This is a genomic window from Rhodococcus sp. MALMAid1271, assembly GCF_049195265.1.
In the GTDB taxonomy this organism is placed as follows: Bacteria; Actinomycetota; Actinomycetes; order Mycobacteriales; family Mycobacteriaceae; genus Rhodococcoides.
This window is the reverse complement of the sequence record NZ_JBMIRQ010000036.1, coordinates 1-55,944: the sequence shown is the minus strand read 5'-3', so window position 1 is coordinate 55,944 and position 55,944 is coordinate 1. Positions and strand designations below refer to the sequence as shown.

54 protein-coding genes (1 of these 54 only partly in view) are annotated in these 55,944 nt (G+C 65.0%); 31 read left to right on the top strand and 23 right to left on the bottom strand.

Annotated features, from left to right (window positions below; all coding sequences use genetic code 11):
- Positions 1–1,401, bottom strand: the 5' portion of a protein-coding gene (locus ACOQFP_RS02445) for a molybdopterin cofactor-binding domain-containing protein (protein ID WP_421583331.1). It extends 780 nt beyond the left edge of the window; 1,401 of the gene's 2,181 nt are visible here — the first part of the coding sequence; it begins with the start codon at positions 1,399–1,401; its stop codon lies beyond the left edge, outside the window.
- Between the two features lie 218 nt (positions 1,402–1,619).
- Here ACOQFP_RS02445 and ACOQFP_RS02440 point away from each other — a divergent pair, with 218 nt between their 5' ends.
- The 4 genes from ACOQFP_RS02440 to ACOQFP_RS02425 all read left to right on the top strand — a co-directional run bounded on the left by ACOQFP_RS02440 (position 1,620) and on the right by ACOQFP_RS02425 (position 4,149).
- Positions 1,620–1,754, top strand: coding sequence for a hypothetical protein (locus ACOQFP_RS02440; RefSeq protein ID WP_274611076.1), 135 nt, complete (start codon positions 1,620–1,622; stop codon positions 1,752–1,754).
- A gap of 46 nt (positions 1,755–1,800) precedes the next feature.
- Positions 1,801–3,006, top strand: a complete 1,206-nt coding sequence (gene glsA, locus ACOQFP_RS02435; protein ID WP_421583330.1) for a glutaminase A — start codon at positions 1,801–1,803, stop codon at positions 3,004–3,006.
- A gap of 188 nt (positions 3,007–3,194) precedes the next feature.
- Complete coding sequence (locus ACOQFP_RS02430; protein WP_421583329.1) at positions 3,195–3,878, top strand: HemK2/MTQ2 family protein methyltransferase; 684 nt, start codon at positions 3,195–3,197, stop codon at positions 3,876–3,878.
- A complete protein-coding gene (locus tag ACOQFP_RS02425; RefSeq protein WP_206492297.1) occupies positions 3,865–4,149 on the top strand; it encodes a CDGSH iron-sulfur domain-containing protein in 285 nt (94 codons plus the stop codon). The genes ACOQFP_RS02430 and ACOQFP_RS02425 overlap by 14 nt, the downstream gene beginning before the upstream one ends.
- Here ACOQFP_RS02425 and ACOQFP_RS02420 read toward each other — a convergent pair.
- The 5 genes from ACOQFP_RS02420 to ACOQFP_RS02400 all read right to left on the bottom strand — a co-directional run bounded on the left by ACOQFP_RS02420 (position 4,104) and on the right by ACOQFP_RS02400 (position 10,031).
- Complete coding sequence (locus ACOQFP_RS02420) at positions 4,104–5,111, bottom strand: iron-containing redox enzyme family protein (RefSeq protein ID WP_421583328.1); 1,008 nt, start codon at positions 5,109–5,111, stop codon at positions 4,104–4,106. The two genes, ACOQFP_RS02425 and ACOQFP_RS02420, sit on opposite strands and share 46 nt — an antisense overlap.
- A 196-nt stretch (positions 5,112–5,307) precedes the next feature.
- Entirely contained in the window at positions 5,308–6,261 is a 954-nt protein-coding gene (locus ACOQFP_RS02415; RefSeq protein WP_421583327.1) for a ferritin-like domain-containing protein, read from the bottom strand.
- 199 nt (positions 6,262–6,460) lie between these two features.
- The gene (locus ACOQFP_RS02410; RefSeq protein ID WP_206492294.1) at positions 6,461–6,691 is read right to left on the bottom strand and encodes a hypothetical protein; all 231 of its coding nucleotides are present in this window, start codon (positions 6,689–6,691) and stop codon (positions 6,461–6,463) included.
- An 86-nt stretch (positions 6,692–6,777) separates the two neighbouring features.
- Positions 6,778–9,099 (bottom strand): glycosyltransferase, encoded by a 2,322-nt coding sequence (locus tag ACOQFP_RS02405; RefSeq protein ID WP_421583326.1) that lies wholly within the window; start codon positions 9,097–9,099, stop codon positions 6,778–6,780.
- Entirely contained in the window at positions 9,096–10,031 is a 936-nt protein-coding gene (locus ACOQFP_RS02400) for a WcbI family polysaccharide biosynthesis putative acetyltransferase (protein WP_421583325.1), read from the bottom strand. The genes ACOQFP_RS02405 and ACOQFP_RS02400 overlap by 4 nt, the downstream gene beginning before the upstream one ends.
- Before the next feature lie 168 nt (positions 10,032–10,199).
- On the opposite strand from ACOQFP_RS02400, the gene ACOQFP_RS02395 reads away from it, so the two are divergent.
- Genes ACOQFP_RS02395 through ACOQFP_RS02380 form a run of 4 tightly spaced genes read left to right on the top strand, consistent with a single transcriptional unit; the run spans position 10,200 to position 14,213 of the window.
- Entirely contained in the window at positions 10,200–11,285 is a 1,086-nt protein-coding gene (locus tag ACOQFP_RS02395; protein ID WP_421583324.1) for a hypothetical protein, read from the top strand.
- On the top strand, positions 11,282–12,391 hold the full coding sequence (locus ACOQFP_RS02390) for a glycosyltransferase (protein WP_421583323.1): 1,110 nt from the start codon (positions 11,282–11,284) through the stop codon (positions 12,389–12,391). The genes ACOQFP_RS02395 and ACOQFP_RS02390 overlap by 4 nt, the downstream gene beginning before the upstream one ends.
- Positions 12,388–13,395, top strand: coding sequence for a glycosyltransferase (locus ACOQFP_RS02385; protein ID WP_206492290.1), 1,008 nt, complete (start codon positions 12,388–12,390; stop codon positions 13,393–13,395). Before ACOQFP_RS02390 ends, ACOQFP_RS02385 begins: the two co-directional genes overlap by 4 nt.
- On the top strand, positions 13,392–14,213 hold the full coding sequence (locus ACOQFP_RS02380) for a glycosyltransferase family 2 protein (RefSeq protein WP_421583322.1): 822 nt from the start codon (positions 13,392–13,394) through the stop codon (positions 14,211–14,213). The genes ACOQFP_RS02385 and ACOQFP_RS02380 overlap by 4 nt, the downstream gene beginning before the upstream one ends.
- 97 nt (positions 14,214–14,310) lie before the next feature.
- On the opposite strand, the gene ACOQFP_RS02375 is transcribed toward ACOQFP_RS02380, so the two are convergent.
- The gene (locus tag ACOQFP_RS02375; RefSeq protein WP_206491947.1) at positions 14,311–15,498 is read right to left on the bottom strand and encodes an esterase/lipase family protein; all 1,188 of its coding nucleotides are present in this window, start codon (positions 15,496–15,498) and stop codon (positions 14,311–14,313) included.
- A 357-nt stretch (positions 15,499–15,855) separates the two neighbouring features.
- Here ACOQFP_RS02375 and ACOQFP_RS02370 point away from each other — a divergent pair, with 357 nt between their 5' ends.
- Positions 15,856–17,112 carry a PucR family transcriptional regulator gene (locus tag ACOQFP_RS02370; protein WP_421583321.1) on the top strand — a complete coding sequence of 419 codons (1,257 nt, stop codon included), beginning with the start codon at positions 15,856–15,858 and terminating at the stop codon, positions 17,110–17,112.
- Entirely contained in the window at positions 17,109–17,837 is a 729-nt protein-coding gene (locus ACOQFP_RS02365) for an EAL domain-containing protein (protein ID WP_307830903.1), read from the top strand. The genes ACOQFP_RS02370 and ACOQFP_RS02365 overlap by 4 nt, the downstream gene beginning before the upstream one ends.
- A gap of 100 nt (positions 17,838–17,937) precedes the next feature.
- On the opposite strand, the gene ACOQFP_RS02360 is transcribed toward ACOQFP_RS02365, so the two are convergent.
- Positions 17,938–18,135, bottom strand: coding sequence for a CsbD family protein (locus ACOQFP_RS02360; RefSeq protein WP_206491945.1), 198 nt, complete (start codon positions 18,133–18,135; stop codon positions 17,938–17,940).
- Positions 18,136–18,249: 114 nt separating this feature from the next.
- On the opposite strand from ACOQFP_RS02360, the gene ACOQFP_RS02355 reads away from it, so the two are divergent.
- The gene (locus ACOQFP_RS02355) at positions 18,250–18,702 is read left to right on the top strand and encodes a hypothetical protein (RefSeq protein ID WP_206491944.1); all 453 of its coding nucleotides are present in this window, start codon (positions 18,250–18,252) and stop codon (positions 18,700–18,702) included.
- Between the two features lie 110 nt (positions 18,703–18,812).
- Here the strand turns inward: ACOQFP_RS02355 and ACOQFP_RS02350 are convergent, their stop codons facing one another.
- From ACOQFP_RS02350 to ACOQFP_RS02340, 3 genes are all read right to left on the bottom strand, one after another.
- A complete protein-coding gene (locus tag ACOQFP_RS02350; protein WP_421583320.1) occupies positions 18,813–19,361 on the bottom strand; it encodes a Dps family protein in 549 nt (182 codons plus the stop codon).
- Between the two features lie 78 nt (positions 19,362–19,439).
- The gene (locus ACOQFP_RS02345; RefSeq protein ID WP_341244504.1) at positions 19,440–20,504 is read right to left on the bottom strand and encodes a TerC family protein; all 1,065 of its coding nucleotides are present in this window, start codon (positions 20,502–20,504) and stop codon (positions 19,440–19,442) included.
- Positions 20,505–20,714: 210 nt separating this feature from the next.
- Positions 20,715–21,929: a PucR family transcriptional regulator gene (locus ACOQFP_RS02340; protein ID WP_421583319.1), complete on the bottom strand. Its 1,215-nt coding sequence runs from the start codon at positions 21,927–21,929 to the stop codon at positions 20,715–20,717.
- A 224-nt stretch (positions 21,930–22,153) separates the two neighbouring features.
- On the opposite strand from ACOQFP_RS02340, the gene ACOQFP_RS02335 reads away from it, so the two are divergent.
- Together ACOQFP_RS02335 and ACOQFP_RS02330 are read left to right on the top strand one after the other, a co-directional pair.
- Positions 22,154–23,596, top strand: a complete 1,443-nt coding sequence (locus ACOQFP_RS02335; RefSeq protein WP_341245036.1) for an amino acid permease — start codon at positions 22,154–22,156, stop codon at positions 23,594–23,596.
- Positions 23,593–24,492: a universal stress protein gene (locus ACOQFP_RS02330; protein WP_206491939.1), complete on the top strand. Its 900-nt coding sequence runs from the start codon at positions 23,593–23,595 to the stop codon at positions 24,490–24,492. Before ACOQFP_RS02335 ends, ACOQFP_RS02330 begins: the two co-directional genes overlap by 4 nt.
- 15 nt (positions 24,493–24,507) lie before the next feature.
- Here the strand turns inward: ACOQFP_RS02330 and speB are convergent, their stop codons facing one another.
- Positions 24,508–25,467 carry an agmatinase gene (gene speB, locus ACOQFP_RS02325; RefSeq protein WP_421583318.1) on the bottom strand — a complete coding sequence of 320 codons (960 nt, stop codon included), beginning with the start codon at positions 25,465–25,467 and terminating at the stop codon, positions 24,508–24,510.
- A gap of 117 nt (positions 25,468–25,584) precedes the next feature.
- Between speB and ACOQFP_RS02320 the strand changes: the two genes are divergently transcribed.
- The 3 genes from ACOQFP_RS02320 to ACOQFP_RS02310 are packed head-to-tail and all read left to right on the top strand — an operon-like array spanning position 25,585 to position 28,732.
- Positions 25,585–26,217, top strand: a complete 633-nt coding sequence (locus tag ACOQFP_RS02320) for a helix-turn-helix domain-containing protein (protein ID WP_421583317.1) — start codon at positions 25,585–25,587, stop codon at positions 26,215–26,217.
- Complete coding sequence (locus ACOQFP_RS02315; RefSeq protein WP_421583316.1) at positions 26,214–27,050, top strand: carbon-nitrogen hydrolase family protein; 837 nt, start codon at positions 26,214–26,216, stop codon at positions 27,048–27,050. The genes ACOQFP_RS02320 and ACOQFP_RS02315 overlap by 4 nt, the downstream gene beginning before the upstream one ends.
- Positions 27,047–28,732: a flavin monoamine oxidase family protein gene (locus ACOQFP_RS02310; protein ID WP_421583315.1), complete on the top strand. Its 1,686-nt coding sequence runs from the start codon at positions 27,047–27,049 to the stop codon at positions 28,730–28,732. The genes ACOQFP_RS02315 and ACOQFP_RS02310 overlap by 4 nt, the downstream gene beginning before the upstream one ends.
- Here ACOQFP_RS02310 and ACOQFP_RS02305 read toward each other — a convergent pair.
- Positions 28,729–29,430, bottom strand: a complete 702-nt coding sequence (locus ACOQFP_RS02305) for a YoaK family protein (RefSeq protein ID WP_421583314.1) — start codon at positions 29,428–29,430, stop codon at positions 28,729–28,731. The genes ACOQFP_RS02310 and ACOQFP_RS02305 overlap by 4 nt on opposite strands.
- A gap of 100 nt (positions 29,431–29,530) precedes the next feature.
- Complete coding sequence (locus ACOQFP_RS02300) at positions 29,531–31,033, bottom strand: PucR family transcriptional regulator (RefSeq protein ID WP_421583313.1); 1,503 nt, start codon at positions 31,031–31,033, stop codon at positions 29,531–29,533.
- A 129-nt stretch (positions 31,034–31,162) separates the two neighbouring features.
- On the opposite strand from ACOQFP_RS02300, the gene gabT reads away from it, so the two are divergent.
- Together gabT and ACOQFP_RS02290 are read left to right on the top strand one after the other, a co-directional pair.
- Positions 31,163–32,527 carry a 4-aminobutyrate--2-oxoglutarate transaminase gene (gene gabT, locus ACOQFP_RS02295; RefSeq protein ID WP_206491932.1) on the top strand — a complete coding sequence of 455 codons (1,365 nt, stop codon included), beginning with the start codon at positions 31,163–31,165 and terminating at the stop codon, positions 32,525–32,527.
- 1 nt (position 32,528) lies between these two features.
- Complete coding sequence (locus tag ACOQFP_RS02290) at positions 32,529–33,980, top strand: NAD-dependent succinate-semialdehyde dehydrogenase (RefSeq protein ID WP_421583312.1); 1,452 nt, start codon at positions 32,529–32,531, stop codon at positions 33,978–33,980.
- An 87-nt stretch (positions 33,981–34,067) separates the two neighbouring features.
- Here the strand turns inward: ACOQFP_RS02290 and ACOQFP_RS02285 are convergent, their stop codons facing one another.
- Complete coding sequence (locus ACOQFP_RS02285) at positions 34,068–35,186, bottom strand: Glu/Leu/Phe/Val family dehydrogenase (RefSeq protein ID WP_421583311.1); 1,119 nt, start codon at positions 35,184–35,186, stop codon at positions 34,068–34,070.
- A gap of 185 nt (positions 35,187–35,371) precedes the next feature.
- Positions 35,372–35,851 (bottom strand): Lrp/AsnC family transcriptional regulator, encoded by a 480-nt coding sequence (locus ACOQFP_RS02280; RefSeq protein WP_206491929.1) that lies wholly within the window; start codon positions 35,849–35,851, stop codon positions 35,372–35,374.
- Positions 35,852–35,985: 134 nt separating this feature from the next.
- Between ACOQFP_RS02280 and pdhA the strand changes: the two genes are divergently transcribed.
- Genes pdhA through ACOQFP_RS02265 form a run of 3 tightly spaced genes read left to right on the top strand, consistent with a single transcriptional unit; the run spans position 35,986 to position 39,449 of the window.
- Entirely contained in the window at positions 35,986–37,068 is a 1,083-nt protein-coding gene (pdhA, locus tag ACOQFP_RS02275; protein WP_341244957.1) for a pyruvate dehydrogenase (acetyl-transferring) E1 component subunit alpha, read from the top strand.
- Positions 37,065–38,069: an alpha-ketoacid dehydrogenase subunit beta gene (locus tag ACOQFP_RS02270; RefSeq protein ID WP_206491927.1), complete on the top strand. Its 1,005-nt coding sequence runs from the start codon at positions 37,065–37,067 to the stop codon at positions 38,067–38,069. Before pdhA ends, ACOQFP_RS02270 begins: the two co-directional genes overlap by 4 nt.
- A 48-nt stretch (positions 38,070–38,117) precedes the next feature.
- Positions 38,118–39,449, top strand: coding sequence for a dihydrolipoamide acetyltransferase family protein (locus tag ACOQFP_RS02265; protein WP_421583310.1), 1,332 nt, complete (start codon positions 38,118–38,120; stop codon positions 39,447–39,449).
- Positions 39,450–39,459: 10 nt separating this feature from the next.
- On the opposite strand, the gene ACOQFP_RS02260 is transcribed toward ACOQFP_RS02265, so the two are convergent.
- Positions 39,460–40,626, bottom strand: a complete 1,167-nt coding sequence (locus ACOQFP_RS02260; RefSeq protein ID WP_421583309.1) for an NAD(P)/FAD-dependent oxidoreductase — start codon at positions 40,624–40,626, stop codon at positions 39,460–39,462.
- The gene (locus tag ACOQFP_RS02255) at positions 40,623–41,120 is read right to left on the bottom strand and encodes an Lrp/AsnC family transcriptional regulator (RefSeq protein WP_206491924.1); all 498 of its coding nucleotides are present in this window, start codon (positions 41,118–41,120) and stop codon (positions 40,623–40,625) included. The genes ACOQFP_RS02260 and ACOQFP_RS02255 overlap by 4 nt, the downstream gene beginning before the upstream one ends.
- Before the next feature lie 169 nt (positions 41,121–41,289).
- Between ACOQFP_RS02255 and ACOQFP_RS02250 the strand changes: the two genes are divergently transcribed.
- Genes ACOQFP_RS02250 through ACOQFP_RS02240 form a run of 3 tightly spaced genes read left to right on the top strand, consistent with a single transcriptional unit; the run spans position 41,290 to position 43,202 of the window.
- Positions 41,290–41,868 (top strand): antibiotic biosynthesis monooxygenase, encoded by a 579-nt coding sequence (locus ACOQFP_RS02250; RefSeq protein ID WP_421583308.1) that lies wholly within the window; start codon positions 41,290–41,292, stop codon positions 41,866–41,868.
- 25 nt (positions 41,869–41,893) lie between these two features.
- Complete coding sequence (locus ACOQFP_RS02245) at positions 41,894–42,661, top strand: tyrosine-protein phosphatase (protein WP_421583307.1); 768 nt, start codon at positions 41,894–41,896, stop codon at positions 42,659–42,661.
- 16 nt (positions 42,662–42,677) lie between these two features.
- On the top strand, positions 42,678–43,202 hold the full coding sequence (locus tag ACOQFP_RS02240; protein WP_421583306.1) for a peroxiredoxin: 525 nt from the start codon (positions 42,678–42,680) through the stop codon (positions 43,200–43,202).
- A 15-nt stretch (positions 43,203–43,217) separates the two neighbouring features.
- Here ACOQFP_RS02240 and ACOQFP_RS02235 read toward each other — a convergent pair whose 3' ends face one another.
- The gene (locus ACOQFP_RS02235; RefSeq protein ID WP_206491976.1) at positions 43,218–43,394 is read right to left on the bottom strand and encodes a hypothetical protein; all 177 of its coding nucleotides are present in this window, start codon (positions 43,392–43,394) and stop codon (positions 43,218–43,220) included.
- A 28-nt stretch (positions 43,395–43,422) separates the two neighbouring features.
- On the opposite strand from ACOQFP_RS02235, the gene ACOQFP_RS02230 reads away from it, so the two are divergent.
- Positions 43,423–44,550 (top strand): class I SAM-dependent methyltransferase, encoded by a 1,128-nt coding sequence (locus ACOQFP_RS02230; RefSeq protein WP_421583305.1) that lies wholly within the window; start codon positions 43,423–43,425, stop codon positions 44,548–44,550.
- 3 nt (positions 44,551–44,553) lie between these two features.
- On the opposite strand, the gene ACOQFP_RS02225 is transcribed toward ACOQFP_RS02230, so the two are convergent.
- A complete protein-coding gene (locus tag ACOQFP_RS02225) occupies positions 44,554–44,979 on the bottom strand; it encodes a hypothetical protein (protein WP_421583304.1) in 426 nt (141 codons plus the stop codon).
- Positions 44,980–45,177: 198 nt separating this feature from the next.
- On the opposite strand from ACOQFP_RS02225, the gene ACOQFP_RS02220 reads away from it, so the two are divergent.
- Positions 45,178–46,023: a Bax inhibitor-1/YccA family protein gene (locus tag ACOQFP_RS02220; protein ID WP_206491918.1), complete on the top strand. Its 846-nt coding sequence runs from the start codon at positions 45,178–45,180 to the stop codon at positions 46,021–46,023.
- Positions 46,024–46,090: 67 nt separating this feature from the next.
- On the opposite strand, the gene ACOQFP_RS02215 is transcribed toward ACOQFP_RS02220, so the two are convergent.
- The gene (locus tag ACOQFP_RS02215; protein ID WP_206491917.1) at positions 46,091–47,311 is read right to left on the bottom strand and encodes an acetyl-CoA C-acetyltransferase; all 1,221 of its coding nucleotides are present in this window, start codon (positions 47,309–47,311) and stop codon (positions 46,091–46,093) included.
- A gap of 72 nt (positions 47,312–47,383) precedes the next feature.
- Positions 47,384–48,397: an SGNH/GDSL hydrolase family protein gene (locus tag ACOQFP_RS02210; RefSeq protein ID WP_421583303.1), complete on the bottom strand. Its 1,014-nt coding sequence runs from the start codon at positions 48,395–48,397 to the stop codon at positions 47,384–47,386.
- Positions 48,398–48,493: 96 nt separating this feature from the next.
- On the opposite strand from ACOQFP_RS02210, the gene ACOQFP_RS02205 reads away from it, so the two are divergent.
- Positions 48,494–49,876, top strand: coding sequence for a cystathionine beta-synthase (locus ACOQFP_RS02205; protein WP_206491915.1), 1,383 nt, complete (start codon positions 48,494–48,496; stop codon positions 49,874–49,876).
- Positions 49,877–49,933: 57 nt separating this feature from the next.
- Here ACOQFP_RS02205 and ACOQFP_RS02200 read toward each other — a convergent pair whose 3' ends face one another.
- Complete coding sequence (locus ACOQFP_RS02200) at positions 49,934–51,106, bottom strand: acyl-CoA dehydrogenase family protein (RefSeq protein WP_421583302.1); 1,173 nt, start codon at positions 51,104–51,106, stop codon at positions 49,934–49,936.
- 81 nt (positions 51,107–51,187) lie between these two features.
- Here ACOQFP_RS02200 and ACOQFP_RS02195 point away from each other — a divergent pair, with 81 nt between their 5' ends.
- The 4 genes from ACOQFP_RS02195 to mdo all read left to right on the top strand — a co-directional run bounded on the left by ACOQFP_RS02195 (position 51,188) and on the right by mdo (position 55,910).
- Entirely contained in the window at positions 51,188–52,360 is a 1,173-nt protein-coding gene (locus tag ACOQFP_RS02195) for a cystathionine gamma-synthase (RefSeq protein WP_206491913.1), read from the top strand.
- On the top strand, positions 52,357–53,133 hold the full coding sequence (locus tag ACOQFP_RS02190; protein ID WP_206491912.1) for a glutamate racemase: 777 nt from the start codon (positions 52,357–52,359) through the stop codon (positions 53,131–53,133). The genes ACOQFP_RS02195 and ACOQFP_RS02190 overlap by 4 nt, the downstream gene beginning before the upstream one ends.
- 121 nt (positions 53,134–53,254) lie before the next feature.
- The gene (locus ACOQFP_RS02185) at positions 53,255–54,439 is read left to right on the top strand and encodes an MFS transporter (protein WP_341243356.1); all 1,185 of its coding nucleotides are present in this window, start codon (positions 53,255–53,257) and stop codon (positions 54,437–54,439) included.
- Positions 54,440–54,638: 199 nt separating this feature from the next.
- Entirely contained in the window at positions 54,639–55,910 is a 1,272-nt protein-coding gene (mdo, locus tag ACOQFP_RS02180; protein WP_341243355.1) for an NDMA-dependent methanol dehydrogenase, read from the top strand.
- Positions 55,911–55,944: the final 34 nt, after the last annotated feature.

The following is a 55,944-nucleotide window of genomic DNA, read 5'->3' as shown; positions in this document are numbered from 1 at the left end:
GAACCCACCATCGAAATCCGTGGACACCGCGGCCACGCGCTGTTCCCAGGAGACGACCGTGCCGCGTGCGAGCACCGCGTCGAACTTCGTGTGCACCGCGGGCCTGGCTCGCCCGTGCCGCATGTCGTCTACCCGCGACCACATCAATCTGACGGGCCTGTCCATGGCGCGGGAGATCACTGCGGCCTCGAGTGGGCCGTCCAGGTAGAGCCGGCGGCCGAACGAGCCGCCTCCGTTCATCACGTGAGTGGTGACCTTGTTCAACGGGATGCCCAGTGTGAGAGCGATTTTCTGCCCGGCATAATTCGGCAGCTGCATCGAGGCCCATACGTCGGCGCGGTCGCCGTGCACATCGGCGACCGCCGAGTTCGTTTCCATCGCTGCATGCGAGACGGGCGCGAAGTCGAAATCGACGTTCAGTCTTCTCTCGCCCGGCAATGTGGGCCTACCCACCCCTCCGATACCGGTGAATGCAGGCGTACTACGTCGAAGTCTGTCCTGGATGGAATCGGTCGATTCGTCGTCGATCGTGCCGGCATTCCACGTCACGACCGCGGCGTCCTTCGCCGCCAGCGCATAGCCGAAGGTGCGCGCCATGATGGCGACTCCGGTGGAGACGACGGCGACGTCGATGACACCGGGCATCGCTCGCAAAGCCGCCTCGTCCACCGAGGCGACCGTTCCGTTGATCGTCGGTGGACGTCGGACGACGACAGGCATGGCGTCGGGCACATCGAGGTCGAGTGTGTAGGTCTGCCGACCGGTCACGATCGCGCGAGCATCCTGACGGTTCGTGGGGGTGCCGACGAGTGCGAGGTCCTCGTCCGGCTTGGGGCCGACCGCGTCGTAGCGCAGGTTCGGATCTGCGGCAGCGGATGCCAGTTCGCCGAAGTGTGCCGACCGTCCATCCGGTGCCGTGACGACGCCGTCGACGATCGTCAGCGCGTCGACACCCACACTCCATCGGTTCGACGCCGCGGTCAGCAACCGAGCCCTCGCCGTCGCGGCGATCGAACGAACCGGCTGCCAGAGGGACCGGATGGAGTTGGAACCGCCCGTGTAGTGGTTTCCGATGAGTTCTTGCCTGCCGCGTGCGAGCGAGACGACGGTCTTGGCGAGAGGCAGGTCCATCTCGTCAGCGACCAGCATCGCCACCGAAGTGGTCAAACCCTGTCCGATCTCGGCGCGTGGCAACGCGCAGTGCACGGATCCGTCCCCGCGGACCTCGAGAATCACCAGGTTCGAATCTGCGGGTAGTGCGGTGAGGACCTGGTCGGCCCGGTCTGCCGGTTCGGCAGACGCCGTGGGGCGCGCAACGAGCATCAGCGTCGAGCCGGTCACCAGAGCGGTGAGGAAAGATCGTCGCGATACGGCGCGCCGCCCAGGTGTCGCGTGGGTCACGTGGTCCTCTCGGTTGGGCCCGACTTTACCGCCGCCGATCCGCCGATCCGAGCAATCGAGCGTCGGCCGGTCGTTGCACGAGAATTGCATCGCTGGTTTGTCGTGTGTCACCAACGCCCGGCCGCGCCGGACGTCGTGATCAATTCGTTATTGTTCGTTGCGTATTCGTGATACTCGCCCCAGATCGGTCGTCATGTCGAATCGGCAGCATCTGTGTCATGGAATCAGACAACCCCGCGGCCGGACCGGCGCAGGACACCGGCGACGATGCGGAAACCGGTGGCCAGGGCTTCGGATCCTTCCTGGAAATGTTTCAGAGCGTCTCGACCACCGACTCCGAGGACGAACGCTGATTCGGTCGATGCAGGAACGGCCTGCACACCAAGTTAGCGTGGGAGGATGCACTCGCCGATCACTCGCTACCTCGAATCCGTCCTCGACGATTGCCGAGAGATCGACGGTGGTGCGATCGCGACCGGCAACGCAGAACTCGAGCGCGCAGACCCCGACTCTTTCGCGGTGGCCCTCGCGACCGTCAGCGGATCGGTGTACGCCGCAGGCGATTGCGATACCGAGTTCTCGGTTCAGTCGATCTCCAAGGCCCTCGCCTACGCGTTGGCCATCGAAGACAACGGCCTGGAGCGGATGCTCGAGGCCACCAACGTCGAGCCATCCGGTGATTCCTTCAACGAGATCTCGCTCGAAAGCAGCACCGGCCGCCCGAGTAACCCGCTGATCAATGCCGGTGCGCTCGCGGTGCACTCGATGATTCGTGGCGATTCGGCACAGGAGCGCGCCGACCGCGTCAAGGACCTGCACAGTCGCTGCGCCGGAAGGCAATTGAACACCGACATGGCAGTCTACGAAGCCGAGATCGAATCGGACGATCGCAATACTGCCATCGCCCACCTTCTCAAATCGGTCGGTGTGCTCGGAGCCGAACCTGTCGAGGTGGTGGACGGGTACGCGCGCCAGTGTTCGGTGGACGTCAACTGCGTCGATCTCGCGACGATCGCGTCGGTGTTGGCCAACGGGGGAGTCGACCCAGCCACCGAAGAGCAGCTGATCGACGGCGCAGTCAATCGCCACGTCCTGTCCGTGATGGCGACGTGTGGAATGTACGACGCTTCCGGCAGTTGGATTGCTACGGTGGGCATTCCGGCGAAAAGTGGGATCGCCGGCGCGATCATCGGTGTACTACCGGGGCAGGTCGGGGTCGCGGTCCTCTCGCCGAAGTTGAACGAACACGGAAACAGCGTGCGAGGAGTTGCGGTGTTCGAGCGGCTCTCCCGCGACCTCGAACTGCACATGATGCACGTGGCACCGAGTGGTGCGTCGGCCATTCGCGAGGTGACCGGCGAGGACGCGACGACAGTGCAACTGCAGGGCGATCTACGATTCGCCGGAGCCGAGTCGGTACTGGCCACAGTGGCGAAGGGCGTCGAATCCGGTGGTCGAATCACCCTCGATCTGAATCACGTTCGCACGATGGACGACGTGGCCCGCCGAATGCTCGAAGACGCCGTCGTCGGACTACGCGAGGACGGCCACGCGGTCGACATCGACGATCCGCACGGGGTCTCGGCCGGCACGCCGAGATCCTGACTACCGCGGGGCAACGAAAGAGCCGAAAAGTGGTGATTCGACGGGTAATCCGATTCGTCCGGTTTCGATCGAGTTGTTTGCGGCCGGCGCAATCGGGCATACCATGGCCATCTTCGGGTGGATTCCACGCTCGGTAGCCAGCTCGGGAGGGTGCGTTTCCCGACGACGATTTCTGAGAGGACACCTCGATGACGACAGCCGAGTTCGACACTTTCAGAACGACCCATGTGGTGCACGCCGAGCCTGGAGTCTATGAGCCTCAGGACGATTCGTGGTTCCTGTGTGAAATGGCGGCTCAGGCCGGGATTCTGCAGGGTGCTCGGGTGCTCGATATGTGTACCGGGAGCGGTGCCGTTGCCCTCGCGGCATCGTCCTCGGGGGCCCGTGAGGTGGTGGCTTACGATATCTCGCCGCTCGCTGTGGCGTGCGCTCGTCGCAATGCCGCGGCCCACGCTGCCGATATCGAGGTACGTCGAGGATCCTTCGCGGACGCCGCGGCGCTGGAACCGTTCGACGTCGTTCTGTGCAACCCACCGTACGTGCCCTCGGAGGCCGTGCCCGCCGGTGAGGGTCCGCACCGCGCATGGGACGGCGGTCTCGACGGCCGCGTGGTGCTGGATCCGTTGTGCGACGCCGCTCACGACCTGCTGGTTCCCGGTGGGACCCTGATGGTGGTGCAATCCGAGTACTCCGATCCGGGACGAACCGAGGCGATGCTGCGCAGCACGGGTATGGCGGTGTCCGTGGTGGCACGTCGCACCATTTCGTTCGGCCCGGTCATGACGCAACGAGCTCCGTGGCTCGAGCAGGTCGGACTGCTCGAACCATCCCGCGAGATCGAGGATCTGGTGGTCATTCGTGCCGATCGATGACGAGGACGCCGAGGGTGGCGATGTTCCCACGACGTCGACGACCAAGCGCACCGTGGTCCGTATCGTCAAAGGTGGTCCCATCGTCATCGACGGTCCCGTCGAGATCGAGTTGGACGACGGCACCCACGTCGAATCCGACCGGTTCGCGGTGGCAGTGTGCACCTGTCGACGCAGCAAGAACTACCCACTGTGCGACACCAGTCATCGCGCGAAGAAGCGGGGTGCTCAGTCGAGCGAGGACCTGCCGGAGGACCAGCGCGACATCACGTGATCGGCGAGCTCGTTCTCCACGAAATCCAGTGCGCGCATACCGAATACCACATCGGCCTCGAGTTCGGGCTCGTCGCGAAGCAGATTGCCGACCACATCGCGGCGTAGAATTTGCTCGTGTACCGCGTCTGCCTCGACATGTTCTGCGTAGAACGAGATACACGCAGCAGGTGCCTTCAACCTCTGCAGCCCCTGCACATAACGCTGCGAACCCGGCGATGACGTGATCTCGGTGGCGGCCAGGTGCCCGACGGTGGCACCGCGCAATCCGCGGTGCAGACCGAACAAGGACATCAGGTTGACCCATGCCAAGGTCTGCGCGGGAACGCGGTCCACGTACCCGAGGTAGGTCGCATCGAGATCGGCCGCTTTCATGGCCTCGGCCCACAGGTGCTGGTGCACCCGATCGCCCCTACCTCCGCCGTACTCGTCGAATTCGACTGCGACGTAGGAGGCTTTGGCCTGGCCGGTCAGCCGTGGGATGGCCCACGCATGCGGATCTGCTTCCTTGAGGTGGTAGATCGACCGGTGCACGAAGTACTCACGCATCTGCTCCCAGGTTCCCTCGTCGCGGAGAAACCACGAAGGCCCGGTGCCCGAGGTCGCCTCGACCGACAGCGCATCCATCTCGGCGGTCGCGTCGTTTCCCGGCTCGACATTGGCTCGAACGTGCGCCAGGAACGCGGACTCGAGTACTGCTCTGAGACGAAGGAGATCGGGCTGCCACTCCCACGCATCGGACACGCCGACGAAACCGCGATAGTGCAGTTCGTAGCAGATCAGGAGGGCGAGTTGGGTGTCCCTGGACGTCGGATCGACCTCGGACGGCATCGGCAGCAGCGCGGCGTCGCCTGGGGCTCCGGAACTCAGACACCCGATGATGGCCTCCGAGACCGGTCCGCTCGGCTGCGGCAGCACGGGAGTGCGTGCGGCGGGCGGGCGCAGGGACACGAAAGCGGTCATACCTGAGCCTACCCACCGCGGGGCGGTCCCAATCGGGCCGGACACGACAGATCGTGATGTGTCACAGTCGCCCTGTTCGGAGCGTAGACGGCGATGGGATCGAGATCCGGCGCTCACCACGCGGCTTCGAATACAGCGATGCGGCCCGGATTCACACGGGCCGCATCGGTATTCGCAGAGGATCGGTCGATCTACATCAGTCGACGGAGATGACGTCCTTGGCGATCGCTGCCACGCGCGTCTGTCCCGCGGACACCACGCCGTGACGGTTCTTGTTGGCCTCTTCGTACGTCACGACGGTGCGAACGTCCGTCGGATCGGTGAGGTCCTTGATGGCCGCCACGGCGTCCGTGACGTTCAGATCGTCGTAGTCCGCAATCGGCAGCTCGTCGGCCTCGAGAAGTCCGCCGGCGGAGCGAGCCGTGTGGATGGCGTCGGCGACCCCGTCGACTCCTTCGCTTCGGGTGTAGTCCTCGGCGGCTTCCAGTGCTGCGTCTCGGCCTGCTGCCAGTGTCTTGGCGGCGATGTCGCCTGCGTGGGCACCTCGGCCCAGGAGTGCTCCGAGACGGTCCGGGGTGGCGCGAGCGGCATCGAGTGCACGGTCGAGACCTCGTGCGGACCAGGTCGCCGGTGCGTTGACGATCTTGACTGCCGTGCCTGCGGCGGCCTGGAAAGGGGTGCGACGCAATGCTGCCGGTCCGCCCAATGCTTCCTCTGCCAACACGGTCTCGAGCCATTCGACGGTGGCGGTGTGCGCGGTGGTCAAACGGGTGGCCAGGGCGACCACGGTCGGTTCGTTCGCGGCGGTTGCCAGTGCCTTGATGTACTTGGCGCGGCCCAGGAGTTGCTGCTCGAGCGCCAGATCCCCCAAAAGTGCTTCGTCGAAGGGCTGAGCCTGCTCGGCGATGGTCTTGAGGGCTGCCAGTGTGCGCCCGATGAACGGCGACACGAGATCGGGCAGCCCGCCGAGACCGCGAAGAGCCTCTTCGATGGCGGCGGCGCGATCGCGGCCGTTGGCGGCGTTCTCGGTCAATTCCTTACGAACCGCCTCGGTACGAGCCTGAGCGACGCGAGTTTCCGCGATCTGAATTTCCGTGTTCGTCAGTTGCAGCGCGGCGCGCAACTGGGCGATCAATGTGGATGTGCTCATGGAACTCCCTTTTCGGTTGGTGGTCGAAATCGTGCGGTCGGTGCCGATCGATCGCAGCGTTGTTCTCGGCCCTGGTCGATAGCTACCCGTCGGTAGCTCGGGCCAAACAGATGTCGGCCGAGGTGTGAACAGCGACACTCTCCGCAGCGCAACCGTCGCTGCCATCGCCACCGGCTTCGCGTCCGGTGACGACCATTGCTCACTCGTCGTCGGAGTTGCTCTTTCGCCTGCGGGCTTTCAATCGAGATATCTTGATGCCCACGGCGGCGAGCACGATCAGCCATCCTGCAGTCAGTACTCCGCCACCGACGAACGCGGCATGGCGCAGAGGATGATTGTCGGCGTAGACGTAACCGACTGTGCCCCAGAGCAATGCAATGAAAGCGATGATCGCCATCATGCAGATCATCGAATACAGCGTTCTGTTCATCTCTATCCGACCTCGCTGTTCACGCCGTCTATTGCCCCATCGACCCGCATCCGATCGTGTGCTCCGCTTCGCCCTGGCATCGCCGCTCACCACGCCAGATTCGGCTGGTGCGCGCCGATCGACAACCCGAATTCGACGCCTGTGCGGCGCATACAACCGAACAACTCCTCGGCCAGGTCCTGCGTCGTCGAACCAAGTGCCGTAGCCCAGCGTGCCGCGCGTGCGCTCGAACGCGAACTGCACACGCGGACCGACCCGGTACCGCCCACATCCACGGTCAACCGGTCGGTGCCGTCGGCGAGCAGTCGGCGCACAGACTGTTCGCCGAACAGCACCGGCCCGCGTACGTGCACCACGGCATGGCTGCGGCCGGTGTCGTTCGGCTGCCCGAGACGCACTCGCTGATCGACGTCTCCCCACGGCCGTCTCAACTCGGCTGCGTCCGGCCCGTGAATCCACACCGCGCACTCTCTTTCGCGCAGCGCGGATCCGACGGTCTGCAGCAGGGATGCCGAAGTGTGTCCCGCGGAATCTACGATGACGACGACCTCCGGTATGTCGTAGACGAGACCGAGGGTGCGCGCTGCGGGGTCCGTGATGCGGGAGGCCAGCATCATCGCCTCGACGTTCTTTCGTTCGCGGTCTCCGCCCGTCCTCTCGGCCCATTCGGGTCCGTCGTGCCAGGCGACGGCGCGGGGCTGGTGCGCCAGGACTGCACCGGCATCGTAGGCCCGATGCGCGAAATCCCAGTCCTCGCCGCCGTACCCGACGATGCTCTCGTCGAATCCGCCGATCTCCGTGAACAACTGACGAGTACACGACATGACGGCGCTGATGACGTACCGATAGGAACGACGATCGGAATCGAGCAAGTCACGTGAGTGCGCGTACCCCTCTCTCAGCCAGCGTGGTTCTGTCAATTCCGGCGGTCCGCTCGATCGGCCGCCGAACCACCTCGCCACGTCCTCGGCGGTCCAGCCCGCCAGGTCGGCGTGGCGTCGACGTCCCACGACAAGGGCGTCGGGCAGGGCCGCGAGCAGGCGAACGGACTCTTCCACATATGCGGGTTCGGGCACGGTGTCGGCGTCGAGAAAGCACAGAATCTCACCGCGAGCCGCCGACGCACCGAGGTTGCGGGCCGCTGCCGCACGGAAGCCGAGATCGGTCTGCCGCACGACCGTGATATCGAGTGCGGACCGAAAGGCATCGATCTCCGGTGCGACGGGAGACCCGTCGTCGGCCACGATCACCTGAATACGGGAGGCCGGATACGTCTGCGCGGTCAGCGCGGTCAGAACGTACTCCAACCCGCGTTGCTGCTCGAAGTACGGAACAACCACCGATACGGCCGGCTGCCGGTCGGTCGGTGGCACCAGATCCCACCGATTGCCCGGCACCACCCAGCGTCCGTCGGGTAGCTTCTTCGCCGTCCTAGTGCATTGCTCGGCGAACAATGCGCGATACAGGGCAGCTGCCTGGGTAACGGTTGGATAGGGTGCGACGCCGGGCTGCTGCCAGGTGTTGTTCGGGCAACGGAGTGCGTCGGCCATGGCCGCGGCGAGGCCGTCGACCGAGTTCTCGTGAATCCAGAGTGTGCCTGGGGAATTGGCCTCGATCTCCGCCGCGTAGCGACCGCGTGGGACGAGTGGTCTTCGGCCTGCAGCGATCCAGGAGTTGATCGAACCGGATGCCGAGATATGTCGGTGAAATGCGACGGGGACCGCGATCGATCGTAGGAGCTCGTCGAGGTCGGCATCGGGAACGAATCCGGTGGAGTCGAACGAACGGCCGAGTTGCGCCGCGGCGCGGGTGAGTTCATCGATCATGCGCTCGTGGCCGGGTGACGCGGACCCGATCGACAGTAGCGTCACGTCGGTGTCGAGACCCCGCATGGCCTGGAGTATTTCCTCGTGGCCTTTGCCCGGGTAGACGAAACCGAGCACACCGACGACTCTGCTCCTCGTGCTGTCGGGCTCGACCACCGAGGTCGGGCTGTCGATCGGAAGCGGGATCACTCGAACGTCGATCGGTCGTCTCAGGCCGTCCTCGAGCAACAGCCGCTCGTGCATGCTGGAGACGACGACGGCAGAGGCACGCTCGATCACCCGCAGATAGCAGGCCTTTCGAGCTTCGAAGGCGTTGCCATCGGAGGCCTGCGGAACGTCGTGCAGAGTGACGGTGATCGGTGCGCGGTGCTGCCGCGCCGACGCGATGAACGCATCGGCGGCCGCGTCCGCGGTTCGGCCGAAGAGCCGGTCGGTGAAGTGCACGTGAATCGGAACGTCGGACTGGACTTCCCGAAAGTCGGATATGACCGGACTGGCTGTCGCCGAGGCCATCTGACGTGCGCAGCGGACGACACCGTGCTCGGCAGGGCCGGTGACGAGGTGGTGCACTTGCGGCGTCACGGCTCGATGCCCAGCGTGCGAATCAACTCGGAGTGCCGGGTCAGCGCGGCGTCGACGAACTCGGGATGGGTTGCGTACCACTGCAGATGAGCTCGATGAACCGAGTCAGGTGAGTACGTGGTTCCCTCCACCGACCACTCCAGCCGTGGCGCGCCGTCGAGGCCGAGGGCGTCGAGCACGCGCTGCTCGACGGGTGCCCGAATCCCGCCGAGCAACTCACGGCCCGGATCCCGTACGGTGCAGCCGGTCCCGAGCTGGTCGAGTATCCGCTGCGCCAGTGCGGCGAGCACCACGTTGGTGGCGTGATTGATCGTGTGGGTGGCAGCGCGGCCGGCGTCCTCGAAAAGATCGGAGGCCGCGATATCGGTGTCTCGACTCTCGCGTCGACGCAGTTCATCCAGGCTTGCCTGCGCCGCGTGTCGCAGACCCTCGGCGCAGACGGATCGGTCCCAGTCCTCGTCTCTGTCGAGGCCGCAGGCAGCGGCACGGATCGTGCGTAGATCGTGGTACGGCACCAGGCTCGGAACGGCGGCCGGGGCACCGGGATGTCGTACGATCACCTGAAAAGGATGCAGCCCTGCGTATCTGAGCACCGGCCACCGCACGACGACCGCGTCCGGTGGCAGAGCGTCGGCAAGATCGGGAACTCCGAGCGGTAGCGATCGGTAACCGGACCGAATCGGTTGGGTGAGGAGCACCGATGCCCGGCGAACGAGTCGGTCGACATGGGGCACATCAGAGGACTCGAGTTCGTGAACGGGTGGAATGCGCACCGTTCGCAGCGGCATCGCCGGATCGGAATCGAGAAGAACACGCAGCGCCTCGGCCTGACAATTTCCCCAGACGACGAGCAAGGGTCTGTCGTCGGCGGAACGCCCGAGCGCATTCGAGATTCCGTAGAAGTCGCCGTAATGGCGGGTGCGGCCGTCCATGATTGCCCCGACGTCGTGTGCTCGTTGGTAGTGGACCGTTCTCTGGTCAACGTAGCCCCGGTCGACCGGCTGCGCCAACCCCGATTGAACCGAACCGAAACTGGGTACTGGCCGCATATCGCGTGTCGGGACCAGGCACGATCGGCTTGTCTGTACCCGAAGGAAGTCATGATCGGTGTTGCATCGGTTCCGTCCTCGCACGCCTATGTCCGGCACCTGCAACCGGTGCCCGGCGACGGCGCGAACGAGCTGCCGAACCACGATTCGGTCGTGGTGCTGCCCGACCCGGTGCCCGCCCGCGTGGATGTACCAGGGCAGTGGTGGCCACCGCGACTGCTCGATGCCCACTGGCTCGCCGAGCAGACCGAGGTCCAGTTCGACGTTCTACACGTGCATTTCGGGTTCGAGTCCTTCGCTCCCGAAGAACTTGCACGCACGGTGGAACACCTGCGCGCCCATCGGCAGGCGCTGGTGCTGACCGTTCACGATCTGCACAATCCCCATATCGCCGACAACACCGCTCACCTGCGGCAATTGGATGTTCTGGTCCGCGGGGCCGACGCGGTTGTCACCCTGACCGCGGGGGCGGCCGCCAGGATCGAAGAACGGTGGGGTGTGCGCGCTACGGTGATCGGCCATCCGCATGTGGTACCGCTCGAGAGGATGAAAAGTCGGCGGCCGCAATCGGACTCGTTCGTCATCGGTGTCCACGCCAAGAATCTACGGGCCAACATGGACCCGATGGCGGTGATGGACGCGGTGATCGATGCCGCGAGATCACTGCCGGACGCGACGGTTCGACTCGATATCGATCAGGACGTGTTCGATCGGCAGAGCCATTGGCACAACCCCGTCATCGGCGCAAAACTGCTCGACTACAGGACGTTTGCCGACGTCGACGTGCGGGTGCACCCTCGCTTCGGCGACGATGCGCTCTGGGACTATCTCTCCGAGATCGATGTGTCGATACTGCCGTATCGATTCGGCACACACTCCGGCTGGCTCGAGGCGTGCCGGGATCTCGGTACCTCCGTGGTTGCCTCGGACTGCGGCTTCTATGCCGACCAGGGGCCGGTGCACAGCTTCGGTATGGGAATCGAGCACGTCGATGCGTCCGGGCTCGTCGCTGCCGTCCGGGCATCGTACGAGAATCGAACGCCCGCCCTCGACCCTGCCGTCCGAGAACGGCAAAGACGAACGATCGCAGCAGAGCATGCAGCAATCTACTCGACAGTGATACAGGAGATGCGTTGAACGAGAACCCACTTCGCATCGCGGTGCTGGCGTCATCGAACTTTCCGGTGGCTCAGCCGTTCGCGGGCGGTCTGGAAGCACACGTCTACAACCTGGTGCGGGCGCTCACCGAGCGTGGCCACCGGGTGAGCTTGTTCGCAGCGGACGGCTCGAGCGTAGACCTGGACGCCACGTTGCTGCCGGTCCGCACCTTGGATCTGACACCCATCGCCATCGCAGATCTCACGATCACTCCGACCGCTGTTCGCGAACACCACGCCTACCTGGCGGTCATGATGGAACTGGCCGGGGCACTGTCGGGTTCGTTCGACATAGTGCACAACCACAGCCTGCACTACCTGCCGCTGGCGATGTCCTCGACGTTGTCGATGCCGATGGTGACAACCCTGCACACCCCGCCGTTCGCATGGCTGGAATCGGCCGTCGCGTTGGCCCCTGCCGGTGCCAATACCTTTGCTGCTGTCAGTGAGTTCGCGGCCTCGCAATGGGCCGGGGTGACCACTGACACGGTGGTCGTACGAAACGGGATCTCCCTGGAGCAGTGGCCTTTCGGCACCGGCGGTGACTACGTGGCCTGGTCCGGCCGGGTCGTTCCGGAGAAGGGGCTGCACCTGGCGATCGCCGCCGCGAAGGAAGCGGGACGCGAGCTGGTCTTCGCGGGCCCGCTGAGCGACGAGGTCTACTACCGTGAGGTGATCGAACCCCTGCTCGACAACGACATTCGCTACGCCGGGCACCTCGATCAGCCTGCCTTGGCGGCGTTGGTGGCCGGCGCCGAGGTCGCCCTGGTCACGCCCGTGTGGTCGGAGCCGTACGGATTGGTGGTGGCCGAAGCACTGGCGTGCGGCACGCCCGTTGCAGCCTTCGCCAGGGGCGGGATACCAGAGATCGTCGATGGTTCCTCGGCCGTCCTCGTCCCGGCAGACGACGTCCACGGCCTGGCCGAGGCAATTCCGCGAGCGGCCGCCCTGAACCGGCGAGACGTCAGAGCCAGAGCCGAGCAGATGTGTTCGATGGATCGAATGGTCGACGAGTACGAGGCCCTGTACCGCTCGACGCTCGAGGCGTCCGTCGACCCGATCGACGAGCGCCTCGCGATCGCATGATCGGCTATTACGCGCACCACCACGGCGTCGGTCACATCACCCGCGCCGATGCGATCGCCCGTTCGATGGCGCAGTCGATGACCGTTCTGTCCTCGCGCTCGCGGCCGGCGCGCCATGCCGCGTCCGAGTGGATCGAGCTACCGATCGATGTGAACGAGTTCGCGGAAGATTCGGCAGCGCAGAACAGTTCGGCGGACGGTCTGCTGCACTGGGCTCCCCACGATGTGGACGGATTGACCGACCGAATGGCCGTCATCGCGCAGTGGGTGACCCGTGAGAGACCGTCGGCTGTGGTGGTCGACGTCTCGGTGGAAGTAGCGATGTTTCTGCGTCTGATGGGTGTTCGGGTCATCGTCATGGCCATACCGGGGGAGCGGTCGGATCCTGTCCACGCCCTGGCGTACCGGGCGGCGACCCATATCATCGCGCCCTGGTCGCGGCAGGTCTACGATCCGGTCTGGCTGCGCCCATACGCCGACAAGATCACGTTCTCGGGCTCGATCAGCCGATTCGCCGATCGCGAGCGAACAGGGGAGCGCACGGGAGATACTGTCGTGGTTCTGGGGGCGGCGGGCGGTACCTCGTTGACCCGCGATCTGGTGGCCTCGTGGTCAGCGGTGGACGCCCGCTTCGAGTTTCGCGCACTCGGGGTCGCGGGCGGCGACTGGGTGGACGATGTCTGGCCGCTGTTGTGCACCGCGGCACTCGTCGTGACGCATGCCGGGCAGAATGCCGTCGCCGATCTCGCCGCGTCGTGCGCGCCGGCCATCGTGGTGCCACAGTCTCGGCCCTTCGGTGAGCAGGACGCCACCGGGCGGGCGTTGGCTCACCGCGCTGTCGCCGATGTGCTCGACGAGTGGCCGTCCGTCGCCCACTGGTGCAGCGCGGCCACCCGTGCACTCGAACTCGGTGGCCACCGATGGGCCGCATTGCAGACCGGGGGCGCACCTGCACGAGCGGCCCTGGCCATCGAACAGTCCGCGCCTCGACGGACTCGGCCGTGAAGGTCATCGCGGTCACCGTGGTCTCGGGCCGACACGATCACCTCGCCGCTCAGGTGCGCGGCCTGCAGAACTCCACGGTGGAACCGGCCGAGCACGTCGTGGTGTCCATGGGCGACAACGACATTGCCGATGTCCTCGCCCGGTCCGGTTCGCGTGCAGTGTGTGTCGAGATGCCTGCGGAGAATCCGCTGCCGTTGGCGCGGGCCCGCAACATCGGTGCTGCAGCAGCTGTCGAGCGCGGTGCCGAGTTGCTGGTGTTTCTCGACGTCGACTGCATTCCCGGCCCGGAGTTGATCGAGCGGTACCACTGCGCTGCAACGACACTTGGCAACCGGCGCGCCCTGCTCTGCGGTCCGGTGACTTACTTGAAGGATGCGGACGTCGGCACCGAGGGTGCGGCTCTGGCTCTGCTGACCGCCCCGCACCCGGCGCGCCCGAATCCGCCGGTCGGAACCGTGGAGTTCGGCGAGAACTTCGATCTGTTCTGGTCGCTGTCCTTCGCGATCGACAGTGCGGCCTGGAGCGAACTCGGTGGCTTCTGCGAGGCCTACACCGGCTACGGCGGTGAGGACACCGACTTCGCAGCCACCGCGGAGGCGTCGGGAATCGGGTTGCGGTGGGTGGGCGGGGCGCACGCCTACCACCAGTTCCATCCGGTGTCGGATCCGCCGGTGGAGCATATCGACGACATCGTGCTCAACGCGCGCACGTTCTTCCACCGATGGGGGCGGTGGCCGATGATCGGATGGCTCGATGCCTTTGCGGCCCGCGGCCTCGTCGAGTTCGACGGTGCGGGGATTCGCCGCACCGGCACCTGAGCCCGGACAGCAGTGAGGGCGACCGGCAGTTGTGCCGATCGCCCTCACTGGGGTAGAGCCTTACCGATGACGATCCGCCGCTAGTGGGCGGGTCGGATCATCCGCCGGTGATGGGGGAGTTGAACGTGCACGGGATCTTCCGCGAGGGGAAGCCCTTCGGATCGAGTGCGTTCTTCACGATTCCGATCGCGCGAGGCGAGACGGAGATCGACAGGTGGTCCGACAGGTCGATTCCGCAACCGTCCTGCAGGGTGACGTTCTTGACCGTGGCACCGGGGCCCGCGGTGAGGAACGTCGTCTTGTACGGGGTGACGACCTCGTCGTACTTGGTGCCGATCACGGTGTAGTTGATACCGGGGTCGGTGTCACCGCCGACGGCCAATGCCTTGACCAGTGGCGAGTCGATGACCTGGTCCGAGGCGGCAGGGCCTGCGATGGCACCGACGACGCCGAGCACGTTCAGGCCGAGGTTGTTGATGGTACGACCCAGGGTGCCGATGCCGACGAGGGTGGTGCCGTGGTTGGACCCGGCGACGCTCACAACGGTGTTGACCTTGTTCTGCGACGGGTCGGCCGGGTTGGCACCGCCCTCGAAGCGAAGGTACTGACGGGTGACGAGTCCACCCTGCGAGTGACCGACGATGTCGACCTGAGCGGACCCGGTGGCGGCGCGCACAGCGTCGATGTAGGTCGCAATTTCCTTGGCGCTCGAGGCGACGGAGTCGGTGCCGCGAAGCGATTTGAGGTGACCGATGGCGCTGGAGTCCGTGTCACCGTAGTTCAGCGCGAAGATGCAGTAGCCCTCCTTCTTCAGGGCGGGCGACATGCGCGAGAAGTTGTTGAATGCGTTCTCCCAGGTGCCGTGCAGCAGAACGACGGGACGCGGGTGAGCTGCGGACGGCTTGCAATTCCAGTCGTTGGCACCCTGCGGCGCGACATCCGGGTTCACGATGCTGTAAAGGAAGCCGGCGATGAAGTTGGTAAAGACCGGTCCGTACCCCTTCGTCTCGGCCTTCGGATCGTAGGTGCTGGTCGCAGGAGCGGCGGAATCGATGCTCGGAGGCTCGATACCTTGGTCAGTGGCCTTGGGCGACGCCTCGGTCGGCTCGGGCGGAATGACCTCGTCACCCTGGATGGTGGCGGGCGGACTGGGTTCGGTGACGGGCTGGGCATGGGCCGCAACCCCGGTACCGAGAGCAAGTGAGCACGCCATTGCCGCGATCATCGCAGCGCGCACCGTGGTTGCCTTTCTCGTTGCGCTGAAGGTGGACCGAGTAGTGGTCATTGAGCCTGACTTTCGACGAGGTTGCTTGGACAAGTCGGTACGGTAGGCGCGCTTTTGCGTCGTTTGGGGCCCTCTGTCCGGCGTTTGGAATTTGCCTGCACCGGGAGTGCCAATCGTGAGGCAAGGTCACAAAGTGGCGTGCCTCACGTGAAATTGCGGATGTACTGCCGGATATATTGCGCAAAACAATCCGCAGGTTTGATTTGAGTTCTACGATCAGTGGGTCTGCTCACCCGTTCGGTCGACCGGCACGGGAGGCAGTCGAGCGACGGACATGGTCCGATGCTGAGCACAGCGGGCATCGAACCGGAGTTGACACAGACCTGGTGCAGGTTTCGAGTTCGAGGGGTGGGTCGGGTGACCGCGACGGAGAGTGTGCACGTTTCGCACGAGGGTTACGCCGGGGGGCGTCGTGCGTCGGACCGACTGCGCACGCCGCGCGAGACGGCAGCGCGGATGTTGGATCAGTACATCGGGGAACCCGAGGACACTCCGCCGCCGCGCGACTGTGCCCGCGGAGAACTCGACGACATGACGACGACCTGTTGTGAACTGGCGGCGGGAGTCCTCGAATCCGGTCGGCTGCCCATCCCGGGTGCGATGGACATCTTTCGCGACGCGGCCACCCGCTGGGCCCGCGACGGAGTGCCGCTCGGACGCATCCAGCATGCGATCAACGAGGGCTGCGCATCGGGACTGCGCAACGGGGTGCAGGTCGTGGAGGAGAATTCGAGCGCGCCGGTGGTCGATGGAACCGTATTGATCATGGAACTCCTCGACGTCGTCACCGAATCCGTATCCGACGCCTACCTGGCAGAATTTCGCACACTGACGCAGAACGGCCCCCGTCACGACGCCGAGCTGCTCGATGCGCTGCTCACCGGAGACGGCACGGCTCGCAAGATCGCCGATCGAATGGGAACGTTGCTCGCCGAGGACTATCACGTGGTCGCACTGCACTTCCCGCCGCATGCCGACGAAGGCGGCAGGCGCGGCGACGGTGCGATGATGGCGGCGAGAAAGTTGCGCCGGATTCATGCGGCGCTTGCGACGTACGACGGGGTCTCGGCCCCGATCGCCTCGATCAGCACCAACGGTGGAACCGTACTGATGCCCGCTGTCTCAGGAGTGGACGTCGAGGAGTTGGTGGAGCGGCTGGCCGAGGCGTCACAGGTTGCGGTCACGGCGACCACCGGTTCGGCCGCGGTCGACGACATCGCCGTCACTGCTCCGCACTTGTACGAACTGCTCAGTCTCGTTCGACGGCTGCGGTACGCACCGGGAACCTATCGGATGGCGGACCTGGTGTTCGAGTACCAAGTGAGCAGGCCAGGCTTGGGGCGCAAGCACCTCGTGACGTTGATCGATCCGTTGCGTGACTCGGTCGACCTGCTGCCGACATTGCACGCGTTCGTCGATTCGGACTCCAATCGGAAGAAGACGGCGACCTGGCTGACCGTGCATCCCAATACTGTCGACTACCGACTCAAGCGGGTGGAACAGCTCACCGGACTCGATCCGATGAAGCCGTCCGGACTTCGCCGATTGCATGCTGCCCTGATCGCCGACCGTCTCGAAGCACGTCGAGCCCCGGTCGACGAGCGACGGCTATGACCGTTCCGGACGGTGCGGTGCTGGCAGCGTCGGCGGCGCTCGATTCGGTCGAGTCCGTTGCTGCGATGTTCCAGCCGGTCGTCGAGCTGTCGACCGGGAATGTCGTCGGGTACGAGGCGCTGGCCAGATGGCCGTCGCCGAGCCTTGCGCTCCCCGAGGACGTATTCGCCCTCGCCCGTGAGCGAGGCATGGTCGGACGCGTGGATGTGGCATGCCGAGCCGCTGCGTTGCGGGCAGCGCGCGAGCGCGCGTACGCGCGTCGGGTCCGGTTCTTTCTCAACATCGAACCGGGCTGTTTCGTCGACGAACGCGATGTCGGGGCGCACCTCGATGCCATCGGAGACGATCTGGATGTCGTTCTCGAGATCACCGAGCGTGATCTCGACCGGAACGTCCCGCTGTTGATGGCGCTGGTTCGAGGAGCGCGCGATCGCGGAATGGCGGTCGCCATGGACGATGTGGGCGCTACCCCGGCAACATTGCGGCTGCTGGACGCGGTGGCACCGGACATCGTCAAACTCGATTCGTCGATCGTTCGGTCGCCGTACCGGACGCGCGCTGCGATGCGTCAGGTGCGTTCGTATCTGCAGACGAGCGACGCAGTCCTGCTGGCCGAGGGGATCGAGACCCGTCGGCATCTTCGCCGCGCGGTGGCACTCGGCGCAACCATGGGCCAGGGCTGGCTGTTCGGCCGTCCGATGCCGCTTCCGGTTGCACCTGTCTGACCGGTCTGGCGTTGCGCCGATGGCCTGACACGAACCGACCCCGCACCCTTGTACGGCTGCTGAGCCTGGGCGCGGGGTCTGGACAGATCGACCGGACAGATCAGTTGGTGAACTTGTCCTTGATGTCGCTGGCGGTATCAGAGATGTCGTCGCCGACCTGCTTGGTCTTGCCCGATGCCTGATCCTTTGCGCCTTCGGCAGCAAGATCGTCGTTGTCGGTCTTGTGGCCGACCTTTTCCTTGGCGTCACCCACGAGCTCTTCTGCCTTGTGCTTTGCCTTGTCGATGAAATCAGCCATGCGAACTCCTCGAAGTCGATTGTTCTCTGTGTCCACGAGCAGCTATACCCGTCTGCGAAGGCGTCAATCATCGAAATGCGGGTTGTTCAGGTGTGATACGGGTAACCCGCCGCCATGGATTCGCAGACCGATGCACAGCACATGCCCGCGCCCGAACATCGACGTCCCAGTGGCGTGAACGATGCCACCGTGGCCGCCGCCGGGAAGGTGTCCGAGGCGCTCGAATGCGTCGAGCGCGCCCGTGGCCACCTCTATTCGTTCCATCAATTGATGGGTCACTCGGACCTGCTGCTCGGCGAGGCCGTCGGGGCCTTGTCCGAGGCCGGTCACGACGCCATTGCGCAGCGGATCGACGAGGACATGATCGGTAGGAACATTGCGCAGGGACGCTGGACGTTCCAGCTCGTCGAGGAATTCGACGACGGGTACTGGGGTCCGCTGCGCGAGCACGAACGAGCGGTTCGGGACGAGTTGATGGACGGACGTCGGCATGTATTCGAGGCCGAGATGAAGGAGCGGCGTCGATCGCACGGCCGCGCCGGTCACGAGGCCCGGCCGTCAGACTGACTGACTGACTGACTGACTGACTGACACCGAGGGGGCTTCGAACTCGGGTAGGGCTTCGAAACAGCAGCGACCTCGCCTGTGAGGGCGAGGTCGCTCAGCGGTGTGACGTTCTAGCCGGCTTGCGTTGCCGCGTTCACTTCGCTGGAGGCATTGGTGGTGGACAGCTGACCACCGGAGTTCTCCAGGTGCGCACGGACGAACCAGTGGAAGAGCTCGAGCTGAGCGCTCTGGCCGATGAGCATGTCCTCGGTGATGGGGTCGATCTCGCCGACCTCCGCGATGTTCTTCCGGGTGGTCTCGATGACGCCGGTGTAGACCAGATCGAGAGCGCCGAGGTGCTCGATGGCGGTAGCTCGGCCGATCGAGTAGTCGTCCCACGAGCGTTCGGAAACGATGGTGCCAGGCGTGCCCTTGGCCGAGGAGCCCAGCGTTGCGATGCGCTCGGCGACGTCGTCGGCGAACCCGCGAACTGCTTCGACCTGCGGGTCGAGCATCTCGTGAACCGCGATGAAGTTGGGTCCGACGACGTTCCAGTGAATGTGCTTGAGCGTCAAGTGCAGGTCGTTGTATGCGTTCAGACGGTCCTGCAGGATTTCGGCGACGCGTGCGCCTTTGTCCGAGGTGAGTCCGGGAACGGTGTACGAGTTCTTTTCAGCCATGATCACCGATTGCCCCGAGGCCGCAGAACACAAACATGCCCCGCCGAATCGAATCGGCGGGGCACGAGTGGTGTCGGATCAGGACTTGTCGAGCCTCGAGTGATCGGTACCCGAGGTCGTCGACGTGGTACCGGCCGAGGACGTTCCCTCCGTCGGGTCGACGATCGGGCTGTCGGCTGCGACTTCCTCGATCGGGTCGGCGTCCTCGTCCTCGGGTGGCGGATTCTTCAGGCTGAGGATTATCGAACCGGCCAGGACGGTGATGATGACCACCAGGCTGACCAAGGACGGAATTTCGGGGATCGAGGTGCTGATCACCTTGTGTCCGGCCTGCAGGATGAGCTTCACACCGATGAACGCGAGGATGATCGCGAGTCCCTTGGACAGGTAGTGGAACTTCTCGAGCAGTCCTGCGAGCAGGAAGTACAGGGCGCGCAGGCCGAGGATGGCGAAGGCGTTGGACGAGTAGACGATGAACGCATCGTCGGTCACCGCCAGAACCGCAGGGACGCTGTCGACTGCGAAGACCAGGTCCGCGGCTTCGATGGCCACGACCACGGCGAGCAGTGGCGTTGCCACGCGCTTGCCGGCCTCCTTGACGAAGAACTTGGTTCCGGCGTACTCGTCACGGACGGGCACGATCTTGCGAAGCAGTCGAACCGCGACCGATGTGCTCGGATCGTACGACTCTTCCTCGTCCTTCAGCAGCTTCCAGGCGCTGTAGAGCAGGATGGCTGCGAAGACGAACAGAACTGCGGCGAACTTGCTGACGATGGCCACACCTGCGGCCAGGAAGATCGCCCGGAACACGAGGGCACCGATGACACCGAAGAACAACACCCGGTGCTGGTACTCACGGGGAACCTTGAAGTATCCGAAGATCAGTGCGAAGACGAAGAGATTGTCCACGGACAGGCTCTTCTCCAACAACCATGCCGTGGTGTATTCGACGCCGGCAGTGGTGCCCAACGTGAAGAACACGACGATGCCGAAGACGATGGCCACACCGACCCACAGAGCGCTCCACCAGGCGGCCTCCTTGAAGCCGATGATGTGTGCACCGCGGTGCGCAAGCAGGTCGATTGCCAGCAGGATCAGGACGACGGCACCGAATGCCGCCCATGCCCACAACGGGACGCTCATCAGCTGACGCCCTCACTGGTGACTGTGCTGCCGAGCTTCTGTGTCGCTGCCATCTGGCACACGCTCCTTACATTGTCGTTCGTCGTGCAGGCTTGACTCCTGCGACTACTCCAGTGTGACTGTCGAGTTTCCTGCAGGCAGGGTCGTTATACGGACATGTTATGTCGCATTCCATTGCCGGTTTGCGGCAAGTTCGGCGCGCGGAAGGGGTTACGTACCCCGGCGGTTGCTCGGCCAGCCGATCAGCAACGCTCCGATCACGGCCGTGTGCAGCGCGAAGGCCTCGACGGGATTGCCGACATCCTGACCGGTCAGCTCTTCGATTCGCGACAGTCTGTACGTCACTGCTCGCACCGACAGATGCATGCGACGCGCGGTGGACGCGGAATTCGCGCCCGTGTCGAAGTACACCTGCAGTGTCTCCAACAATGGACCGGGACCACCGCGGGCAGCGAGCAACGGAGTCAGCAGCGTGTCGACCAGATCGGCGATGGCGGCGCGATCACTGATCAGCACTCGATAGACGAGCAGATCGCGGGCGTCGACCACCGGTGTGTCGAGTCCGAGCGAGGAGGCCAGGTCGAGCGCGTCGAGCGCTTCTCGATAGGACGCAGCCACGCCCACCGCCCCGCTTCGAGCGCGACCGAGGCCGAGCTGAGCCCTGCCGTATTCACCCTTGCGCCGTAGATCCACCGATTCGCCTGGTGTGCGAGGAAGCGTTCCCAGTGCACGTCCGGCCCGAGTGAGCACATGCTCGACGGCCTCGCGATCGGGTGCGGGGAACACCAGGATCAACTGGTCCCGCTTGGTCGTGACGAGCAATTCGGCGTCGCCCTTGCTGCCTTGCACGCTGCGCTCGACGACGCCGATGGCGGAGCTGGCATCGGTGAAGGGCGTGGTCGAGGTCACCACCGCCACCGCGTGCGGACTCGACAGGTCCAACCCGAAGGTCCGAGCGCGCTCGAGTACCCCGGCGATGTCGGCGGTGCCGGAGAGTAGATCGTCGACGAACTCGCGGCGGGCGAGTACCTCGGCCCGCACGAGAGTTCGGCGGGCGAGCTGAAAGCCCTCGGCGAGTTCGGCAACCGCATCGTCGACCGCACGCAGCATCACCTCACCCGCGGTGACGACGCCGGCAGGATCCTCGGCAGCGGCCTGCACCGCGGGCAATTCCCGCCACAGCCGCCATGCCGAGCTCAGATACAGGTCGAGCAACGCGCGCAACGCGACGCCTGCACGAGCAGCAGTATCGCCCTGCCCGCGAAATTCGCGTAGTTGCTTGCGGCTCAACGGAACACCAGCATCGACTGCTTCGGCGAGAACGTCCAGAAAGTTGCCGAGAAGTGCGACGTCGAGTCCGCCTGCGTCCGATGCGGCCAGCGCAGCGACCGTGCCGAGCGGTCCCTCGTCCCGCTGTGTGGCCATGTGTTCTCGCATCTCCAATCCGACTGAAGGTCAATGGTAGGCAACAGCGTGAGCGGACGACAGCGTGGGCAGAAAACGGTGTGGGCAGACGACAGTGCGCCGCTCCCGACCCTGTCCGGGACACGCACGATCACACCGGGCGGCGTGTTCGGTATGCGAGAGGCACTATCTGGGAGCACAATCAGCCGATCCGCACGTTCGTCTCCACGTTGGGAGTCGCCTGCATGACCTCGTCGAACAGACCCGCACCAGGCCTGAGATCGCAGCTGCTGCGCAAGAAGCCGATCGCCGATCCCGACCAGCACACCAGTGGTGGACTCGAGCGGACCATCGGTACCTTCCAGCTCACGATGTTCGGAGTAGGTGCCACCATCGGCACCGGCATCTTCTTCGTGCTCTCGCTCGCTGTTCCCGAAGCCGGTCCCGCGGTGGTCCTCTCGTTCCTGGCGGCGGGCATCGCTGCCGGTCTCGCCGCCATCTGCTACGCCGAAATGGCCTCGGCGGTGCCGGTGTCGGGCTCGACCTATTCCTACGCCTATGTGACGATGGGCGAGGTCGTCGCAATGGGGGTCGCAGCCTGCCTGTTGCTCGAGTACGGGGTATCGAGCGCCGCCGTCGCCGTGGGGTGGAGCGGCTATCTCAACGAGCTTCTCGACAACCTCTTCGGGTTCTCCATCCCGCACGCACTGTCCGCCGCGCCGGGAGACACCGATCCGGGCGTGATGAACCTACCGGCCGTGGTGCTGATCGTGTTGTGCGCCGTGCTGCTCATACGCGGTGCCAGTGAGTCCGCGGCCGTCAATGCGGTCATGGTCGTCATCAAGCTAGGCGTACTCGCGCTGTTCGCGGTCGTCGGATTCAGCGCCTTCGATTCGGGCAACTTCTCCGACTTCATGCCGCTGGGGGCGGCAGGTGTCACCGCCGCTGCGGGCACCATCTTCTTCTCGTTCATCGGTCTCGACGCGGTGTCGACAGCGGGCGACGAGGTGAAGAATCCGCAGAAGACGATGCCGCGAGCCATCATTGCGGCCCTCGTCGTCGTCATCGTCTTCTACCTCGTCGTTGCTGTGGCCGCTCTCGGCACTCAGCCGTGGACCGCCTTTGCGGGCCAGGAGGAAGCCGGTTTGGCCGAGATCCTTCGCAATGTCACCGGGCGGGCTTGGCCGGCGACGATCCTGGCCGCGGGAGCGGTGATCTCGATCTTCTCGGTGACCCTGGTGACGATGTACGGGCAGACTCGCATTCTCTTCGCCATGGGCCGAGATGGCATGTTGCCCAAAGCCTTCGCCACAGTCAGCCCCCGCACTCACACGCCGGTGAACAACACGATCGTCGTTGCCGTGATCATCTCGATTCTCGCTGCGTTCATCCCTCTCGACAAACTCGCCGACCTCGTGTCGATCGGCACCCTCGTCGCATTCATCGTCGTGGCGATCGGAGTGATCGTCCTTCGTCGCACCATGCCGAACCTCGAGCGTCCCTTCAAGGTGCCCGGGTATCCGGTGACCCCGGTGCTCTCGGTCGCCGCCTGTGTGTACATCCTGTCCGGTCTGCGATGGACGACCTGGTTCTGGTTCGGGCTGTGGCTTGCCGTGGTTCTCGCGTTCTATCTCCTGTGGGGTAGGCATCACTCGGCGCTCCGATCGGCTGGAAAGCAGGCGCGATGAGCATCTTGATCGCCTTCGCGCCGGGCAAAGGAAGCGTCGGCGCACTCGATCTCGGCGCTCAGTTGGCGCGATCCTCGGGAACGACCATCGATGTCGCGACCGTGGTGCCCAAACCGTGGTCGACGCCGTCGATGGCCCGTGTCGACGCCGAGTTCTCGGACTGGGCTGCGGCGACGGCCGCCGAGTCGGAGGCGAAGGCACGTCGATTCCTCGCCGATCGCGCACCCGATATCGCCGCGTCGTTCCATCGCCTCGCACACCGCTCGGTGTCGACGGCACTGACCGAAGCAGCAGAGAGCGTGCCTGCTTCGGTGCTGGTGCTCGGGTCATCGGGGGACGGGGCGCTGGGGCAGGTTGTCGTGGGTTCGACCGCGGACAAACTCCTGCACTCCTCGCCGGTGACCGTCGCCCTCGCTCCGCGTGGCTACCGGGTGCGCAACCGCGCGACTCTGACCCGGATCACCTGCGCGTTCTCCGGTGACAGCGAGGCCTCGCGCGTCGTGGGGCCGACAGCGGAGTTGGCAAGGGATGCCGGAATTCCACTGCGATTGGCGTCGTTCGTCGTGCGCGGAGCGACGATGTACCCACCCGAAGTGGGACTGCGAGCCGAGGACGATGTTGCCGCGGAGCTCTCGCGAGGGCTGACCGAAGCGCTCACAGCTGCGGTGGAAGATGCAGTGGGAGTGGGGCTCTCGGCCGACCGAGTGACGACGGAACTGGCCTCGGGGCGCAGTTGGCGCGAGGCCCTCGACGAGGCGCAGTGGCAGGACGGTGAAGTGTTGGCCATCGGTTCGTCCGGCCCGCTCGGCCCCATCGCCCGCGTGTTTCTCGGATCACGAGCGACCAAGATCATCCGTCATTCACCGGTGCCGATCCTGGTGTTGCCGCGGCGGTGACCGCAGGGACCGTCGTCAGCGGTTGAGGGCCAGTACCGAAAGGAGCTCGTAGGCGACGTGAGCCGCCGCGATCCCCGTTATCTCGGCATGGTCGTATGCGGGTGCCACTTCCACGATGTCGGCACCGACCACGTTCAGGCCGACGAGTCCTCGCAGCGTGTTCAACAGTTCGCGGGAGGTCATCCCGCCTGCCTCCGGAGTGCCGGTGCCCGGTGCATGCGCGGGGTCGAGGACGTCGATGTCGACCGAGACGTAGACCGGACCGCCGTCGAGACGTCGACGCATCCGTTCGACGATGCTGGCCACGCCGTCGACCTCGTAGTCGTCGGATCGGATCACCTGGAAGCCGAGCACGCGATCGTCCTCGAGGTCCTGCTCGCTGTAGAGGGGTCCGCGAATGCCGATGTGCTGTGAGCGCTCCAGATCGATGAGGCCTTCCTCGCTGGCGCGGCGGAACGGTGTGCCGTGCGTGTACGGCGCACCGAAATAGGTGTCCCACGTGTCGAGGTGAGCGTCGAAGTGCAACACAGCCACCGGTCCGTGGTCGCGCGCGAGCGAACGCAGAATCGGCAGTGCGATGGTGTGGTCGCCGCCGAGCGTCAGGACCGAGGAACCGTCTGCACGCAGGTCGGTCACCGCGTCGTGCACGGTGGTCAGTGCCTCGGTGATGTCGAACGGGTTGACCCCGATGTCTCCGAAATCAGCTACCTGTTGGCGGGCGAAGGGTGAGACCTGTAGCGCAGGATTGTAGGGCCGCAACAGTTTCGACGCTGCCCGGATGTGCCCGGGGCCGAAACGCGCGCCGGGCCGGTAGCTCACCCCGGAATCGAACGGGACGCCGAGGATGGTGACGTCGGCGCGGGAGACCTCGTCGAGCCGCGGAAGGCGAGCGAACGTGGTGGGCTCGGCGTAACGAGGAACCTTGGTGGCATCGACCGGACCGATCGGGGTGTGCTCGGGATTGCTCGGGTTCATCGACAAATCCTTTTCGAGAGAGCGGAGTCCGGTGACCGTCGAGTCGACCAGTTCACTCGGCAAGCGTTACTCTGATGCACGATCTTGTCAACACGAGTTTCCTGAGAGGCGAGAACGGTGTCTGTTGCTACGTCGGTCGAGAACGACGCGCCACGGATCGGTGCGCGGCTCAAGGAGGCGCGGCAGAAGAAGCGACTGACACTCGACGCGCTCGCCGACACCTGTGGGGTGAGCAAGGGGTACCTGTCCAAGCTCGAGCGCGATCAGGTGAACGCCTCGGTCGCGTCGTTGGTGCGGGTGTGTGCTGCGCTCGACGTCCCGGTGGGTTCCCTGTTCGACGATGCCCCGGCGGGCGAAGTGGTGCGCGCACAGTCGTTGCCGCGCATCGTGTTCGGCGGTGAGGCGATGACGGAGTATCTGCTGACACCGGTGGGCGAGCGTCGGGTCCAGGTGTTGCTGGGAGATATCGAGGAGGGTGGCGGCAGTGGCGTGGAGTCGTACACCCTGCCGTTGGACGTCACGTTCGTACACGTGCTGTCCGGCGAAATCAGAGTGACCTTCGAAGCCGAGCCAGACGGGACCTTCGGCGGGGACGACATCGTGCTCGGTGCGGGCGATGCATTCACGTTCTCACCGCGACGGCCGCACAGTTTTCGCAGCGACAGCGCCGGCGGTGCACGGGTGTTGTGGGTACTGGCACCGGCCCTGCCCGAGGAGTTGCACAACAGGAAACAGGAGTTGTCGAGATGACGGTTACCGTGTCCCTGTATCAGGGGCCCGAACACTCCGGCGATGTCGAGGTCAACCTCGCCGCCATCGACGCCGCCGCGGCAGAGGCGGCACGAGCGGGCGCGTCCATCCTCGTCACGCCCGAGATGTCGGTCAGCGGCTACGACATCGGTGAACTGGTGCTCGAGCGAGCGGAGCCGGCCGACGGTCCGATCTTTCAGCGCGTCGCCGAGATCGCGCGAACCCGCAGCGTGGCAATCGCATACGGATACCCCGAGCGCAGCGGAGAATCGGTGTTCAATGCCGTGCAGGTCGTCGATGCATCCGGACGACCACGGGCGCACTACCGGAAGACGCACCTGTTCGGTGAGCTCGACCGCGCCCACTTCGCTCCTGGCCCGGATTTGCTGGTGCAGTTCGATTTCGGCGGACTGCGCTGCGGACTACTCACCTGCTACGACGTCGAATTCCCCGAAGCAGTGCGGGCGCACGCCGACGCCGGAACGCAATGGTTGATCGTCCCGACCGGCCTGATGACCCCGTTCGACATCATCGCCACCCATCTCGTCCCGACGCGGGCCTACGAAAGTCAGCTGTTCATCACCTACGTCAACCGCTGCGGAACGGAGACGAGCCTGACCTATTGCGGGCGCAGCTGTGCCGTCGGGCCCAGCGGACACGACGTAGCACGAGCAGGCGCGCACGAGGAACTACTCACGGTGGAGCTCGATCCGAGCGAACTCGCTCGATCACGCGCGGTCAACACCCATCTCGCCGACCGCCGACCGGATCTCTACCGCACCGTTGTCCACCCGACCGGACCCTCGCGGGCCGAGCAGGAGACCGACCGATGACCACACCCGTCACCCCGGACAGCTCCATCGCATCCGAGGACGAGCAGCCCTTGACGATGTTCGGACCGGACTTCCCGTTCGCATACGACGAGTACCTCGCGCACCCGGACGGTCTCGGACGCGTCCCCGACGCCGCCCTCGGCACTCGGGTCGCCGTGATCGGCGGTGGTCTCGCGGGCATGGTCGTCGCCCACGAATTGCTCCGGCTCGGCCTCGAACCCGTTGTGTACGAATCCGATCGGATCGGGGGACGGATGCGCTCGGTACCGTTCGAAGGGCATCCGGGCGTGGTCGCCGAGATGGGTGCGATGCGATTTCCGCCGTCGTCGACCGCACTGTTCCACTACCTCGATGCAGTCGGGCTGGACACGACGCCGTTTCCCAACCCGCTCGCCGAGGTGACTCCCAGTACGGTCATCGACCTCAAAGGCGAGAGTCACTACGCGCAGAAGCTCGACGATCTACCGCCGATATTCGCAGACGTGGCGAACGCGTGGAACAGGACGCTCGAAGAACACGCAGAGCTGATTCCGCTTCAGCGCGCCATTCGCCGAAGGGACGTCGGCGAGATCAAGCGAATCTGGAACGAGCTGATCGTGAAGTTCGACGATCAGACCTTCTACGGGTTCCTCGCTGCGTCCGAGCACTTCTCGTCGTTTCGGATGCGAGAGGTGTTCGGTCAGGTCGGTTTCGGAACGGGCGGATGGGACACCGACTATCCCAACTCCATTCTCGAGATCCTTCGTGTCGTCAGCACCGCGGCAGACGACCATCATCGTGGAATCGTGGGCGGCTCACAGCAACTGCCGATGCGACTGTGGACTCGCTCGCCCGAGGACATGGCGCACTGGCCGGCCGGCACGTCGGTGGCCTCACTGAACGGCGGCACCACCATGTCCCGGGTCACCGAGATCAGGCGGACCGACGGCGGCACCACGATCCACGACGACCGCGGCAACATTCGGACCTACCCTGCTGCCGTCGTGACTGCGCAGAGTTGGATGCTGCTCAGTAACATCAGATGTGACGACGACCTGTTTCCCATCGATCACTGGACCGCCATCGAACGCACCCACTACATGGGGTCGACCAAAGTGTTCGCCCTCGTCGATCGGCCGTTCTGGAAGGACAAGGACCCGGTCACCGGGCGAGACCTGGTCAGCATGACGCTGACCGATCGCATGAGCCGAGGCACCTACCTACTCGACCAAGGCGAAGGCAAGCCCGGACTGATCTGCCTGTCCTACACCTGGTCCGACGATTCGCTCAAGCTGCTGGCCCTCGACCCGACCGAGCGCATGAACATCATGCTGCGTTCGCTCGAGGAGATCTATCCCGGCGTCGATTTCCGCAGCCACATCATCTCGACCCCGGTGACGTTGTCCTGGGAAACCGAACGCGACTTCATGGGAGCCTTCAAAGCGAACCTGCCAGGGCACTACCGATACCAGGAAAGACTGTTCACCCACTTCGTGCAACACGAACTCGACCCACGGCACCGGGGGATATTTCTGGCCGGTGACGACATCTCCTGGACCGCAGGCTGGGCCGAAGGTGCCATTCACACCGCACTGAACGCGGTGTGGGGCGTCGTACACCATCTGGGAGGGACATCGGCAGAAGACAATCCCGGACCGGGCGACGTATTCGAGTCCATCGCCCCACTTCGATTGGGCGACTAGCTTTTCGGTGGCGGTGACTGTGGACGGCGCTCGTCGAACACGAACAGTGCCAGAGCAAAGATCAGCATCACCGCGACCACCCAGATCGCCCGAAGGCCGAACAACTCGACGGCCACCGCCCCCAGCAGCGCCCCGCCGAGGAAACCAGCGATCACCGCACCGAATCTTCTCGCCCGCGTCCCCTCCTCACGATCGCCGTCCACGACTCGATGAAACGCCGCCATCGACATGCTGCGGAGGTTCCCGGTCGTCATCGTGGTGTTGAACGGCGAATCCACCAGCACGCGAAAAGTGGTCACCTGAACGCCGGCCACATGCGCGAGAATCACCGAGACGAGGGCATCGGGCACGGTGGCCGGAAGAAATCCGACGGCCAGAACCACGAGTATCTCGACCACGAGAACGGCGCGAACCGGCCGCCGCACGATCTTCGCCACCTCGGGCAACGCGATGAACTCCGCTGTAGCGACGCCCAACACGAACGCAGTCAACGGCGGCACGAACGCGAGCGCCTCGGTCCACCGCCCACCTGCGATATCGACGCCGAGCAGTACGACATTGCCGGTCTGTGCGCCCGCGAACACGCCACCGCGAGTGACGTAGGTGTAGGCGTCGAGGAACCCTCCGACGGCGGCCAGAAGCACCCCGAGCCGAACCGACTTCGCAGTCGCGACGGTGATGGGAGGTTCAGAGCTCACTGCAGGCCCGCCTGGTTCATTCCGCAGGCCCCACTCACGCCCTTATGGTTCATTTCGCAGGCTCCACTCACGCCCCGATGGTTCATTTCGCAGGCTCCACTCACGCCGCCGCCGCCACCGCCAGCAATGACAGCAACAACTCTGCCCGCACCCGCGCAGACGTCAAATCCACTGCGAGCAACTCCTCGCACCGCGTGATCCGGTTTCGCAAAGTGTGACGATGAACCGACAGGTTCGTCGCCGCAGTTTCCCAGTGCCCGTTGGCCTCGAGGAAAGCCCGAAGCGACCCCACCAGGTCGGCGTTGTGATCGCGGTCGTAGTCGGCCAGTAACGCAACGGTCGTGGCGGCCATGGCGCGTAGCGACTCCTGTACCGGTTCCGAGGCCAACAGCATGGACCCGGAGAATTCTACGATGCGATCGCTCGGCCCGGCGGCGGCGCACGCGAGAGAGGCCTGCCGAAGGGCCACAGGAGATTCGGTGATAGGTCGCCGCGAACTGAGACCGGCACAGGCCGATCTCGGCAGCGAATCCATCAGTTGTGCCACGAACATGGCGTCGTCGGAGCCGCGCAACAAGAGCGTGCCGCCGGAGTCGGTGACTCGGGCGAAGGTGGGCCGCGACCGCAGCCGACACTGCGCATCGAATGCCTCGATGATCCGCTCGGACGGTGCGCGGACCACGGCGACCCGGATGGACGAATCGTCGTCGGCCGCGTCGGCGAGATAGCTCGGTAGCGGCGAATCGACCGAAGAATGCAGATGCCCGTCGAGCAGCAACCCGAGTGCGAGGGTGTTGAGCCGGGATTGCTCGGCACGCAGGCGCGCCGGCTTCTCGAGTTCGAGCGTGACAAGTGACACGGCATGCCCCAGCAGGATTTGCTCGACGCCCGTCATCGGGCCCGCGGTGCGAATGGCGAGGAAAGTCGGGCCGCTCCCGGTGATCGGCACCGAGTGGAGACTGACGGTTCGGCCGGGTTCGCTGACCGACACAGTGGCCGGTGTCGACGACGGACGGATGCTGCGGGCGATATCTGCCGCCTGCTCGACGAGATCGGATGCATCCATCGGATGAAACGACTCGGTGCGCGTGCCGATCAGCGCCACCGACGTCGAGGTGGCGACGGCGAGTTCACGGACGATCGCCTCCACCCCTCCGTGCAATGCTGCCCTGGTGATCCGGTTCTGTACCGCCGCCGCGCGAACAACCCGCTCGTACTCCTGCTCGGAGAGGCGTTTCATGACCGCGCGAATGACGGCAGCGAACGGAATGTCGTACGGAACCTCCACGACGGGAAGCCCGACGTCCTCGGCCGCGTCGAGGATGTACGTGGGAATGGTGCTGTGCGAGAGACCGATTCCGAAACCGAGGCAGCCGACACCAGCGGCCGCGAGAGTGCGGACATAGGTGTCGAGGGCAGGACCGTCGGAGTCGAAGCCGAGTCCGGTCGTCAGAATCAGTTCACCGCCCGACAGCCAGGGGCTGGGATCGGTGAGCTCGGTTGCCTGCGCAAAGGTGATGGGAGCAGCGCTGCGCTCGGGTCCGCCGCGATGACTCAATCGAAGCGATCGCTGCCGTAGCAGCCAGGACAGTTGCACACTCACATCTGGCACTGTAATGCCCTATCGACGAAATGGTGTCCGATCTAGCGTCGTGCTGTACAAAATGGCAGGTCCCACCAGGGTGTGTGCGGTCGCATACTTGCTCGAACAGCCCACACGAAAGGTGCGAACATGGCCTCGATCGAGTACCGACTTCCGCAGGAGCGCAGGATCGTCACCGCCTTCCCCGGACCCGCGTCGACTGCCTTGGCGGCGCGACGCAAGGCCGTCGTCGGCGCCGGTGTGGCGTCCACACTGCCGGTCTACGTAGCCGACGCCGACGGCGGTGTCGTCGTGGATGTGGACGGCAACTCGTTGATCGATCTCGGTGCCGGAATCGCCGTGACGACCGTCGGTGCGTCCAACCCGGCCGTCGTTGCCGCAGTGCAGGATCAGGTCGCGCACTTCACCCATACCTGCTTCATGATCGCCCCGTACGAGGGCTACATCGCTGTTGCCGAGAAGCTCGCCGAATTGACACCCGGTGACCACGACAAGCGCACTGTCCTGTTCAACAGTGGTGCCGAGGCGGTCGAGAACGCGGTCAAGATCGCCCGTCACGCCACCGGCCGCTCCGCCGTCGTGGTGTTCGACCACGCGTATCACGGACGCACCAATCTGACGATGGCACTGACCTCGAAGTCGATGCCGTACAAGAGTGGCTTCGGCCCCTTCGCGCCGGAGGTGTACCGGGTCCCGATGTCCTACCCGTTCCGCGAAGGCACCAACGTCGACGGCTCGCCGATCACCGGTGCCGACGCTGCTGCCCGCGCGATTTCAGCGATCGAAAAGCAGGTGGGCGCAGGCAATCTCGCCGCCATCGTGATCGAGCCGATCCAAGGCGAAGGCGGCTTCGTCGTTCCTGCCGACGGATTCCTGCCTGCCCTGGTGGCATGGGCGCGAGACAACGATGTCGTGTTCGTCGCCGATGAGGTGCAGTCGGGGTTCACCAGGACCGGGGCCTGGTTTGCCAGCGAACACGAGGGCATCGTGCCGGACCTGATCACGATGGCGAAGGGCATCGCGGGTGGGATGCCGTTGGCGGCAGTCACCGGCCGGGCCGACCTGATCGACGCCGTGCACCCGGGTGGACTCGGCGGTACGTACGGCGGCAACCCCGTTGCCTGTGCTGCGGCACTGGCGTCCATCGAGCAGATGGAGACACTCGATCTCAATGCCCGCGCCCGCGACATCGAGCGCATCGTGCTCGGTCGGCTGCAGGCATTGGCCGCCGAGGTCGGCATCATCGGTGAGGTCCGCGGCCGCGGAGCCATGCTCGCCGTCGAACTCGTGCTGCCGGGTGGACGCGAGCCGAACCCCGAGGCGACCAAAGCCGTTGCGGCTGCGGCGCTCGCGGCGGGCGTCATCGTGCTCACGTGCGGTACCTACGGGAACGTGATCCGACTGCTTCCTCCTCTGGTGATCTCCGACGAACTACTCGATGAGGCGCTCACCGTCCTCGAAGACGCGCTTCGCAGCGCGGGACAGGGTCTCTGACATGTTGGCTCGTGATGTGATCGCGTCCGTGCCCACCGACATGTGGCTCGGCGGCGTCCAGACTCCGTCTGCATCGGGTGCCCGGTTCGCCGTGCTCGATCCCGCTACCGGTGAGGAACTGACCACCGTCGCCGACGCGACAGCCGCCGACGGAATCACCGCGCTCGATCAGGCGGCCGCGGCCCAGTCCGAGTGGGCGGCGACGCCTCCACGGGTGCGAGCGGAGATCCTGCGGCGAGCCTTCGACCTCCTGCACGCCCGCGCAGACGAGTTCTCCCTGTTGATGACGCTCGAAATGGGAAAGTCGTTGGCGGAGAGCCGCGGTGAAGTGAACTACGGCGGTGAATTCTTGCGCTGGTTCAGCGAGGAGGCCGTGCGCATCGGTGGCCGGTTCACCTCGGCACCGGCAGGCAACGGTGCAATCCTGGTGACCAAGTCGCCGGTCGGCCCGGTACTGGCCATCACCCCGTGGAATTTTCCGTTGGCGATGGGCACGCGCAAAATCGGGCCGGCACTGGCCGCGGGATGCACGGTGATCGTGAAACCGGCCGAGGACACCCCGCTCACGATGCTGCTCCTCGGACAGGTCTTCGCCGACGCGGGTTTGCCGAGGGGCGTGCTCTCGATCCTCCCGACCTCCGATGCCGGTGCCGTCACCGGGCCGCTGATGAAGGACCCCCGGCTCAGGAAGGTCACGTTCACCGGATCGACCGAGGTGGGAAAGTTGTTGGTACGCGGTGCCGCCGACCGGCTGCTACGGACGTCGATGGAGTTGGGCGGCAATGCCCCGTTCATCGTGTTCGACGACGCGGATATCGACGCCGCAGTCGACGGAGCGATGCTGGCCAAGATGCGCAACGGCGGCGAGGCATGCACGGCGGCCAACCGCCTCTACGTCGCGAACTCGGTGCGTGAGGAGTTCACCACGAAGTTGACCGCCCGGATCGAAGCTCTGACGGTCGGCCCGGGGGAGCAGGACGGCACCGACATCGGTCCGCTCGTCAACGACAAGCAACGCCGATCAGTGGCTGCCCTCGTCGATGATGCAGTGGCGAAGGGAGCGCGAGTGCGCACCGGGGGTACGACGCTCGGAGGATCTGGATTCTTCTATGCGCCTACGGTTCTGGACCAGATCCCCGATGATGCGCAGTTGTTGCGGGCCGAGATCTTCGGCCCCGTCGCGGCGATCGTCGGATTCGACACCGAGGACGAGGCGATCGCTGCGGCGAACGACACCGAGTACGGGTTGGTGGCGTACTTCTTCACCGAGAACCTCGACCGCACCCTGCGGGTATCGGCGGCACTCGACACCGGCATGGTCGGAGTCAATCGCGGTGCGATCTCCGACGCCGCGGCACCGTTCGGAGGCGTCAAGGAATCGGGATTCGGACGCGAGGGCGGCTCGGAGGGTATCGAGGAGTACCTCGAAACCAAGTACATCGCGCTTCGATGAGCGGGCACCGATAGCGCCGCTGCGGGCCGAGGACGCGGAGATCCGGTCGCTCGGCCCGCAGCGGAGCGCATCGGACCGAACTGCCGATCAGCGCTCGGCAGCGGCGATGCGGTCCTCGGCGAGACGGTCGGCCGCTGCTCCCAACAGGATGCCCTCGGCACGAGCGATCGCGAAGATGCCGGCAACGGTGTCACCGATCTTGCCGATGGTGGCCATCACCTGCGCCGAATCCCTTCCGCGTAGTTCGCCTTCCACCTGAATCAAGCCGCCCGCGTTGGCGACGTAATCGGGTACCCAGACGATTCCGCGAGCGGCCAACATCGCCTCGACGTCGGGGGTGAGCAGTTGGTTGTTGGCCGCGCCGCAGACGATGGACGCCGACAAACGGGCCGCCGAGGAGGCGTCGAGCGTCGCGCCCATGGCGCAGGGTGCGTAGACGTCGATATCGGCACCGATGATGTCCGACGCGATCCGCACTCCGGGGAAGTCGTCGACGATGCGATCGAGTGCGGGTGCGTAGGAGTCGCTGACGAGCACCTCCGCGCCGGCCTCGCGGAGCAGGGCGACGAGGTTGTATCCCACCTTGCCTGCACCTTCGACTCCGATGCGCTTGCCGTTCAGATCGTCAGAACCCCAGCAGGATTCGGCTGCAGCACGCAGGGACAGGAAAACTCCCAGTGCCGTCTGCGGGCCACTGTCGCCGGTGCCGCCTGCGGTGGTGTTCTTGCCCACGACGTGTGCGGTCTCTTCCGCGATGATGTCGAGATCGTCACTGTTGGTGCCCACATCGCCTGCCGTGACATAGGTTCCGCCGAGCGATTCGACGAAACGGCCGTATGCGTTGAGCAGCGTCGGGGTCTTGACCGCGGTGGGGTCGCCGATGATCACAGCTTTGCCGCCGCCGAGGTCGACGCCCGCAACGGCTGCCTTGTAGGTCATTCCGCGCGACAGGCGTAGGACGTCGGTCAACGCATCCTGCTCGGATGCGTAGGGGTAGAAGCGAGTTCCGCCCAGAGCCGGACCGAGCACGGTGGAGTGGACCGCGATGATCGCGCGCAGCCCGGTGTCACGATCCTGGCAGAACACGACGCGCTCGTGCACGCGGTCCTGCGGCAGGTCGTGACGGTCGAAGACGCCTGCCGTCGAGGACAGGGAGCGGGGCGGGGTGCTGGCTACGGCGGCGGGGTGGTCGGCAACGACGGACACAGGCGGACTCTTTCGGTGATGAACGGCGGTACCCGAACGCGGTGGTACCCGGAATGGTTGTCCGTCACAGGGTGTCGCGGAGGTGCACGGTGGTCAACCTCTGTTGCCGGGACTGCGCATGTTGCACGGTGTGGCCTCGTGAGATCGGACCGAGGTGGTCGGGTTGCTCAGGGGGAGCGGGTTACTCAGCGGCGTCGGTCGCCGGCGAGTTGTTCGAGCAGCGGCTTGGTGCGGTACTGAATCAGTTCCGACATGGCGATGGACATGTTGGTGCGCTCGACTCCCGGTATGTCGAGGATGAGTCCCGCGATGCGATAGAGGTCGTCGGCGTCGACAGCGGCGATTCGGATATGCAGATCGGCCGCCCCCGAGAGCCCGAACACCTCGAGTATCTCCGGGATCGTGCGCAGATGTTCGGTGACCGCCGCCAGTGTGTGTTGGTTCACCTGTGCGGTGACGAACGCCTGCAGCGGACGACCCAGCGACTTCGGCGGGATGCGGTGATCGATCGGGGTCAGTGAACCCTTTTCGTCCCACCGTCCGAGTCGCGCCTGCACTGTGTTGCGAGAGAGCCCCAGCGTGGTCGCCAGTTCGACGCCGGTGGCGCGAGGCTTGGCGCAGAGGGCGAGAAGGAGTCGGGCGTCGGTCTTGTCCAGATCGGTCATTGCGCACTTTCTGTAGCTCGTTCGATACCCAATATTGTGCATGGTGCTCAGTTGTGAAGACGTCACTTGTGCACGCTGGATGTCAGTGGTGTCCTTGTGAAGGACATCACACCACGACGGAGAGTGCCACGACCATGAACACCACCTCGCTGGTTCAGCTGATCAAAGAGTCGGGAACAGTGGTCCACAACGGGACCTACTCGCCTCTGGTCGCAGACATCGACACGGCCGCGCTGATGGACATGTACCGCGATCTCGTCGTGGTTCGCCGCATCGACACCGAGGCCACAGCACTGCAGAGGCAGGGTGAACTGGGACTCTGGGCACCGTTGCTGGGGCAGGAAGCTGCGCAGGTCGGATCGGCACGTGCGCTCGACACCGAGGACTTCGTGTTCGCCAGCTACCGCGAGCACGGCGTCGCCTACTGCCGCGGGGTCGATCCGACCCGGATGCTGCGGTTCTGGCGCGGATCGACGCTCTCCGGCTGGGACCCGTACGAATACCGGATGACCACTCCGGCGATCATCGTCGGATCACAGGGTCTGCACGCGACCGGATACGCGATCGGCATGCAACTCGACGGAGCCGAGGGTGCCGCCATCACCTACTTCGGCGACGGCGCGACGAGTCAGGGTGACATTTCCGAGGCGCTCGGCTTCGCCTCCAGTTTCCATGCCCCCGTGGTGTTCTTCTGCCAGAACAACCAGTGGGCGATCTCCGAACCGGTGACCGTGCAGACGAAGGCGACGATTGCCGCACGCGGTGAAGGGTACGGAATTCCCTCGGTACGCGTGGACGGAAACGACGTGCTCGCCGTCCTGGCAGTGACCAGAGCGGCGTTGGCACGAGCCCGAGAAGGAAGCGGCCCGACGCTGATCGAGGCCGTCACCTACCGCATGGGCCCGCACACCACATCCGACGATCCGACTCGATACCGTTCCGGTGCAACCGATGACGAATGGCGTGCCAAGGATCCGATCGACCGAATCGAGAAGCTGCTCAAGCGAATCGGAGCGTTCGACGAAGAGTTCGCCGCCTCGGTGAAGCGCACCGCCGACGAGGTCGCCGCCGCACTTCGTCGTGGCTGCCTCGAGACCGTCGAGCCGACGGCGATGTCGGTGTTCGACAACGTCTACGCCGACCCACACCCACTCCTGGACGACGAGCGGGCCCACTTCGCCTCGTATCAGGCAGGATTCGAAGGAGTCACCTCATGACCACGCTCGAACGACCCACGAGTCTTCCCTTGGGCAAGGCCATCAACGCCGGTCTGCGTCGGGCGATGGAGGACGACCCGAAAGTGCTGCTGATGGGCGAGGACATCGGCAAGCTCGGTGGCGTCTTCCGCATCACCGACGGCCTGCAGAAGGACTTCGGCCCGGGCCGCGTACTCGATATGCCACTGGCCGAATCGGGCATCATCGGCACCGCAGTAGGTTTGGCGATGCGCGGATTCCGGCCGGTGTGCGAGATCCAGTTCGACGGCTTCATCTACCCGGCCTTCGACCAAATCGTCTCTCAGGTAGCCAAACTGCACTACCGCACAAGCGGAAACGTCAAGATTCCGATGACGATTCGCGTGCCGTACGGCGGCGGAATCGGTGCCGTCGAGCATCACTCGGAGTCGCCCGAGGGCTACTTCGCGCAAACCGCAGGCCTTCGCGTCGTCACCTGCAGCACTGCAGCCGACGGCTACTCGATGATTCGGCAGGCGATAGCCAGCGATGATCCGGTGCTGTTCTTCGAACCCAAGCGCCGCTACTGGGAGAAGAGCCCGATCGACCTGGACTCCACCGATCTCGCCGCCGCCTACCCCCTGCACCAGGCACGGGTGGTCACCGAAGGTACCGACGTCACACTCATCGCCTACGGACCGCTCGTGTCCACCGCCCGCAAAGCTGCCGAAGTTGCTGCCCACGAGGGGATATCGATCGAGGTCATCGATCTGCGATCGCTCTCGCCGATCGACTTCGAGACGATCGAGGCCTCGGTGCGCAAGACCGGACGGCTGGTCGTGACTCACGAGGCTCCCGTGTTCATGGGCCTCGGCTCGGAGATCGCCGCTCGAATCTCCGAACGGTGCTTCTACAACCTCGAGTCACCGGTGCTGCGCGTCGGCGGTTTCGGTACCCCGTACCCCGCGTCGAAGCTCGAGAAGTTCTATCTCCCCGATGTCGATCGGATCCTCGACGCGGTGGACCGCTGCCGCTCGCACTGAACTCACTTCTCACGCCCGCCGCCGATAGATACCGAACAGGATTCGACGATGCCCACGATCAAGAGCTTTCCGTTGCCCGACCTCGGGGAAGGGCTCACCGAGGCCGACCTGCTGACCTGGCTCGTCGGCGTCGGCGACACCATCGAGTTGAATCAGAACATCGCCGAGGTCGAAACGGCCAAGGCCGCGGTCGAACTTCCGTCTCCGTTCGCGGGCGTCGTTGCTGCGCTGCATGTGTCCGAAGGTGACACCGTCGAGGTCGGAATGCCGATCATCGACATCAGGGTCGGTGGTGCGGACGCGGACACGGCCGAATCGGCTGCCGTCGAACCAGTTGCCGTCGAAGCAGCAGTCGCCGAGGAAGGGAGCTTCGAAGCGGGGGTCACGCGCGCTGCCGAGGACGGTGCCGAACGCGTCCCGGTTCTCGTCGGATACGGGGTGGTGGAGGAAAGCTCGAGCAGACGCGGCGGCCGAGGAACGAGCCCGGTCGCAGCGGAAGCGAACGCGCAGAACGGAAAACCGTTGGCTGCGCCGCCGGTACGCAAGCTTGCAAAGGACAACGCCGTCGACCTTGCCCAGGTACCGGCCAGCGGATCCCACGGGGATGTCACCCGTGAGGACATCGAGAGCTATCTGCTCGAGGACGACGCGTCTACCGAGCAGGTAGAGCAGCCGCTCGGCCGTGAAGAGCGCACACCGATCAAGGGAGTGCGTAAACACACGGCCGACGCGATGGTGCGCAGTGCATTCACCGCGCCGCACGTCACCGAGTTCGTCACCGTGGACGTCACCGAGACCCTGACGCTGTTGGATACTCTGCGGACATCCGAGCACTTCGCGAACGTACGGTTGACCCCACTTGCATTGGTCGCCAAAGCGGTTCTCGTTGCGCTGAAATCGAATCCGTCGCTCAATTCTTCCTGGGACGAGGCCGCGCAGGAGATCGTCACCAAGTACTACGTCAACCTCGGCATCGCCGCTGCAACCCCGCGCGGACTGATGGTGCCCAACATCAAGAACGCGCAGGATCTGTCGCTGGTGGATCTCGCGCGGGCACTGGCCGAGCTGACACGTACTGCCAAGGAGGGCAAGAGCAGCCCCGCCGATCTGGCCGAGGGAACGATCACGATCACCAACGTGGGGGTGTTCGGAGTCGATGCCGGTACCCCTATCCTCAACCCAGGTGAAGCCGCCATCCTGTGCTTCGGGTCGATACGCCGGATGCCGTGGGAGCATCAGGGCGAGATCGCATTACGGTCGGTGACAACCTTGTCGCTGTCGTTCGATCACCGACTGGTCGACGGCCAGCAAGGGTCGCAGTTCCTTGCACTCGTCGGACGGCTGATGTCCGATCCGATGAATCTGATCGCTCTGGGCTGAGCCTGCACGATCAGTGCTCGGCGCGGATCGACAGGCCGGGACGATCGGGCGCAAGATCCGCGGCGTGCAGGCCTCGTTCGGCTACGTCATTCGGAAGCGCCTGTCCGCGAACGATTGCCGCGCCCACGCGGGCGAGTGCCGCGCACGTCTGGATTCCGTACCCGCCCTGCCCGGCACACCAGAACAGACCCTCGATGTTCGGATCGAATCCGACAACAGGGGTGCGATCGGGAACGAAGCTACGGAGCCCAGCCCAGGACGAACGAACATGGCGCGCCGTCAGCGTCGTGGCCTCGGCGATGTCGTCGAACGCCCGGGCGATCTCCAACTCGTCCGGGCGGGCGTCGCTCGGTTCGGTGGGAGTTTCGTCCGCGGGAGAGCACAACAGTTGTGCGCCCTCGGGCTTGATGTAGAACTTCTCGTCGATGTCGCTCAGCGTCGCGAGATCGGAGGTGTCGAGTCCTTCGGGTGCGGCCACCATGAACACCGATCGTCGCATCGGGACGAGTCCGATGGGGTCGGCACCGGCCATCGAGCCGAGCACGTCCGCCCAGGCACCCGCCGCGTCGACGAGGAGCGGAGCGACATGGGTCGTCCCATTCGAGGTCGCCACATGCCACTGGCCGTCGACGCGTTCGAGCGAGGTCACCGCAGCACCGGTATGGACCCGTCCGCCGCGTTCGCGCAGCCCGCGTACGAAGCCCTGATGCAATGCATGTACGTCGACCTCCATCGAATGCGGTTCGTAGAGAGCGCAATCGATCAGTTCGGGACGTAGCGGAGGAAAGAACGTGTGCGCCTGGCCAGGGGAGACGAGTTGGGCGTCGGGTGTGAGGCTCTTGATGTCGGTGTGCATCGCCTCGAGTGCGGGGCCTCGCCCGGTGGCAGCGAACTGAAGTAGTGGTCGCGGAGTGAGGAGTTCGGATCGGAAGGCCTCCGGCGGGTCGACCAGGAAGTCGCGGCTGGCTGTTGTCAGTGCGCGAATAGTGCTGTTGCCGTAGGTTTCCAGGAACAGCGCGGCCGATCGTCCGGTGGTGTGAAAAGCCAAGGTCTTCTCGCGCTCGAGCAGTGTGACGCGGCGATCGCTCGCGAGCTCGTAGCCCAGAGATGCCCCGCCGATGCCACCGCCGACGACGATCGCGTCGGCGAGGTGGGTGTCGCGGGCAGAGGTGCTCATGACTTTCTCCCGTTCGTCTTCTCGGTGTACCACTGCGCTCCTGGACCGACGGCCTCATCGAAGATCAGCCACGTCCGGGTCGACACTATCCCGTCGAGGCCCTGCAGTTCGTCGAGCACCAGATGCCGTAGGGCCGACGTGTTCGGAGCCCGGACCAGTACGAGCGCATCGAAATCACCACCCATGAGGCTGACGTGTTCGACGAACGCCAACGTGCTCAGCTCGTCGGCCACGGCGCGCCAGGAGTCCTGTCGAATGGACAGTGCCACGTACGCGGACGCCCCGACGCCGGCCTTTTCGTAGGCGATGCGTGCGGTGAAGCCCTCGATGACTCCTTCGTCGATCAGGCGGTCGACGCGCACATAGGCGTGAGCGCGGGAGATGTGCGTCGCTTCGGCCAATGCCCGCATGGACATACGTCCATCGCGGCTGAGTTCGGTGACGATGCGTCGGTCCACGTCGTCGAGCGCGTACTCGGGTTCGGTCTCTGCCATCCGTCCATCCCAGGAGGTTCGAGGGGCACAATGATGGACGAATTGTCGCCCATGGTCGTTCGTGAAGCCGTTTCTCTTCGATTGTGCTCTCGATTTGATGGTCGGTCCACTGGAGACCACGCTGTGTAGAACATTCGAGTTCGGGAAGAACGCGCAGAAGGGGCATCGAATGACCGCGACCGACACGCTCGATCACGTCACGACCTCGGTCGCCCGACGTGTTCGACAGGGCCAAGAGACAGAGTTCGTGGAGTGGACCGATCGAGGCATCGATCTCGTCCGGACGTTTCCCGGGTTCCTCGGTGGCGGCTGGCTGCGCAGCTCCGGAGAATCGAGCGACTACCACGTGGTGTATCGATTCGAGACCCACGACCACCTCGAGGCATGGATGCGTTCACGAGCCCGGCGCAGCTGGCTCAGCTCAGGGCGTTCGATCGCCGACGATGTTGCAACACATCGGCTTTCCGGCGTCGAAGGATGGTTCGAGCCGCAGTCGACCCTCACCGAGGCGGTGCGAGTGATCGGTGGACCGCCGCCGCGCTGGAAGCAGGCGGTGTCGATCGGCGTGGCCTTCTACGCCGTCAGTCTGCTGGTCAACATTCTTCTCACTCCTCATCTGGACACCCTGAACGTCGCTCTGCGCACGGCTCTGGTGGTGATGACGTGCACGCCGCTGATGGTGTATGTGGTGATGCCGTTCGTCACCGCGCGGCTGCGTCACTGGCTCGTGCCGCGCAGCGAGGGGTAGCACGAGAGTCGGTACAGTCGAGGCCATGCCCGACGCCGCTGTGCACAACCAATTCGCTCTGGACGGGGCGTGGAACTTTCGCGATCTCGGTGGTGCTCGTACGAGCGACGGCGCGAGGGTCAGGCCTGGATTGTTCTATCGTGCTTCCGAATTGAGCGCCCTGACCGAATCCGGACAGCGCACCGTTGCCGACTTCGGGATTCGCACGGTGTTCGACCTTCGTGGTGAATCCGAGATCGAACGCAGCGGCACAGATCGAGTTCCCTCGGGCGTGGAGTCGATCTCGGTGCCGTACGTCCGAGCCCGCGGCGAGCGCGCTCCGCACGAGGCCTCGATCCACACCGAGCAGAACCAGGTGGACAACATGATGCGGGCGTACGCGTCCTACCCGACTCTCGACGGGGCCTCGCACGCGATCAAGGCAGTGGTGCACGCGCTCATCGAGCAACGTGGTGCGGTGCTGGTGCATTGCGCTGCAGGCAAGGACCGAGCCGGATGGACGGTTGCGACCGTACTGCGGGCCGCGGGAGTCGTTGAGAGCGACATCCTCGCGGACTACCTGAGAAGCAACGAGGCGGTCGAACCCCTCCTGGCTCACCTGCGCCGAATCTGGGCGGGCACCGAGCCGGACGCACGTCCTACCGAGGCCATGCTGGGTGTGCGAGCGTCCTACCTCGAACACGGACTGGCGGCGATGGAGACCAGCTACGGCTCGTTCGAGGGCTATCTGACGCACCTGGGTATCGACCGCAGTCTCCGCCGACAGTTGGCGGACGCCGTTCTGGACCACTGAGCGGTAGCCTCGCTCCATGCGTATCGGCACCACTGCACCCGAGTTCGAACTCGCCGATCATTCGGGCGAGCGTCGTGCGCTCACCGAGTTGACTGCCGCAGGCCCCGTCGTGTTGTTCTTCTATCCCGCGGCCAACAGCCCGATCTGCACCGCGCAGGCATGCCATTTCCGGGATCTGGGCACAGAATTCGAGCGCCTCGGTGCGCAGCGCATCGGGATCAGTACCGACACCCGCGATCGCAATCAGCACTTCGCGCTCCAGCGGGCGTTCGATTTTCCACTACTGTCCGATTCCGACGGCGCTGTTGCCGAGCAGTTCGGGGTGCGGCGAGGAGGGTGGCTCACTCGCAAGCGTCGGCTTCGCGAACTCGAACGAGGACACTCGACTGCTGCTCGACGTGGACTTGTGCGGCAATTGCTGTCCGTGAAGCGGACGACCTTCGTGATCGACAGGCACCGAGTGGTACGCATGGTCGTGCGGAGCGAGCGCGGTCATGTCCACGCCACCAAGGCATTGGACTACCTGCGCTACTTGTCGTGACGGTGGCTGAGATCGCTATTCGTTCGCGCCGCTGAACAGGGCGGTGTAGACGGCCGGCTTCGAGGCCTCGGCGCGCGCATCGGTCGACGCGTCGTCGGGGTGGCTGAAGAGCGCCTCGTTCTTGTCTTCGGGTTCCATTCCCAGAGCATGCCCCTGATCGAGTGCAATAGCCACTCGCCGCGCTGAATGCATGCGTACAGCGCAGTGGGATACTGCACCGATGCCCGAAGAATCGCTGTTCGACGCCCTGCGCCGCGAGCCCGACGTCGAGGCACCCAACCTCTATTCCGTCGACGCGGCGGACCGACTCGTTCTCGACACCTTCGACCAACATCCGGGCATCGACCGAGCGGCACCGATCGCGGTGATCGGCGACCGATACGGCGCGCTCACGCTCGGAGCAATTGCACTGGGCTCGAAAAACGTGCGGGTGCATCAGGACGCGGTCACCGGCGCGCGGGCGCTCGAACTCAACGCCGCGCGGGTGGCGATGACCGGCGCATACACCCAGCACGAACTCGGTGCCGAGTTACTCGACGGCGTCGCGGCGGTACTGATGCAGCTACCGAGAAGTCTGGCCGAACTGACCGAGATCGCGGAACACATCGCAGCCCACGCCCCTGCGGAGGTGGTTCTGTTGGCCGGAGGGCGAGACAAACACATGACCCCCGCGATGAACGACGTACTGCGACGGTCGTTCGAGACGGTGACGGCAGGTCGAGGACGGCAGAAGGCGCGAGTGCTCACCGCGACCGGGGCGGTGGCGTCGGGCATGACGTATCCGGTGAGCAAGCGGATCGCCGACCTGGACATGACGGTGGTCGCACACGGTGCGGTGTTCGCCGGAGCCGGCCTCGATCTCGGGACGCGTCTTCTGCTCGAGTACCTGCCCAAGATGTTGCCGCATGCCCGCACGGCCGTCGACTTAGGGTGTGGCACAGGAATTCTCGCAACAGAGCTGGCTCGAAGCAGGCCCGGCCTCCAGGTGATCGCCACCGACCGTTCCGCCGCAGCGACCGCCTCTGCGGCGGCGACGGCCGCGGCCAACGGAACCGAGATCTCGGTGATCGTGGACGACGCGATGTCGACCTTCGAGTCCGAGTCGGTCGATCTGGTCGTGTGCAATCCGCCGTTCCACGAAGGCGCGGCAGTGCACACGGGTGGGGCGAGCAAACTGTTCGCCGCAGCCGGTCGGGTCCTGCGGCCGGGCGGACAACTGTGGACGGTGTTCAACACCCATCTGAACTATCGCCGCGAACTGGCCGAGGCCGTCGGCCCGACCGATTCGATGGGACGAAACAGCAAGTTCACCGTCGCCCGCTCGGTACGCCCGAGCGAGCGGCGATAGGCCTCAGGTGACCGGGCCGCCGTCTTCCGGGGTCCCGTCGATCTGACCCCGGTTTCGACCGCGGTCCTCGACGAGAGTGCCCTCGACGATCTCGGCCTGCCGCTGGCCCTCCGCGTAGTCGATATCGGGATCCTCGTCCGATTCCTGAACGACGTGGTCGACCAGTTCCTCGGTCAATTCCTCGTCGGGAGTTTCGGTGATCGGTCGGTCGAGCTCGTCCTCGGTGGTGACGTCGGGCTCTTCCTCGCTGAGTTTGAGGTCCAGGCTCTCGCCCTCGGCAGCTTCACGAGCGGTGGTGCCGAAGCTGTTGGCCTCGCTCCAGTGGTCGGGTGCGTCGACCACGGTGTCGCCGTCGTCGTTGCGTACCTCGTCGGAGTCGAGGCTTTCGCTGGTGTCCAAGGTTTGGTCGGGTCCGTCTTCGATAGCCATTTCCTCATAGTGCCCGTTTCGATTCGGCGTCACACATTCGGTCGTCTCAACGGATCGAGGCTGCACCCGGTAGAGTCCGATTTGTCCGTCGTAGAAGTTTTCCGCTTGGGAACTTTTGTCCGGATGCCAGACGTTCTACAAGAGACCGACGGGGAGATCCCCGGTGGGGATCAGAACTTTACGAAGGGAAGAGTCACGGTGCGCACCTCCAGCAACCCGGTGTTCCGCAACCTGCCCAAACAACAGGGCGGCGGCTACGCCACATTCGGATCTGCGACGGCTGGAGCCTCGCAGGCCGCAACGTTCGGTCAGCATCCCGGAACGCAGACCGACCCGTACACCACCCAGCCGGCTCAGCGGGCCATGACGATCGACGATGTCGTCACCAAGACCGGCATCACCCTCGGTGTGCTGACCGTCACGGCGGTCATCTCGTACATGCTCGTCCAGAACAACAACGCTCTGGCCATGCCGTTCGTTGTCGTCGGTGGTCTCGTCGGTTTCGGTCTGGTCATGTTCGCGACCTTCGGCCGCAAGATGGACAACAAGGCGCTCGTGCTCGCGTACGCGGCGGCCGAGGGCATCTTCCTCGGAGCCCTGTCCTTCGTGTTCACCTTCCCGATTCAGGGGGTCGGAGCCGGGACCCTCATCTCGCAGGCCGTGCTCGGCACGTTCGGCGTGTTCTTCGGCATGCTGATCGTCTACAAGACCGGTGCAATTCGCGTCACCCCGCGCTTGACCCGCATGATCGTCGGTGCCCTCATCGGCGTCGTCGTGCTGATGCTCGGCAACCTGGTTGCCAGCTTCTTCATGGACGGTGGATTCGGCCTGCGTGACGGCGGACCCATCGCCATCATCTTCAGCCTCGTCTGCATCGGCATCGCCGCGTTCAGCTTCCTGCTGGACTTCGACCAGGCCGATCAGCTGATCCGCGCACAGGCTCCCGAGAAGGCAGCCTGGGGCGTCGCCCTCGGCCTGACCATCACCCTGGTGTGGCTGTACATCGAGATCCTGCGTCTGCTGAGCTACTTCCAGAACGACTAGTACTCACGCGAAAATGCCCCGCCACTCCGTTCGGAGGGCGGGGCATTTGTCGTCGGTACCGGTGAGATCAGCTCAGACGCTCGAGCACCATGGCCATGCCCATGCCGCCGCCGACGCACATGGTCTCGACGCCGAACGTCTTGTCATGGGTGGTCAGGTTGTTCAGCAGGGTGGTGGTGATGCGGGCACCGGTCATCCCGAACGGGTGGCCGACCGCGATGGCACCGCCGGAGACGTTCAGCTTGTCCTCCTCGATACCGAGGTCGCGTGCCGAGCCGAGGACCTGCACGGCGAAGGCCTCGTTGATCTCGAACAGATCGATATCGGAAATCGACATACCCGCGATCTTCAGTGCCTTGCGGGTGGCCTCGATCGGGCCGAGACCCATGATCTCGGGGGACGTTCCGGTGACTCCGGTGGACACGATGCGCGCCAGCGGGGTCAGTCCCAGCTCCTTCGCCTTCGTGTCGCTCATGATGACGAGCGCTGCGGCGCCGTCGTTGAGTGGGCAGGCGTTACCTGCGGTGATGGTGCCGTTGGGGCGGAAGACCGGCTTGAGCTGGCTGATCTTCTCGTAGGTGGTGCCTGCACGGGGCCCGTCGTCGGCGGTGACGACGGTGCCGTCGGCCAGAGTCACCGGGGTGATCTCCCGCTCGAAGAATCCGGCGTTGATCGCTTCCTCGGCGCGGTTCTGGCTGCGGACGCCCCAGCGGTCCTGGTCCTCGCGGGAGATGCCGGTGAGCAGCGCGACGTTCTCGGCCGTCTGGCCCATCGCGATGTACGCGTCGGGCAGCTCGCCGTTCTCGCGGGGATCGGTCCAGCTGTCCGCACCCTCTTCCTGAGCCTTCTTGGTCCGGGCCTCGGCGTCGGCGAAGATCGGGTTGTGGCTTTCGGGAAGCGAATCGGAGCTGCCGTGGACGAAGCTCGATACGCTCTCGACGCCTGCGGAGATGAACACGTCGCCCTCGCCCGCCTTGATCGCATGCAACGCCATCCGGGTGGTCTGCAGCGATGACGAACAGTAGCGGGTGATCGTCGTTCCTGGCAGCGAGTCGTAGCCTAGCTGGACCGCGACGATACGAGCGAGGTTGTTGCCCTGCATGCCGCCGGGCAGGCCGCAGCCCAGGAGAAGATCGTCGATGTCCTTCGGATCGAGCGAGGGCACCTTGGCCAATGCAGCGGCGACCATCTGAGCGGTGAGGTCGTCGGGACGAATGTCCTTGAGCGAACCTTTCATCGCCCTGCCGATCGGTGAACGCGCGGTGGCGACGATAACTGCCTCGGGCATGGAATCTCCTTCGTGTCGATACTGTGTCGGCGCTGAGTTACCGCCGGGTAGGGCAATGTCTCCTGTCCGAACTTACAACCCCGAAGATCCGGCACCGGTACGACGTCCGAGATCCTCCGATGCCGTGCTGATCTCGGCGTCGAGCTCAGCGGTTCTGCGTCGCAGGAACCGGTCGAGAGCGGCCGTGGCGCGGGGGATCGCCCTCCGCGACTCGACGGCTGCAGATACGGTCGGCAGCTCGGGCAGCGGGCCGCCGTGCCACACGCCGAGGGCGGATGCGAGCACCGGCAGAATCTGCTGAGCAGCCAGTTCGTACCCGGCCGCCGACGGATGAAAGCGATCGGCCGAGAACATGGTGTCCGGGGCCGCGAGAAACTCCGGGGCGAGCAGATCGGCCAGCGCCACCGGATGGCCGCCCGCGCCGAGCGTCCTGGCCGTCTGCGCGTGGGCCAGGCGTCGACCCCAATTGCGAACGACGGTGCGCAGCGGTTGCGGAATGGCCGTCACGACACCGAGATCCGGGCATGTGCCCACAGCGACGACGCAGCCCTTGGCCGTCAGTCGCCCGACCGCGTCGCCCAACCTGGCCGCCGATGCGGGAATGGAGAATTTCTTGGTGACGTCGTTCGCGCCGATGAAGATCACCGCCGCGTCCGGCGGCGGGCCCGCGACGAACATGGCGTCGACCTGACCTTCGAGGCCCTTGGAGGTTGCTCCCGCAATCGCTTTGGTGCTCAATCGAATTCGTTGGCCGGTTTCCTCGGCGAGGCCGCGTGCGAGGAGAACTCCTGGAACCTCGTCGGCCACGGTGCAGCCCACCCCGGCCGCTGTGGAGTCGCCGAAGATCATCAGGTGAATATCTGCCGAACTTCCGATCCGCCATCGCTCCGGCGCAGTGCACCCCGCGGTGTAGACGCCGTCCGCCTCGGGAGGTTTGGCGGTGGTGCGGCCGATGACGCCGCGTGCCGCAGCGGCCTGGGCCATCAGATGCCGATACGCGGCCCAGGACGCAGTACCTGCTCCGGAGCCTGCAAGGACTGTTGCGGCGCTCGCCTTCGCAGCGGTACGCCATCCGCTCGCCGTCACAGATCGATCCCTCTCCTCGCGCCGTCGAGACCATCGTATGCGGGTCTCGACGGCCGTGGCCGAGAGTGCACGATGCCCATCTGGGAAGATGGGGAAATGCGCATCGCTCAGCACATCACCGAACTCATCGGCAACACCCCGCTGGTGAAGTTGTCCACCGTCGTCGGCGACGGCGGCGGCACGGTCGCAGCCAAGATCGAGTACCTCAACCCGGGTGGGTCGTCCAAGGACCGCATCGCGGTCAAGATGATCGACGCCGCCGAGGCCGCAGGCGAATTGAAGCCCGGCGGCACCATCGTCGAGCCCACGTCCGGCAACACCGGCGTCGGCCTCGCACTCGTTGCTCAGCAGCGCGGTTACAAGTGCGTGTTCGTGTGCCCCGACAAGGTCGGTGAGGACAAGCGCAACGTACTACGCGCTTACGGAGCCGAGGTCGTCGTCTGCCCGACGGCCGTTGCACCGGAGGACCCCAACAGCTACTACAGCGTCTCCGATCGACTCGTCCGCGAGATCGAAGGAGCCTGGAAGCCGAATCAGTACTCCAACCCGGCCGGCCCGGCCAGCCACTACGAATCCACAGGCCCCGAGATCTGGGCCGACACCGACGGCAAGATCACTCACTTCGTCGCGGGCGTCGGCACCGGCGGCACCATCTCCGGCACCGGCAAGTACCTCAAGGAGGTCTCCGGCGGCAAGGTCAAGGTCATCGGCGTCGACCCCGAAGGATCTGTCTACTCCGGCGGCACCGGACGCCCGTACCTCGTCGAGGGGGTCGGCGAGGACTTCTGGCCGACCGCCTACGACCCGTCCATCCCGGACGAGATCATCGCCGTCTCCGACGCGGATTCGTTCGACATGACCCGTCGCCTGGCCCGAGAAGAGGGTCTGTTGGTCGGTGGCTCGTGCGGAATGGCTGCCGTGGCTGCGATTCAGGTTGCCGAGCGCGAAGGGCCCGACGCGTTGGTCGTGGTACTGCTGCCCGACGGCGGCCGCGGCTACCTGGCCAAGATCTTCAACGACTCGTGGATGTCCTCGTACGGATTTCTGCGCTCACGCCTCGACGGCAAGACCCACGAGACCTCGGTCGGTGAGGTTCTGCGCGGGAAGTCCGGCGCGCTGCCGGACCTGGTGCACACCCATCCGTCGGAGACGGTGCGCGATGCGATCGAGATCCTGCGCGAATACGGCGTCTCGCAGATGCCGGTCGTCGGTGCGGAGCCGCCCGTCATGGCAGGCGAGGTCGCAGGCAGCGTCACCGAGCGCGAGCTGCTCAGCGCCGTGTTCGAGGGTCGCGCTGCACTGGCCGATCCGGTCGCCCAGCACATGAGTGAGCCGTTCCCGTTGATCGGTGCCGGTGAGACCGTCTCCGATGCCACCAAGGCGCTCGGGGAATCCGATGCGTTGATGGTGGTCGAAGAAGGTAAGCCGGTCGGCGTCATCACTCGGCACGACCTGCTCGGATTCCTCAGCAAGGCGTAGACCGTCGTGCGCCTTTTGCGTACCTGGGGGTACGCAAAAGGCGCACGATCGGCAGCGTTACCGGACGGCGCTCGAGCCCGTCAGCGCCTGTCCGATCACCAGCTGATGGACCTCGGACGTACCCTCGTAGGTGAGGACCGACTCGAGGTTGTTGGCATGCCGGAGCACCGGGTATTCCAGGGTGATTCCGTTGGCGGCCAATATCGTTCGGCATTCACGAGCGATCTTGATGGCCTCGCGCACGTTGTTCAGCTTGCCCAGCGACACCCGTTCTCCTGGTAGTTCGCCCTTGTCCTTGAGTCGGCCCAGATGCAACGCCAACAGCTGGCCTTTGCCGAGCTCGAGGGCCATGTTCGCGAGCTTGGCCTGAGTGAGCTGGTACGCGCCGAGCGGCTTGTCGAACACTGCGCGGGTCTTGGAGTATTCGACCGCCGATTCGATGCAATCTCGCGCCGCCCCCATCGCGCCGAAGACGATGCCGAATCGAGCCTCGTTGAGGCAGCTCAACGGTCCGCTCAGACCGCGCGCCTCGGGCAGCATCGCCTCCGCGGGCAGTCGGACGTCGTCGAAGACCAACTCGCCGGTGATCGAGGCACGAAGCGAGAGCTTCTTCTTCACCGTGTTGGCGGTGAATCCGGGGGTGTCGGTCGGTACGACGAAACCGCGGATCTTGTCGTCGGTCTGAGCCCAGACGACGGCGACGTCGGCGACCGGACCATTGGTGATCCACATCTTGCTGCCGTTGAGGATCCAGTCGTCACCGTCGCGTTTGGCGCGGGTGAGCATGCCGCCTGGGTTCGACCCGTAGTCGGCCTCGGTGAGCCCGAAGCATCCGATCAGCGAGCCCTCGGCCATCCCGGGGAGCCACTGCTGCTTCTGCTCTTCCGAGCCGTACTTCCAGATGGCGAACATGGCCAGCGAGCCCTGTACCGAGACCAGGGACCGGATACCGGAATCGATGGCTTCGAGTTCGAGGCAGGCCAGGCCGTATGCCGTCGCGGAGGTGCCGGCGCAGCCGTAGCCCTCGAGGTGCATGCCCAGCAGTCCCAGGGAGCCCAGCTCCTTGGCCATTTCGCGCGCCGGAACGGTGCCTTCGTCGAACCAGTCGGCGATGTGCGGACGGATACGCTCGTTTCCGAACTTTCGGACGGTGTCCCTGATCTGTCGTTCCTCGTCGTCGAGGAGTGAATCGATCGCGAACAGTTCGTCGACGCTCTGGGAGTTGGCCACGGTGCCTCTTTCCGCTGGGGGTGGTCTTCGCAGGTTACCCACGCCTCTGCCGGGTGGCGCAGGCCGATTAGTGTGGAGGGCATGAGTGAGCAGCGCAGCAAGGCAGACAGCGACCTGTGGCAAGGATTTTCGACCAAGGCGGTACACGCCGGTTACGAGCCGGATCCGCTGACCGGTGCGGTGAACGTGCCGATCTACGCCAGCTCCACCTTTGCTCAGGACGGCGTCGGCGGCATGCGCAGCGGTTTCGAGTACGCGCGCACCGGCAACCCGACGCGGCGGCCGCTCGAGGCCAATCTGGCAGCCATCGAGTCCGGTACCTACGGCCGCGCGTTCTCCTCCGGCATGGCGGCCACCGACTGCCTGTTGCGTTCTGCGCTGCGTCCCGGTGATCACCTCGTCATTCCCAACGATGCGTACGGCGGCACGTACCGGTTGATCGACAAGGTCTTCACTCAGTGGGGCATCGAGTACTCCGTTGCCGCAGTCTCCGATGTCGACGAGGTGCGCGCCGCCATGCGTCCCAACACCAAGCTCGTCTGGGTGGAGACGCCGACCAACCCGCTGCTCAACGTCGGTGACATCGAGGCGCTCTCGGGCGTCGCCCACGAGGGTGGGGCCAAGCTCGTCGTCGACAACACGTTTGCATCTCCCTATCTGCAGCAGCCCCTGAGTCTCGGGGCCGATGTGGTGCTGCACTCGACCACCAAGTACATCGGCGGGCACTCCGATGTCGTCGGCGGCGCATTGGTGACCGACAGCGAAGAACTGGACACCGCGTTCGCGTTCCTGCAGAACGGCGCGGGCGGAGTTCCCGGACCGTTCGATGCGTTCCTGACCTTGCGCGGCATCAAGACTCTCGCGTTGCGGATGGAGCGGCACAGCGACAACGCCGAGAAGATCGTCGAATTCCTCGACGGCCATCCGGCCATTTCGCAGGTCATCTACCCCGGACTCGAATCGCACCCGTCTCACGCTGTCGCCGCGAAGCAGATGCGACGCTTCGGCGGCATGGTCTCGGTACGACTGGCCGGCGGTAAGCAGGCCGCCTTGGACTTCTGCGCGAAAACCGAAATATTCACTCTCGCAGAGTCTTTGGGTGGCGTCGAGTCGCTCATCGAACATCCCGGTGCGATGACTCACGCCTCGACGGCCGGTTCGTTGCTCGAGGTTCCCGACGACCTGGTGCGACTGTCGGTCGGCATCGAGGACGGTGCCGATCTGGTGGGTGACGTCGAGCAAGCACTGGCATGATCGTCGCACTGATCGACTCGGGCCTCGGCTTGGTTCCGACGGCCTCGCGGTTGCGGCAGATGCGTCCCGAGCTCGATCTGGTGCTGATGATGGACCCCGACAACGCCCCGTGGGGACCGAAGCCGGATCGGTGGGTGATCGACCGGGTGGTCGGCACGGCGCAGCACGCCGTCGAACTCGGTGCCGAGGCGGTCGTGTTGCCGTGCAACACCGCCAGTGTGACGGCGCTGAGTCACGTCCGGGCCGCGCTCGGCGAGTCGGTGCCGGTGGTGGGGACCGTTCCGGCGATCAAACCCGCTGCAGCGGTGAGCGATCGGATAGCGATCTGGGCGACGGCAGCAACGACGGCGAGTGCATACCAGGCGCGCTTGATCGAGCAGTTCGCCTCCCACCGGACGGTGACGAGCGTGGCGTGCCATGGTCTCGCGGATTCGATCGACCGCGGAGACGCCGATGGAATCCGCACGGCCATCGCCGCTGCCGTCGCAGCTACTCCCGACGACGTCGAGTCGATCGTGCTGGGGTGCACCCACTACCCCCTGGTGCTCGACGAGATCGTCGCGCAGTTGCCCGTCGGGGTGACGATGTTCGACAGTGCCGAGGCGGTGGCACATCAGACCGTCCGACGCGTGGACGAGATCGCCTCGGGCCGTTCCGGGACCGGACGGGTATCGGTATGGCTGAGCGGAACCGAGGGCGGCATGCCTGCGAGTGCGCAGCGCTACCGACAGGGGCAGGTGCTGCTCGGCGGAGTATCGGCCGAACACCACTGATTCCGCCGGGAATGTATGACGCTCCCACGCGTTGTCCTTCACGGAGCTAACGGTCAGCGGTGGAGGGAAACACATGGTCGGCGTCGCAGAGCGAAGTACAGCCCGTCGGAGTTCGGTGCGCATGCCGCATCGGTACGCGTTCTGGGTGGTCGGCGTGTCGTTCGTCGTTCTCATGGCGTCCTCGGCCGCCCCGTCCCCGTTGTACCCGGTGTACCAGCAGTCCTGGGGATTCAGCGCGATCACACTGACGACCATCTTCGCTGTGTACGCACTCGCGTTGCTGTCGACTCTGCTGACCGTCGGTAGTTTGTCCGATCACATCGGGCGTAAGCCGATTCTGATCGCGTCACTGCTGCTTCTGATCGTCGGCCTGGTGTTGTTCATCGTTGCCGACAGCGTGCCAGTGCTGATCGCGGCGCGAGTCGTGCAGGGAATAGCTGCAGGTGCGGCTACGGGTGCGATGAGTGCGGCGATCATCGATCTGCAGCCCGATGTGTCGACGGGGCCGTTGCTCAACAGCATCGCGCCGTCCCTCGGGTTGGCGGGCGGGGCTCTCGGCGCCGGATTGTTGGTGCAGTTGGCACCTGCGCCCGAGATTCTCGTGTTCGCGCTGCTGATCGCCGCTGCGGCAATCCTTGCCATTGCACTGCTGTTCGTTCCCGAGACCTCGGCGCTGCGGGGCTTCGATTCTCGTCGGCACCTCGCCTCGACGCTGCTGCCGCGAGCGTCGATCCCGAAGTCCGTGCGGGCACCGTTCTTTCTGATCGCACCCGCGTTGTTCGCCACCTGGTCGCTCGGCGGCTTTCACCTCTCACTCGGTCCTTCGATCATCGGAACCGTGTTCGGAATCGACAACCACATCGTCGGTGGGTTGGAGATATTCGCGCTGTTCGCTTCGGGTGCTGTCGCCGCGGCCGCAGTGCGCAACGGATTTCCGCGAACGGTGATGATGACCGGTGCGACGGTGTTGGCGGCAGGGGTCGCACTGACGCTGGTGTCGGTGCAGATCGATTCGATCGTGCTGTATTTCGTCGGTGCCGTGATAGCCGGCTCGGGTTGGGGAGCAACGTTTCTCGGCGCCATGCGGACCCTCGGTGCGATGGTTCCCGCCGCCGAGCGAGGCGGGGTGTTCGCCACGACGTTCGTCATCAGCTATCTCGCATTCAGCGTGCCGGCAGTGGTTGCCGGGCTCTCGGTGCACCGCCTCGGACTGAGCACGACGGTGCTGGTGTACGGGGCATTCGTCATCGCACTCGCACTGATATCGGTGGTGGGATTCTCGCTCGCGCAGCGGCGAGATCGCTAGTGGGGGTATCTCGGTCGAGCTACCTCTGCCGAGGATGAGCGCCCTGCACTGCCCGATCGGGTAGTTCGGTCGGGTCGTTGGCAGGGTTCGCCTCTCGAGGTGTTCCCAACGCGGTGCACGGCAGTGGAGTGTGTTCCTCAGTGAGACGCCGATCACAGAAGAAGGCGTCTTGTCACTCACACTCACCGAGGAGACACCGATGGTTATCGAGCTCAATCAGATCTGGGAATTCCCCATCAAGGAGTTTCACCCGCTGCCGCGCGCCAAGCTGGGAGTCGGAGCCCACGACATGATCGGTGTCGAGGCCAAGGAACTCGGATTCAAGCGCTCGCTGCTGGTCACGACCGGTCTGCGTGGGTCCGGAATCATCGAGGAACTCATCGGCAAGATCGAGTACCAGGGCGTCGAGGTGGTTCTCTACGACAAGGTCGAGTCCAACCCCAAGGACTACAACGTCATGGACGGTGCCGCCCTCTACCAGAAGGAGAAGTGCGACAGCGTCATCTCCGTCGGTGGTGGCTCGAGCCACGACGCCGCCAAGGGCATTCGTATCGTCGTCGCGCACGACGGTCGCAACATCAACGAGTTCGAGGGATTCTCCAAGTCCACGAACAAGCAGAACCCACCGCACATCGCCGTATCGACCACCGCCGGAACGGGTTCGGAGACCTCCTGGGCGTATGTCATCACCGACACCTCGGACATGGAGAAGCCGCACAAGTGGCTGGCCTTCGACGAGGCATCCACACCCACTCTGGCACTGGATGATCCGCTGCTCTACTACACCTGCCCGCAGCAGTGGACCGCGTTCTGCGGGTTCGACGTCCTGGCGCACGGTGCAGAGCCGTACGTCTCGCGTCTGGACTTCGCGCCCTCGCTCGGTAACGCGATCTACTCGATCGGGTTGGTGTCCAAGCACCTTCGCGAGGCCGTGTACGACCCCGGCAATCTGAAGGCACGCGAGGGCATGATGAACGCCCAGTACATCGCCACGCAGGCGTTCAACTCCGGCGGACTCGGTGTGATTCACTCGATCTCGCACGCGATCAGTGCGTTCTACGACAGCGCTCACGGTCTGAACAACGCCATCGCCCTCCCGCGGGTATGGGAGTACAACCTGCCCTCACGGTACGAGCGCTACGCAGAGATCGCGGTGGCCATGGGTGTCGACACCAAGAACATGACCACCGTTCAGGCCGCCGACGCCGCCGTGGAAGCTGCGATCAGACTGGCGAAGGACGTCGGCATTCCCGACAACTTCGGTTCGATCCGGTCCGCGACGTACGACAAGAACCGGATGAACACCGGCAAGTACGCAGGCAAGGGTGACGTGATCAAGGGCGACGAGAAGTCGGTTCTGAAGATCTCCGAGCACATTCAGGAAGATTGGTGCACCCCGGGCAACCCGCGCGAGGTCACCGTCGAGTCGATGATCCCGGTCGTCTCGCACGCGATCAACGAGTCGTACTGATGCTTCGCAGTGGTGCGGCTATGTGGCCCAGACG

What these genes read in the sequence shown, in the direction of transcription:
- ACOQFP_RS02260 (WP_421583309.1), bottom strand. Translation starts at nt 40,626, where the DNA reads ATGAGCACCTCTGCCCGCGACACCCACCTCGCCGACGCGATCGTCGTC.
- ACOQFP_RS02350 (WP_421583320.1), bottom strand. Translation starts at nt 19,361, where the DNA reads ATGGCTGAAAAGAACTCGTACACCGTTCCCGGACTCACCTCGGACAAA.
- ACOQFP_RS02385 (WP_206492290.1), top strand. Translation starts at nt 12,388, where the DNA reads ATGATCGGCTATTACGCGCACCACCACGGCGTCGGTCACATCACCCGC.
- ACOQFP_RS02360 (WP_206491945.1), bottom strand. Translation starts at nt 18,135, where the DNA reads ATGGCTGATTTCATCGACAAGGCAAAGCACAAGGCAGAAGAGCTCGTG.
- ACOQFP_RS02280 (WP_206491929.1), bottom strand. Translation starts at nt 35,851, where the DNA reads ATGACCGATCTGGACAAGACCGACGCCCGACTCCTTCTCGCCCTCTGC.
- ACOQFP_RS02430 (WP_421583329.1), top strand. Translation starts at nt 3,195, where the DNA reads ATGACGACAGCCGAGTTCGACACTTTCAGAACGACCCATGTGGTGCAC.
- ACOQFP_RS02340 (WP_421583319.1), bottom strand. Translation starts at nt 21,929, where the DNA reads ATGGCCACACAGCGGGACGAGGGACCGCTCGGCACGGTCGCTGCGCTG.
- pdhA (WP_341244957.1), top strand. Translation starts at nt 35,986, where the DNA reads ATGAACACCACCTCGCTGGTTCAGCTGATCAAAGAGTCGGGAACAGTG.
- ACOQFP_RS02270 (WP_206491927.1), top strand. Translation starts at nt 37,065, where the DNA reads ATGACCACGCTCGAACGACCCACGAGTCTTCCCTTGGGCAAGGCCATC.
- ACOQFP_RS02310 (WP_421583315.1), top strand. Translation starts at nt 27,047, where the DNA reads ATGACCACACCCGTCACCCCGGACAGCTCCATCGCATCCGAGGACGAG.
- ACOQFP_RS02185 (WP_341243356.1), top strand. Translation starts at nt 53,255, where the DNA reads ATGCCGCATCGGTACGCGTTCTGGGTGGTCGGCGTGTCGTTCGTCGTT.
- ACOQFP_RS02415 (WP_421583327.1), bottom strand. Translation starts at nt 6,261, where the DNA reads ATGAGCACATCCACATTGATCGCCCAGTTGCGCGCCGCGCTGCAACTG.
- ACOQFP_RS02400 (WP_421583325.1), bottom strand. Translation starts at nt 10,031, where the DNA reads ATGGACGGCCGCACCCGCCATTACGGCGACTTCTACGGAATCTCGAAT.
- ACOQFP_RS02240 (WP_421583306.1), top strand. Translation starts at nt 42,678, where the DNA reads ATGCGTATCGGCACCACTGCACCCGAGTTCGAACTCGCCGATCATTCG.
- ACOQFP_RS02250 (WP_421583308.1), top strand. Translation starts at nt 41,290, where the DNA reads ATGACCGCGACCGACACGCTCGATCACGTCACGACCTCGGTCGCCCGA.
- ACOQFP_RS02335 (WP_341245036.1), top strand. Translation starts at nt 22,154, where the DNA reads ATGACCTCGTCGAACAGACCCGCACCAGGCCTGAGATCGCAGCTGCTG.
- ACOQFP_RS02290 (WP_421583312.1), top strand. Translation starts at nt 32,529, where the DNA reads ATGTTGGCTCGTGATGTGATCGCGTCCGTGCCCACCGACATGTGGCTC.
- ACOQFP_RS02375 (WP_206491947.1), bottom strand. Translation starts at nt 15,498, where the DNA reads ATGACCACTACTCGGTCCACCTTCAGCGCAACGAGAAAGGCAACCACG.
- ACOQFP_RS02330 (WP_206491939.1), top strand. Translation starts at nt 23,593, where the DNA reads ATGAGCATCTTGATCGCCTTCGCGCCGGGCAAAGGAAGCGTCGGCGCA.
- mdo (WP_341243355.1), top strand. Translation starts at nt 54,639, where the DNA reads ATGGTTATCGAGCTCAATCAGATCTGGGAATTCCCCATCAAGGAGTTT.
- ACOQFP_RS02225 (WP_421583304.1), bottom strand. Translation starts at nt 44,979, where the DNA reads ATGGCTATCGAAGACGGACCCGACCAAACCTTGGACACCAGCGAAAGC.
- ACOQFP_RS02265 (WP_421583310.1), top strand. Translation starts at nt 38,118, where the DNA reads ATGCCCACGATCAAGAGCTTTCCGTTGCCCGACCTCGGGGAAGGGCTC.
- ACOQFP_RS02190 (WP_206491912.1), top strand. Translation starts at nt 52,357, where the DNA reads ATGATCGTCGCACTGATCGACTCGGGCCTCGGCTTGGTTCCGACGGCC.
- gabT (WP_206491932.1), top strand. Translation starts at nt 31,163, where the DNA reads ATGGCCTCGATCGAGTACCGACTTCCGCAGGAGCGCAGGATCGTCACC.
- ACOQFP_RS02215 (WP_206491917.1), bottom strand. Translation starts at nt 47,311, where the DNA reads ATGCCCGAGGCAGTTATCGTCGCCACCGCGCGTTCACCGATCGGCAGG.
- ACOQFP_RS02255 (WP_206491924.1), bottom strand. Translation starts at nt 41,120, where the DNA reads ATGGCAGAGACCGAACCCGAGTACGCGCTCGACGACGTGGACCGACGC.
- ACOQFP_RS02410 (WP_206492294.1), bottom strand. Translation starts at nt 6,691, where the DNA reads ATGAACAGAACGCTGTATTCGATGATCTGCATGATGGCGATCATCGCT.
- ACOQFP_RS02420 (WP_421583328.1), bottom strand. Translation starts at nt 5,111, where the DNA reads ATGACCGCTTTCGTGTCCCTGCGCCCGCCCGCCGCACGCACTCCCGTG.
- ACOQFP_RS02195 (WP_206491913.1), top strand. Translation starts at nt 51,188, where the DNA reads ATGAGTGAGCAGCGCAGCAAGGCAGACAGCGACCTGTGGCAAGGATTT.
- ACOQFP_RS02395 (WP_421583324.1), top strand. Translation starts at nt 10,200, where the DNA reads ATGATCGGTGTTGCATCGGTTCCGTCCTCGCACGCCTATGTCCGGCAC.
- ACOQFP_RS02230 (WP_421583305.1), top strand. Translation starts at nt 43,423, where the DNA reads ATGCCCGAAGAATCGCTGTTCGACGCCCTGCGCCGCGAGCCCGACGTC.
- ACOQFP_RS02235 (WP_206491976.1), bottom strand. Translation starts at nt 43,394, where the DNA reads ATGCATTCAGCGCGGCGAGTGGCTATTGCACTCGATCAGGGGCATGCT.
- ACOQFP_RS02205 (WP_206491915.1), top strand. Translation starts at nt 48,494, where the DNA reads ATGCGCATCGCTCAGCACATCACCGAACTCATCGGCAACACCCCGCTG.
- ACOQFP_RS02440 (WP_274611076.1), top strand. Translation starts at nt 1,620, where the DNA reads ATGGAATCAGACAACCCCGCGGCCGGACCGGCGCAGGACACCGGCGAC.
- ACOQFP_RS02355 (WP_206491944.1), top strand. Translation starts at nt 18,250, where the DNA reads ATGGATTCGCAGACCGATGCACAGCACATGCCCGCGCCCGAACATCGA.
- ACOQFP_RS02345 (WP_341244504.1), bottom strand. Translation starts at nt 20,504, where the DNA reads ATGAGCGTCCCGTTGTGGGCATGGGCGGCATTCGGTGCCGTCGTCCTG.
- glsA (WP_421583330.1), top strand. Translation starts at nt 1,801, where the DNA reads ATGCACTCGCCGATCACTCGCTACCTCGAATCCGTCCTCGACGATTGC.
- ACOQFP_RS02365 (WP_307830903.1), top strand. Translation starts at nt 17,109, where the DNA reads ATGACCGTTCCGGACGGTGCGGTGCTGGCAGCGTCGGCGGCGCTCGAT.
- speB (WP_421583318.1), bottom strand. Translation starts at nt 25,467, where the DNA reads ATGAACCCGAGCAATCCCGAGCACACCCCGATCGGTCCGGTCGATGCC.
- ACOQFP_RS02245 (WP_421583307.1), top strand. Translation starts at nt 41,894, where the DNA reads ATGCCCGACGCCGCTGTGCACAACCAATTCGCTCTGGACGGGGCGTGG.
- ACOQFP_RS02315 (WP_421583316.1), top strand. Translation starts at nt 26,214, where the DNA reads ATGACGGTTACCGTGTCCCTGTATCAGGGGCCCGAACACTCCGGCGAT.